Below are 57,671 nucleotides of genomic sequence, written 5' to 3'. Positions count from 1 at the left end.
GTAAAGTGTGTAGTCACCGTGTTTTTCAATCTCTTTAAACCCATATTTATGCGGATCATTTTTCGCTAAGTTGTATTTCACACCGAGTAAATCATCCATCAAAATAGTATTATTTGCATATTGAATAATTAAATTGGTTCCTTTAGAGCGATAGCCTAGTTGATCTAAATATTGAGAAGAATTACGATTCCGAATAGATGAAAACATTGTCACACCTGAATAATTGTAATTAAAACTATCCGTACGACTAATTGGATCCAAGTTTTCTAAACGATAAAACGACTCATTTTGCTCTTTTGTTTTCTGGACTAGTGGTTCAATATCTTTATAGCCAGCAGTATACCTTTCACGGCTGGTATATCCCCATTCCCGATTAATTCCAGACATTATCTGATGAGTATTAAACAGTAGCTCACCACCAACACTTGCAATAATTACTACAGGAATAAGCCATTTATATTTGATTCCTTTTGTATTCAACACAATAAGCACCAAGTATACGATTAATAAAGCAATCGTTACAATCAACGATTCTTGAGTAATAAACCCATAACGTTTTTTGTTCGACACAATCGCCGCTAGTATAAATATACCGATTACAGATAAGGTAATATTCCCGAGTATATTAAGATCTTTTTTCTCAAACTTTTCTAAACCGAATCCCGCTACTATCAAAACTAAAGTTGAATAAAGGAAGCTATATCGGAATAAAAACATATTCGGTGAATGCATCCCTTGCCAAAATAAATTCAATGGCTGGATATAAACACTTGCAATCATAATCAACAGAAGACCACCGAATAATAGCTTATTTTTAAGTGGAATCTTTTTAGTTACAAAATAGAAAATGAAAAAGAGTAACGGCAATAAACCGATATAAATAAACGGACTGCTGCCAAATTTCGAGGTATCATAAACCCCAGACATACTTTTGACTACAAAATCCCATGATCCAACATCCTTGGTAAAGAAGTTGTTAATCGCATCTGTCTGTTCACCATTTGTGCGTAAGTCTAATACTGAGGGTAGGATAATGACCATCGAAGCCATACCTGCCAAAAGCGAAGTAATCAGATAAGGAAGGATCGCCCCTTTGTACTGTTTCCATTCCGTAAATAAACGAGCGAAAAAATACAAAAAGCTGAATAAGCCGACCATAAACGCCATATAGTAGTTTGTGATGAATAATAATAAATAAGCAATAAACAATAATACCGGTTTCTGTTTATCCATCAACCGATGAATTCCTAGTAACACAAGCGGTAGATAAATCATCGCATCCATCCACATCAACATAATCGAATATGCTACAGTAAAACTCATTAACGCATACGAAATACTCATAATTACTTTTGTCCATTGAGGTAGACGAAACGTTTGATGCGCAAACACCCAAAACGTCACACCCATTGAGCCGATTTTTGCTAGTAAAATAACATACATCGCATCAGGCATATGTAAATTATCAAAGAAAATCAGTAGAAAACTATACAAACTATTCACGTAGTAACTCATCAGTGAGACAAAATTCAGTCCCAAAGAACCTGACCACGTATAAAAGAATGACTGATCGCCATGTAAAAAATTATTAAACCCCGAGTAAAAATTAACCAATTGACCAAATGCATCACTAGCTAAAATGGTACGGTCACTTGTCGGATAAATACCAAATTGAGCATAACTGACTGCCATAACTAGCACAGGAATGAAAAAACTAAGTGCAATTGCCCAACTATTCTTTTTTAAAAATGATTTTGTCTTATTTTGCTTCATTTGTATCCTCGCTTTTCTTTAGTCAATTGTGCCAATTCGATTAAATGGATAATATCTATATTTGACCACACCTTCGATTTGGTCTTCGTTAATCAATCCCATTTCCCGACTATCCTTTGAATTTCTGCGATTGTCTCCCAAAACAAAAAATTGGTTTTCTGGAATTGTTGAAAAATCTTTTAATTTGGCTGCAACTTCCCAAGTCACGCGAACTTTTATTGTCCCATCCGGCAAATCTGCGCCTGAAAGATTTTCTTCATTTGGCGGGGTGGGATTTGTTTCAGCCATCTGTGAATTTAAGTAAACATTATTTTGATCCAGCCAGATTCGGTCACCAGGCATTCCGATCACTCGTTTTATGTAAGATTCATTCTTTTTTTCTCCAGGTTGGAATGTGATCAATGAGTATCGTTCGGGTTTTTCATTTTTGAGGACAAATAGGCGGTCTTTGTTTTGCAGTGTGGGCATCATCGATTCACCGCTAACTATGTGGGTTTTTACTTTAATCAGAAAGAGAACACCGATAAGCATAATTAGTAGGAAAACAGCATTTTTCAGGTGATTTTTGACTCTTTTTTTACTATTTGATTCATTATCATTTGTAGTTTCTTTTATGTTGTTCTTGCCCTTTTTTAATTGCTTCTTTTTTATCGGAACCATCCTTTCTTGCTGCCCATTCAATCATTTAAAACTGTTGAATTAGATGAATCGGCAAAATTCGCATTTCTACCACACCTACAATATCTTTTTCAGCTATATAGCCATATTCTCGACTATCAGACGCATAGGGTCGATTATCACCTAAAACTAAATATTGTCCTTTGGGAACTGGATTAATTTTTGGCGTCCAATCTGCTGTATAATTACTACTACTCGATTTAGCCAGCTTAACTTGCGGTTCTAGAAAACGTTCAAACACATCTTGTTCATTCACATATAATTGATCGTCTTCATAGCGGATTGTTTCACCCGGCAAACCAACCACTCGTCTGACAGATGTTTCTTTACTAACTGGATCTCTATGTAAAACTAACTTAAAACGTTTTGGTTCAGTTACTTTACTGACAAAAACCCATTCTTTATGGTTTAATGTCGGCAGCATAGAATAACCTTCTACTTTTGCAACTGTAAAGGTGAATAAAGACAGCACATACAAAATGATACCTAATAAAACGATACTGATACCAAACTCTAGCGCAACTTTTCGAAACCGAGTTTTCCAGCTCTTTTTTCTTTGTCTTTTTTTACCTTTAGACCGCAACTTCTGTTTTTTTATGTAAGTCGGATACTGCTCTTTCTTAGAAGCAACACCCGACGGTTTTTGCTTATTATTAGGGCGTGAGTGGGTAGTTTGATTCTTTTTGACACTCATATAAAAACCCCTTTGACTGTATTTATTTTTTCTGTTTTAACGCTGTTTCATCTACACCAAATTCTTCAAAGACTTTTTTTTGTGCCTGCTGAACGCGTTTTAAATCTTCTAAGTATGTTGAGACTGTTTCTTGGTTATCTAGCTGTTCTGCTGTTAATGAATAAGCATTTGTGCCATATTCCCGCATCTGGACATAATAACGATTTAACACTTTTTTACCTTCTTTAGATAAACCATTTGATGGTACTGAAGTTCCGTAAGAAGTTAATAGAGATGTAAGTTCCATCAATTTCACTTTGGTTTCTTCTACATCTGCTCCATTTTGAAGACCATGAAGGTTTTTTTCCACTTCTTGTGATATGAAGTAACCTTGAACGATGATCCCACTATCTGTCGAAGATAAGTTAGTCGTTTGATAATATCGAGCATAGAAACCGCTGCTTGCAAATAGAAGACTCAAGATAATAAAAATGATTCCCCGCTTTATTTGCTTTTGTTTCTTTTTCTTCAACTGTTGTCGTGCTCGCTGCCAACGTTTTCTCTTTTTTTCATTTTTAGGTCGTTTTTGCTTTAATTCATTAAAATTTTTGTTCGTGCCTAACGACAACATTAGCGAAAAAATACCAATAGCAACGGTAATCAGGGAAGCCGAACAACACCCAATAAAAAGCCAATCTAATATCGTCATACGCTATCCCTTTCTATTGATTATTTTTTCTTTCCCTTAGTGCTTTTCTTCTTCTTTTTTTTCTTTTTATTTGATAATGTACGTACTAGTAAGTAAATCACCAATAATGCAGCTAAAATTCCGCCAGCGATCATTGCGATAAATTGCCAATTAATACCACGGTCTTGAATTAGTGATACATCTTCAGCGTTATATTTATCCGCTTCTTTTTGAGTGATTGTGAAACCTTCTTGCCACTCCCACTTCTTATCACCTGCTGTGACAATAATATGCCCTTCGTAATCTCCTGCTTCAAATTCTTCTCCATTTAAATTTACCGGAAAAATCATTGATGTATTCGGCGCCATACGGTAGTTTTCTTTTTTCGATTCGTATAGAACTTCATCTGAACCTTTTTTGTAGATACGTGTATCGACAGTCATGCCTTCAACATAAGCTGCTACAGTATTTGAAAAATCAACCATAAACGCATTACGATAGTTTGATGAACCAGCGTAAATTTTATTAAAGGTTAAGTCAGGTTGTAATTTAGTATCCGTTTCACTTAAAAGCATCCCTACGATATACGCATACTTATTAATAACGCCTTTCGCATCTTCACTTGCTTTTTTATCCGCTTCAGTTTCAGATTTCTGTAAATAAATTCCACCTGAAACGTAACCGTCAAATTGTTCACTTGGCATTGTGATTTCAATTGGTACATTTTTTGTTTCGTTTGGTGCAAGTGTAACTTTTTCTGGTACTTTAACTAAATCAGCAATATCATAAACCAACGATGGATCATTTTTAAGTTTTGTTGGTCCATATTCAATGACACCATTGCTGTTCGTTTTAGCGCTATGTACTGACATATCTACGCCTAACTCTTGATCCGTCATATTGCTTAATTCAAGTTCAACTGTCTGTTTTTGATCTGGTGTCATCCGTAAATCAAAATATCCAGCTTTGCTGATTTGATTATCTGGCTTAATGACTTTGTAGCTGTATCCGATATCACCTAGTTCATCTTCTGCATATGTAGTTTGTGGAATGATTAATAGTAAGCAACTTATGTACAATAAAAAATATAGTCCTCGTTTAAAATAGTGTGTCATAATAAATTCCTTTCAAGTCATTTTTGATAAACGGGTGTTACCGACCCATATGGATCGGTAAGCACTCGTTAATTTAACTAAGTGTTTATTAGTTAACTGTAGCCATTACCCAAGTAACTTCACCAGAGTAAGTTCCTTCAAGGATCTCTCTGTCGCTGTTAACTGTTAATGCTACTGATTTGTTAGAGTTCTTTTCGATATCAGCTTCAGTTCTTTCACCAAAGTAAATTTTTGATTGGCCAATTCCGCTATCTGCGTTCTCATTGTTAATCATTACTGATTCTGCGCCTTCTGTAACTACAACACTGCTGCTTACGATTGCATCTTCTTGTAACGCAAGGTTAGATGCTTGGTTTGATAAAATACCAATATTTCTGTAAGTAAGTGTTGAACCTGATAGTGCATAATCTTCACCATCTACTGTAGCTGTCATTGGTTTTGTAATTTTAGCTGATAAAGTGTATTTGTGGTTTAAAGTTGTACGTGAATCTTTAATTAAAACGTAGTTTGAACCGTCAAAACCTTCAGCTGTATAATTTTTAGCCCAGAATGTACGTACATCGCCATCATTTACAACTGCATGTTTTTGGAAATCAAGTGGTGAAACTGCTTGAACACCAAAGATTACAGGATCAACTGTAATTGGATCTGATCCAGATTCAACATCTGTATTTTGTGAACCATTCGAGTCAGTAAAGATAGGGCTATCTGTATTTGTATCTTCGTCTGTGTTACGAGTAAATTCAATATCCATAGAGCCTTTTTTACCTTCAGGTTGTTCTTCGGCTTTTGTAACTCCTGGTAATGCAACTGCCATTCCTAAAGTTGCTAATAATACTGCTCCGCATAATTTGTGTGTTAATTTCATCTGTGTTTCCTCCTATAAATGTGTGTTTTTTATTTATGGTAGCTTGGATAATATCCAAGTTATCATTGTTAATTAAGTTTCTGACTTTTTCAGCCAGATAGTGGTACACGAACTGTATTATTTTCTATACAGCTTATTCATCGTTGCTTAGTTAACCCAGCAAATAACTGTGGGTAACCTATCGGGACTTACTATCGACACATCCTTTTAAGAACTATCATATGATTTCTCAAAAGGAATGGTCCATACGCCCGATCATTGCTTTATCAATTGTTACTCTCGTTACTTCGCATCTTCCAAAGTAATGATCATTTTTGCCTGATATTTTCCAAGGGCTTTAACTGCACCGGGTGCTAGATCAAGGAAAAAGCCATCGCCTTTAGACCAGTGTTCTTGTGTGACGTTATATTGTCCTGAAACTGTATTAGTGTGGCTAAAGATCACAGCATTTTCATCTGTCAGAGTGATTACCTCTTCTTGATTGCCATACTTAATTGAATCCGGGATAATCACATCATTATCATCTAAACTCATTAGCGGTTGCTCTAACTTTGCTTTCAAATTCCATTTCACTTTATTTGCTCGCGTATCCGAAACAACTAGTGCATCACCTTTAATTTCAGGATTAGTGAATTTTTCAGCTTTAATTGATACTTTTTGAATATCAAAGTCAAATGCACTTGGTGCAGAAAGAAGTTTTAATGTACCTGTAAACTTGTAAGTCACACTATTGCTACTAGCTCCAAGTAATAGTTCATTTGCAGGGCTTTCTGTTAGATCGTAATTTGCAGCTTTTAATCCATCAATAATTTCGTTAATGGCTGCCACTTCATCAAGTTTAACTGTACTTCCTGTATCAGCTGAATCCGAATAAGGTGCATGTAAAACATTATTTTTCTCATCAACAAAATTTACTGTATATTCTGAAATTGGTGGCAATTCAATATTGAGTTTGAGCTCCAATGTATCATTTGGTTCCGACAAATCAATGATTTCACCCTTTTCATCTAGCTCATAAAAATCCACACTCAGCATATTGTCACCATTATTGGGAACTTTTTCTAACAAAATACCCAGTTCTTCTTTTGTTAAGGGTTGATTATCTACAGTATTTTCAATTGTTTGGGTTGAAATAACTTCGTTACCCAATCGAATTTGAACTTCATACTTTGTTTTGTCAGAAACATTCCAATAAAATGGAATAAGTACTTCTTCTGTATTTCTATAAATAGATTCTGTTAACTCTTTTATTAAAGTTGAACTATTCCAAGATGTGTATAAAACTGTGTTCAACTTCCATACCGCATACAAAGTAACACTCTTCTTTTCCGAAGCAGAACTTCCATAGGTATCTCCAGGTCGATAAATTTTATCCGTACTTGTTGGAGCTTTCACCAGGCTCCAACCAACAAACCTAGAACCTTCTTTAGATAAAGTTGTTCCATTTGCTATTGTTATACTGCTAGATGTATTAAAAGTATCTTGTTTCGGTACAATTCCTTGTCCACCATTCGAGTCATAGGTTAAAACATAATCCGACTGAACGTTTATGACTACATTAACTGGCACTGTATTTCCAAATGTACCACTAACTAAATTAACAACCACTGTTTGATTTCCAGCTGTATTCAAAATAGTTGTTGGAACTGCATACGCTAAAGAGACTTGATCCCATCCGTAAACAGTATTTTTTTGATTTGCAACTAAGTTATCAATTGGAATATCACTTAATTGCGTACCTTTAGTGACTTTATAACCTGTCGTAATATCGGCAGTCAGTGGTGGTGTTAACGTTAGAGATACATCCTGATTTGGAGTAACTACACTTTTCTCTAATGCACTGGCATCGTCAAATTTCAAATCATATGAAAGTGCTGCAGAAACAGGCATCGTAAATTTCTTTTCGTTTATTGCATCTTTCATTGTCGTTTCATCATCGATAATCGCTGATTTTTGGTTGATTTTTAGCACCTTAGACTGCGTGTTCTTATTTAGTTCCTTAAGAAAATCAGTTTTCAAGGAAACAGTAATCGCTGTTTTATCACCTGATCTAGCAACACCCAATGTATATGAACTTCCATCATTTGCAATCGTATTACCATCAATCGAAAGAGTGAAGTCTTCTTTTTTAACATTCAAAAATTTTGTATTTTCTTCAACAATAGATAGTTCAAAACTGTCACCACTTGGAATATATGAATCTTTACTCTGTTTTGACAAGGTTTGTTCCATCGTTAATTCCATACTCTTTTGATCTTCCGACGGAGTAGCTGTCTTAGGAATAGCTAATGGCAAATAATCTACCGGTAACGGCGATTTTAAGCTACTCTGGAAAAAATTAATTGCTGTAGCAGAAGATACGTTACTTACACTTCCAAATTTATATCCAGTTGCATCCATATTTCCATATACAGTGAAGTAACCTTGACTATTCCCTGTAGATGAAATCAAATCAAAGGACGGCATTGATTTGATATCAAGATACGTACTTGTTTTTATGAAGCTATCGTCTGCGGCAATATAATAAGAATTCGTTTTTTGCTTGTCATATCCTTTAACATATTGACCTAATGGGTAATTAATACTGCTATTAAACGTTGGTAAATAGAACGTATTATTCTTAAATGTTTCACTAGTTTCATGGTCAACTATAGTCATTGTTAAGTAGTTAGTATAGTACTCAGAACTATTTTGGTTTGTTCTATAAAACGATATTGTACCTGTAGTACTTAAACTAATGGACCCTCCACTAGGTCCTGTATTTTTAAACACTAGATCTACATAACGCCCTTTGTAAATACCAGCTTTTGTAACTCTTGCCGTTTCATTTACAGCAAATGCAATAGATTTAGATTGATAGAGCGGTTCAGTTGCCTTTATGGACCCATTAGCAGTATAAACAGTTATCGTATTTTCAATCCCAACTAACCCTAAGTTAATTGCGTCTGGATCAATTGTACTTGCGCTCCCAGAATCTATTTGAATGACTCTTGGCGATTTTTCAAAAGAAGTCCATGAATATGCCTCAGAAATTTCAGTATTTGCACCGAAAAGGAGCCATCCCCACATGCATAAGGCAAGTATTCCTATTAAATTTTTCTGTTTTTTCATCATAATATTTCCTCCGCATGATGAATTAATCGTTTTACTTAGAATCACAAACACGGGCTAGCTGTTTATATCTATTCTAAGTTCGATCATTCGTTTCTTTTTACAACAACTTTGCCCTCAATTTCGTCAGTAAGGAAACTTTTATCCATGAGTCAATGCGAACAACCTTCCAAATTCTAACGTCTTATCTTTGTCTACGTTACAAATAAGCTAGGTCTTCATTTTTTATACAACCTCACATTCTCATTATAAAAGATAATCAATTGTTCCATCTTTTCAATTCTGTCGAGTGATTAGACAAAAAATACTGAAAAAACAAATTTTTTTTTACAATATGCTTAAAAACTTCTAAACATGACAACCGAGCACAGGATTTTTCTCAGCTTTAAAATTTTCTGTGAAATAGTTATTGTTAAAATTATTTTGTACCGTGTGTGTGTTAATTTCATTTGTATTTCCTACTAGATGAGTGTTTTTATGGCAGCTCAGATATAATCCACGTTAGCACAGTTGTGTATGTTCCCGGCTCTTTTGCAGTTTTTCCTGGGATAGATAAACGAACCGCATCATTCATATAAACAGCTTGATTATCATTGGTTGAGTCAGTAACTGGTTTATTACTTCTATCCAACCTAGGTTGTAGCGTTGACGTAAGCCCAAGCTTATTGTCTTGGGATGAGCCAAATGCAATACTCCACGTACCTCCGCCGGTTCCGTTTCCTGCTTGCGCTAAAGTATAGGTTTCACCTATATTGTTTAAGCGAACAACTTCTTTGGATATGGTAGGATATTGTCCAGATCCATTAACTGTATTAACCCACGATTGATCAAAGGAAAGAACTGCACCATTTAGCTGACTATCTTTTTTGCTCTGATTCGTAAATTGTGTTTCTTGTCTAACTTGTAAGCTCCAACCTGTGCGTGCCTCTCGATAATCAGATACTTGGATAAAATATCCACGAGGTACAATCACATCTTTAAACAGTAAGGCATCAGCAGAGTAAGCGATATCTCCATCTGCAATTTTATTACTATTAAAGTTCAAATTAGGAACAAAATCGATTCTTAAAGGTCCGGTTGTTTTTCCGTACTCTCCATTTGTTATTAACTCATTTTTGGGTGCTTCTGGATCTCTAATACCAAAATTCGGATCTACTAATCCATCAAACGTAATTCCCATCTCACCAGTTGCGTCTTCAGCATAAGCGGCAGTGGAACTAATCGTACTAAACAAACTAAAAGTAACTAGAAACAAGGCAGGAATCCAATGAATTTTTTTCATTCACTCGCGCCCCCTTCATTTGTTTCATCGTGATTTTTCCGTCTTTTAATAAAATAAAATAGACCCACGATTAATACGAGAATACCACCACTAATCAAACCATAATTGATTAGCTCTCCTGTTGAAGGTAGCTTTCCTTTAGGTTTTACATTAGAATCATCAGGTACCAACTCTTCTGAGCTTGGCTTTGATGAACTGGGTGTTGTTTGTTCTTCACTACTTTCTAGTTCTTCATCAAACAAAGTAATGGCTCCTTTGGTTGGAACTTCCGCTCCATCTTGTGCCACACTAGTTCTCGGATTGCTCACAACAAAGGTGAACAATAGTAGAAAAAAGAACATGATTTTTAATTTATTTCCATATATTTTCATCATTTTCCTCCATCAACCTACTTTACATTTTCTAAAGGAATTGTCCGTTTTTGCTAACTCTGAAGAAAATAGGTTGTATCCCGTTACTGTTGCCAGTACAAGAAACGTAGTATTTTGTACCAAAACTAAAGCTTTTGGAGTGAACCTCGCCCTTTTTCGTTTTCCACGAACTTTAAAACTCTTTTTCCCATAATATTTCAGAAGCGCATTAAGGGTTTCATATACTTTTTTGCTTATCCTACTTGTATCAAAAGCCCTTGTCTGAAAACAACACTAGATATTAAAAACATACCTAACAAAGAAATCCCAGTAAATATCCACAGCTTTTTCTTTTTTTACTATTCATTTATTTCTCCTTTCTTTGTGTTCAATAGAAATAATCTTTCGCTACTTTTGGCAGCCCTCCCTTCAAATACTGGGTTTATTCCTATTAATGATACAAAAATATGAACGGATGATTTCGATCAGTTAAATGAACAATTGAACCACCTGATCTTTAGAAGTCTCCAATTCTAGTTCTGTCTTTTAGTATTTCTCATATTAAACTTTAAGTTTTTTGTTAATATGGAAAAAAGATAGTTTTCCGTAATGCACTTTTTTTGCTTAGACATTGAATTAGTTATTTTTCTTATATGTAAGTTAATTGAATCGATACTACTCACTCAAAGTCTCATCAACTAAATAAAAAGATCCGTTACTCAGAAACATATAATAGATAGAAAAAAATTTCATATTAAAAAAATATTTCTCTTCTATCCATAAATTGACTATCGCTAGTAAATTTTCTGTGTAAAAAATTTCAATCGCAGCGAATCTCATTAAATGACTTTATGAAAAATGCGCAATTCATTTTTAGACTTTTTGTTGATTAAGTGTATTACCGTTTTCCCATAATAGTATATTAAAAACATAAAGTCCATACGGATAAAGCGCTTCATTTTTTTAAAAATCCAATATAAAATATAACTTTTTAGAAAAATAAATATATTTACGTTATAAATTTTAAATTTAATCGTTTGATTATACAGTTGAAAACTTTTTAATTTGAAATAACGATCGATAAAAAAAGATGTGTCTCTTAAATCAAAAATTTATATAATAATTTCACAATGAATCACAATTTTGTTATTTTATTTGGTTATAACATGCTAAAACAATAGAAACTAATTGTGAATATAGTAACTTTATAACTTAAAATAAATACTAATCACATAATGTTTATTCTTAAAAACACGACTCATTAGTCAAAAAATGTACGACTAAAATCTTAATATTTATCTGCTTTAATATAATTTTATAAACTTCTTTCTATAGTGCTAGAGAAACTTTTAATCATACATTATAGGTTTTATTTACAACACTTTTGCTAAAAACATACGAAATAAAAATATTTACTTTAAATTATATTTTATTTAAAGTAATAAAAAAATGTAGAGATTGTCTAAAATACAGAAAATAATAATTATTCGTGAAAAAAAAACTAAAAATTGACTTCTTCTTTGGAATTTTCCCAAAAAATAACCGATTATTTTTTCTGGTTTTTCAAAAATCTATTTAATTATTCAAAAAAAAGAAGTGAGTGGGACAAAACTAAAAATCAGTTTTGTTTCACTCACTAGACCCGAATAAACGGCGAGAAAAAAGCAGCTACTCCACTTCGTTCCGATCACATCAATTTCTAAGAGCTAAAGCTCTAAGAATTGAAGGCTTCGGAAATAAGCTGAAATTCACAAAAATTTGAAGAGCAATTTTCGTGAATTCCTTCTTATTGCTGTAAAACACAACGAGAACCGAGTTGATGTTGCACAGTACCTACCCGGTTCTCGGAGCTAAACGCTTTTGTCTCAGCCTCTTCTTTTTTGCTTATTTATTTATCATTCATGTAAGGCATATTTTTTCCATAGCCTTCTTTATTAACTTGCCTAGCTCGAGCGATTGCCAAGTCATATTCTGCTACATCATCTGTAATCGTTGATCCAGCTGCGATTACTGAATTAGCAGCAACTTTTACAGGCGCAATTAAGCTTGTTGAAGATCCAATAAAAGCGTGGTCGCCTACAGTTGTTCGGTGTTTGTTTTTACCATCATAATTTACAAAGACAACACCGCATCCAACGTTAATTTCTTTTCCTAAGTCTGCATCACCAACATATGTTAAATGACCAACTTTTGTATCTTCAGCAATCGTTGCATTTTTGATCTCTACAAAATTCCCAACATGAACACGCTCGCCAATTTCAGCATTTGGACGAATATGTGCAAACGGACCGATATCTGCATCTTTTCGGACAATACTTTGTTCAACAACGGATTGAGTGATTCTAACATTATCTTCTATTATACTATCCACTATTTCAGAATGAGCACCGACGAAACAATCTTCACCAATAACCGTTTTTCCTTTGATATGAACGCCAGCTTCAAGTACTGTATCTGAACCAATAACAACACCTTCGTTAATATAAGTTGTTTCAGGATCGACAAATGTCACACCATTAGTCATATGCATCTTATTTAAACGGCGATGCATGATTTTATTTGCTTCGGCTAAGGCTACACGATCATTGATGCCCATTGCTTCTTCAAAATCAGCCATTTGGTATGCTGCAACTGTTTTACCTTCTTTTTTCAGGATTTCGATAATATCTGTTAAATAGTATTCTCCCTGTGCATTATTCGTATTAATTTTAGCTAATGCCTTAAATAATTCTTCGTTATCGAAACAAAATGTCCCTGTATTGATTTCCTGCACGCGTGCTTCTTGATCGGATGCGTCTTTTTGTTCAACGATTTTCTCAACAATACCTACATGATCGCGAATAATCCGGCCATATCCCGTAGGATCTTCTGCATGAGCAGTTAAAATAGTTGCACTGGCATTTTTCCCTTGATGGTAGTCAAAAAGATTCGCTAAGGTTTCTGCAGTTAAAAGTGGCGTATCACCAGTGATGACAAGTGTTGTTCCTTTTTTTCCTTCTAATTGGGTTTTAGCTTGTAAAACTGCATGCCCTGTTCCTAATTGTTCTTCTTGTAAGGCATACTGGCTGCGTTCACCTAAATGATTTTTGATCGCTTCGGCTCCATGACCGACAATTGTGACAACTTCACTTGAATTTGTTTTTTCCACTTGATCCATAATATGCTCCACCATTGGTTTTCCAGCAACAGGATGAAGAACCTTGTATAGTTTCGACTTCATACGTGTTCCTTTACCTGCAGCGAGGATAATGACATATCTATTTTCCAATTGCTCCACTCCTAATTAATTGTTTTATTTTCAATGAGTCATTTCTAGTTAAATTAAAGCCATGTTTTAGTTTAGCTTACTCTTTCTGCTTTTTCAACTGAACCAATTCGTTTTTTTCTATACCAATTTATAATTTCGAGTGTTTGCGTTATAATGAAGGAAAATTTATATTAATATAGTAGAAAAAATAATTGACAGGTAAAAATACAAGAGTTTTTAGATCATGAATTAATTGAAGGGGGTGATAATATGATACTATTTCAAACTTGCGTATCTCAATCAAAAGCCCAGTCAGGTTTGACCATCTAATGTGCTTTGGTTGTTTAAGGATCTCCTTAGCGCAAAGCACTTTATCATTCGACTGATAGAGAGGAAATCCACTATGAATAAAAAAATACAACCTTATCAATTTAATTTTATAAGAAAACAAGGACATATCTTGTTACAAGCTCATCTATCGGTAAACGATAAACAGACAATCAAAACGTTACAGGCGATTGTTTTGGAAAAAATTAACAATCAGTTTGTGGAAAATAATGCTGAAATTCAGCCATTACTGGATGGTTTCTTAGAAGCAGCCACATCTAAGCCACGGCTTGAGCAATTTTTAGAGGTATTGAAAGAAGAGGTAATTCCATTTGATCCGCCTTCAAAACAACAATTGACAAAACTGTTCAAGAAAACGAAAAAGCTGAAAATTCCTGATTGGGACACGATGGATTTAAGAGACTATACTTTTTATAGCTGGAACGATAGTGGCAAACAGCAAAAATTTATCATCGCTTCTATTGATGGACAGCTAGTTGGGGTTCAAGGGACGATTTCTCCAACAACGCAAAAAGGCATTTGTCCGCTTTGTCATGAAACATCAGAAGTTTCTTTATTTATGTCAAAGGTTAAAGAATCAGGGGATGGACTGTATACTAAACGTGGGAATTATATTTGTTACGATAGTGACAAATGTAACCACAATATTGAACGTACCGATGAACTGAACGATTTTATTCAGAATGTAAAATATACGAAGTAGGATATAAGTAAAGGGTTGGACAATTCAATATGTCCAACCCTTTTTATTTAGATTTTATCAATCCTCAAGCCAAATAAGTTGTCGCCATTTCTTTATAAATATCGATCATTTCTAAATAGTTGTCGATATCAATATACTCATCCACTTGATGAGGAGTCATATTACCTGGTCCAAAAATAATTACTGGAAATTCTTTTTTTCCTTTCGTGAACTCAGCTGCATCTGTTGTACCAGAAATACCAACCATTGGAATCTCCTTGTTCACTTGTTTTTTCGCTACTTGTTGAGCAATTTTTGCAATGTCAGAATCTTTTTCACTCTTAACGGAAATTTTATTTGCTTCTATGCTTAGCGTTAATTTATAAGATTCTTTTTGATTTAATTCATCGATTAATTCGTTCATTTTTTTGATTACTAGGTCATTATCATAATCGGGGATAGTCCGAATATTTCCTTCTAAACTAGCTTCGCTAGGAATACTGTTAATTTGTTCCCCACCTGAAATCATCGTTACATTATAAATAAACTCACCTAAAACTTCATCCGTATGTGTTTCACTGCGGAATAACTGGTTGGCTCTTGTATAAAAATCGTTTAGATGATCGATTGCGTTTACTCCTAGCTCCGGCATAGAACTGTGCGCATTTTTACCAACAGAATCTACTTTAAAATTGATAGAACCTTTGTGAGCATAGACAATTCCTGCATAGCCAGTAGGTTCACCTATCACCATTGCAGTCACATCATCCACGTAGCCTTCTTTGGTTAACTGCTCTGAACCTAGTTCACCAATCTCTTCGCCAACTGTTGCTAATAAACGAATACGACCATTTAAGTCAGCATTTTGTTCTTTCAGCTCAATCATCGCAATAACCATCGCAGCTAAACCACTCTTCATATCACATGTGCCGCGTCCATACATTTTACCGTCACGAATTTCTGGTTTAAACGGATCTGATGTCCAATCAGCTTCATTCCCTGCCGATACCACATCCATATGTCCAGAAAAAGCCAGCACTTTTTCACTGCTTGGTGTTCCGATTTCAACAATCAGACTATCACGATCTTTGTCATATTCTAATAAGCTAGAATCAATTCCATATTTTTTGAACACTTTGCTTAAATACACAGCTACTTCTTTCTCGTTGCCATTCACTGATTTGATCGCTACAATGTCATTTAAAATTTGTACTTTTTCTTGTTTTTCCATCACAATGCCTTCTTTCATTTATTCCATTTAAACTTTTACCTTGTTCTCTATAAAAGATTAAATGTGTTTCCTTTTAAACTAACTATACACCCAAATAAGGTTTTCGTTAACCAAAAAATTCTTTTTTCTTCAACTTTTCTTACATATTTTAAATGTGTATAGTTCACTATCAAAAAAAGAGTACGGCTGCTTAGCCATACTCACGAACTATTTTAAATTATCCTGTAGGTCAAAGATTTAAACCTGATTATTCTTCCTCAAAATAATTTCCAGGTACCACGTTAATTGTTTTGGTTTGCGTGTCCACGTCTTTTACATAAAGCAATGACGTATAGTCTTCAATCGCACGTTGCCCATTAAATTTAGATTCAGCAAAAACCGTAATCCCGACAAGTTCTGCTTCGAATTCTTCGATCAGACTCTTCATCCCGTTAACTGTGCCGCCGCCTTTCATAAAGTCATCCACTACTAAAACTCTTGAACCACGTTTTAGACTGCGTTTTGATAACTCCATTTTTTCGATTCGCTCAGATGAACCCGAAACATAGTTTACACTTACAGTTGACCCTTCAGTGATTTTTGAGTCGCGACGAACAATAACGAAAGGAACATTCAAGTAGTACGAAACAGCTTGAGCAATCGGTACACCTTTAGTTGCCACAGTCATAACTGCATCAATCTGCTCCCCAAGATATTTAGAAGCAATGATACGACCAACTTGACGTAATAAATCCGGCTGCCCCAATAAATCAGAAAGGTAAACATAACCTCCTGGCAACAAGCGGTCTTGTTCTGACAAACGTTCACAAAGTTCTAAGATCAACTCTTTTGATTCCTCAAATGGCATTTCCGGGATAAATCTGACCCCACCAGCAGCGCCAGGAATTGTTTCAAGAATTCCTGTACCTCTTTGTTTAAATGTTTTCTTAACAATTGCTAAATCTTCACTTATTGATGACTTAGCTGATTTATAGCGTTGCGCAAAATGGGTTAATGAAACCAATGTATGCGGATGATCTAATAAATATTGCGTCATATCAATCAATCGTTCGCTTCTCCGAATCTTCAAATTCGTCACTCCTCTTCTTTTAATTATTTACTATTTTATTGTTAAGCCAATGAATACGTCCAGAAACTGTATTTCGTTTTACTTATCGTTCCCTATTATAAGGTGTTTGACAAAAAAATTCGAGCATTTTTTGAAAAAAATGAAAAATAGTTCGCAAATTAAGAAACAAAAAAGAAGCTAGGAGAAAAAACTTTCGTTTTTCCTCTTAGCTCCATCTTTAAAATACCTGATAATTTAGCTATTTCTTGCGCTTATTTTCTTATTTCTCTGAATGGTCATAATCAACTTACGGAAGATACTGACTAAGATAAATAAACCAATAAAGATTAATGTGATACTAGCACTTGGCGGTGTTTCTAAATAATAAGAACCTGTCAATCCAGTTAACATCCCAATTAATCCCATAATCACGCTAATAATAATCACCGTGTTAAATCCTTTACCTATCCGCATGCCAATCGCAGCCGGCAATACCATAATCGCTGAAATTAACAATGCTCCAGCTATTGGAATCATCACTGCAATTGCTACACCTGTAATAACATTAAACATCATAGACATCCAATGAATCGGTAATCCGTCCACATGTGCTGTATCTTCATCAAAAGTTAAAACATACATCGGACGTTTAAATAAACAAAATAAAACGACTAAAATGACGAACAAAACCGCTAAAATAATGACTTGCTGCCATGTAATCGTGACGATTGATCCAAATAAATACGATTGAATACTCGCCGCTGAATTTCCTCCGCTTAAGTTCATTAAAACTAAAGCTAAAGCCAATCCCCCAGACATTAAAATGGCAATCGAGATTTCTGAATAAGTACTATAAATCATCCGTAGATATTCCAAAATAATTGCTGCAATAATGACCACGACTAACGTCATAATATCTGGATTCCAATTTAAGAAAAAGCCCAGTGCGACACCAGCTAATGAAACGTGTGACAATGTATCCGCCATTAGTGATTGTCTTCTAATGACTAAAAACACGCCCAGCATCGGTGCGATTACTGAAATAAATGTTGCTGCTAAAAACGCTTTTCTCATGAACTCGTATGAAAGCATCTCCAAAACCGTTCAACTCCCTATTACACAAGGCTTTTCAAGCCTCTTATTTTTTTGAGAACAATAGATCACAGTTTATCTCTTTACGATTAAGCAACGCAAATCGTAAACGTTACACTTATTACGCAAGATATACTTTAGCAGAATAAAAAATGCTAGTCAAGGATAAATTATTACTAATTTATTTGATCTACTTTTTTCACAAGATCTAAATCTTGTTTTGGGTATAAATGAGAATATGTTCCTAACGTCATTTCTATATTTGCGTGCCCTAACCTCTCTTGTATCATTTTTGGATTTTCTCCCAAATGAACAAGCATACTTGTATGCGAATGTCTTAAATCATGAATGCTAATAAAAAAGTCTAGATTTTTAATTCCAGACTTTTTTTGGGGAAGTTAGTTTATAATTTATCCAAGCTTTTAATTCCTGTATCAACTGCGTTTTTCGCCTGTTCTATCCACTCACCTTTAGCAGAAGAAGAGAAACTACTTTTATACGCATTGCTAATACTTTTTAGAGTTTCTATTTTTTGTTTTTTATGCTCTTTAGTCAACTTCTTCCTATTTTCTGAAGTCGCATGACTTTGGCTCGCTACCCATAGACGAATTAATTGTTTTTCTGCGGTTTTCCGTAAATTTAACAGTTCTTCTTTTGCGCCCTCAACAAGTCCTTTAGCACCATCTACTAAGCTATCTAACATGTGTTTTTCTCCTCGTCTGCTTGTTCCTCATCGTATAACCGTATTTGCGCAGTATAAGCAAGCTGATTTTCTTCTACCTGTTCATCTAGCATAAATTTTGCTCTCTTGATTATTTGTTGTGCATCATCTTGCATTTCTTCTAAAATATGATACATTGATTGACGATCTTGTTCAGGATTTTCATAATTTTGTGAAGTATATTGTATTTTATCTCCCAAACTATCCAAGTATCGTTGAAATCCTCTCTGTTCATCGTTCAACTCATCTAAATGATTCTCCAACTGTCGTTGATTTGATCGGTATGTATCTTCGGCATGTTCTCGTTTTTTCTGCAATTCTTGATTCATGACAAACTCCTTAAAATAAGTAACTAGCTAATTCTTTATCTACCGAAACTTGTTTTTCTATTGCACCTTCAATATTTTTCAATAATGTTTTAAGGTCACTTTCTGACGACTGTAACACGGATAGTGATTTTTCATACTCATTAACGGGTTCTGATACAATCGACGCTTCGGTTACATTTCCAGCAGCCAATGCTTCTAACTCTTCAGAATATGTTAAATGTTCACCAAAAGTTTCCGCATCGGAACAACTTGTTTTCCATAATTCGTTTGCATTATCAATTTCTGTTTGAAACCATTTTTTTAGCTCATTCATTTCACTTTGTACTGTTTGTTGAAAGCCTGTCGTAATAGCTTTAGCCTCCATCGCGTTTAAAAAAATCTCTTGCACTCCAGACAACGAACCGCCCCCACTTTTCATCATGATCTTTTTCAAATTCGAAAGACCTGCAATACGTTGTTTCGTTTCAAATTTTATTGCATCTTTATTGCCTTTGGTATCAAGAAGCACATTGCCAAAATTGTCATATTCATATCCACCCCACATATGTTGATCTATTAAACTTACCTTTTTGGATTTCACTGGAATGACTTGTCCTACAGCAAGTTTCCCTTTGCCATAACCAATTGGAACTAAGTCTTTATCGTCTACATAATTATACAACAAGCCCAATGCTGTTAATTGATCTGCAATAGATTGTTGACCTGAATTCAAGGTAGAGTATACATTGGGACCTTGATAAAAATAGCCTCCTGATATACGACCAATATCATCTTTTGATATATCTGCTAACGCATATTGTGCATTCATTGAACCTAACGAATGACCGTAAACAGATATTTGTGCATTAGGATATAATCCCATTGCTTCTTTTAATGTACTTGCTGAGGATTTAAGTTGTGGTGACTGACCTTGATTTGGTGTTAAAATTTTATGCGCCATGTCAACATCATTTACCCACCAATCGCGGTAAACGTCTACTGGCTGTTCTAATGTTTTATCTATGCCTGTAGAACCACGGTACAAGACGGTTACTTCTTTGACTTTTTCACGTTCGGATAAAGGAGCTGTAGGTGAAACATATTTATCTGTGACAACAAAAGATTGTTCTCCTGTTGCTTTGTCATTTACTTGTGAAACATATCCTATTGTTTTGTCTTTACTTTGAGTTCTTAACTCTTGCTCTATAGTCAAATCACTGTATTCTAATTCAGCAATCTCTTTCCTCTCCTTATCATTATAATAATTAGTCATTCTTTTCCCTCTCTTTCAAGAGTTCACTAAGCTTTGGAGAAAGAGCACTAGCACCACCTTCAATAGGTGACTCACCATATTTATTTAGAGAATCTTTAATATATAACTCTTCATCTCCATTTATATAAACGGTAAACATAATTCCACCCATAGGATTATGTTTCACACTCTTATAATCGGTTTTATACGTTTGAATAATCCCATCAGGAGTCAAAGCGTTAGGATCTAAATTTTTTAATCCTTCTTCAAACACTTTTTTTGCTTCGTCGCTTTTAACAACTTCTAACATACGCGTATCCAACTCTTTTTGATCCATTCGGATTTTCCCTCCTATACCCATCGCAATTACTAAAAAAACAATTACTAAAAAAAGTAGAATCCACCATTTTTTCTTTTTCATTGCAATCCTCCGTATTATTTTGTACTAGACTAAAAAAACTAGGTTTAAAATACTCCCTAGTTTTTTAAATTTTTATAATCCGCGACCGATTGCTGAAGAAATATTTTGATCTGTTTCTTCCATAATCTCAGCAACTTGATTCAATTGCTTGTTAATTTGATCCAACAGTTCTGCAAACTCCGAAACTTTCGGCTTGAGTGCTGAAAATTGATCGTTGAAGCTATCAAATCCAGAACCTTCCCAGTTCCCTTGAATTGTATCTTGCTCTGTTTGTAATTTTTGTAAAATATCATTAACTTGATTTGAACCATCTGTATATTTTGTTGCTGAGGTACGTAACTCCTGTGATGATAATTTAATACGATCTCCTGACATTTTTCTCTCTCCTCCATTATATAATTAGTTGTACTTTTATTTTAACACAATGTGAGTTTTATTTTTATCAATATATTATTCATTTCATTAACAACTTGATAATTTAATTTCTTTATGTAATATAAACTTCTATTTCCTCCCTCAAACAGCCATCACTTTGAAAATCGATTCAAAAAAGTTATAGATATTAACATTAGAGCTAACATATTTTCGTTCTCTATTTATTTACTTAAATTTGTACTACAAAAAACCTACTGGGAACATTTGTGAGAACAGTAGGTCTTTTTTTTTAATTCATTTATACAAAATAAGATTGATAGAAACGCTTATATTACAGTGTTTTTGCTTTAATTATTGCTAATTATGAACTCATATGAAAGCATCTCCATTGTGAGTCCTCCTTCCGAACTAAACGAATTTGTCGATCTGCATAAGATTTAATATCTTCATGGTCATGGGTAATCATCAAAATCGCTTTGCCATGGACATGAGCATTATGCTTCAAAAGACGGTAAAATTCATTTCTGGATGTTTCATCCATTCCTGTTGTTGGCTCATCCAAAATAAATAAATCTGGATCTGTTGCAAAAATTCGCGCCAGACTAATCCGCTGTTTTTGCCCGCCTGAAAGTTCACCGATTCGTTTATGCCGCATTTCCCACATTCCTACAGCTTTTAAAGCTTTTTCTACGTGCTGATGGTCTCGTTTTGTTAAGGGTTTGAACCAGCGATTGCGGGGAAATCGTCCAGAACGAACTAATTCGATTACTGTACTTGGGAAACCAGCATTAAATGAAGCTACCTGTTGAGGAATGTAGCCAATACTAAGTTTTTCTCCATTGCTATTTTCTTTGGCAATTGTAATGGTTCCTTTAGTTGGCTTCAATAAACCAAGTGTGCTTTTGATTAGAGTCGATTTTGCTGCACCATTTTCACCTGTCAAAATTACAAATTCTCCAGGATCAACATGATAAGAAACATCTTCTAAAACTGGCTCATCATCGTAATAAAATGTAAGATCTTTAACGTCCAGATAATGCATCGCTTTTGCTCCTTCTTAATAAATAGCTGTTAATTTTTACTTAATACTTTTCTTTAATGCTTCCAGATTTTCTTTCATCACAGAAATATAATTTTCGCCAGCTTCTTGCTCTTTTTTAGTCAAACTTTCTAACGGATTTAATACTGCTAGTTCGACACCCGTTTCCTTCGCCAATGTTTTGGCAACTTTGGAAGAGGCTGATGTTTCAAAGTAAATCACAGATACATTATTATCTTCAATATATTTTTTCAATTCAGCCAAACGACTTGGTGAAGGCTCTTGGTCTGGAGAAATTCCTGCGATTGATTCTTGTGTTAAACCGTATTGTTTAGCTAAATAACCAAATGCCGCATGTTGTGTCACAAATGTTTTATTTTCTGCATTCGCAAAAGCTTCTTTAAATTCTGTATTTAACTCCGCTAATTTTTCTAAATACGCAGCACTATTTTTTTCAAAAACTTCTTTTTGTTCCGGGTATTTTTTAACTAATGCATCGCGGATCGCTTCAACTTCTTTTTGTGCTAAAACAGGATCTAACCATACATGAGGATCTAGTTCGTGATCATGATCATGACCGTCGTGGTCGTCCTCTTCATCATCATCATGCTCTGCTCCCGCCATTAAATCAATTGATCCTGCTGCCTCAACAACTGTAACTTTGTTTTCATCAACATTCTCCAAGACATCTTTAACCCATGTCTCTAGCTCCCCACTATTATAAACAAAGACATCTGCATCTGTGATTTTAGCAATATCTTTAGCACTCGGCTCATAATCATGAGGTTCAGTTCCAGCTGGAATCAGCAATTCAACATCGCCAGCATCACCAACCACATTTTTAGCAAAATCATACATTGGGTAAAAGGTAGTTACGACTTTTATTGTATCATCTTTTCCGCTTTTTTCCGTTTCTTTCGTCTGTCCACAAGCAGTTAGGGTAAAGACCGCAAGCATTAGCAACATGCCGACAATATATTTCCAGCTATTTTTTCTCATTTTCAATTCCTCATTTCGATTTATCTTATTTAAATCGTAACGTCTACGATTTACTCGCAAGAACTAATTTAACAGAAGCTTGGAGTCTCGTCAAGAGAAAAAATTAAAGACGAAATATTTCTGTTTCTTCTATAGTAAAAAGACGAAGAGATCAGCTATGCAATCACTCTTCATCTGCTTCATTTATTTCAATGTCCGTACTACATAAACTTCGTCACAAAAACCTTTTAAACCATTATAAATTCTTTGCGCACGAGTTTTCTTTTCGCATAAAGCAAATACGGTTGGACCGCTGCCGCTCATTAAAGCTGCATCAGCTCCATATTTGGTCATACGATCCTTGATTTGTTGAATAATGGGATGACGTTTAATTGTTACACCTTCTAAGGCATTACCAACTTTTTCAGTCATCAGCTTATAATCATTTGCTTCAACAGCTTGCTTCAATCCGGCAATATCAGGGTGCTCAATGCTATTAAATGATAAGCTACCAAAAATAGTACTCGTTGAAACACTCATCCTAGGCTTAACTAAAACAACCCAACATTGGGGCATTGGTGGTAAAAACTCAATCTTTTCACCGCGACCAGTCACAAATGCTGTCCCCCCATGAACACAGTAAGGAACATCTGATCCAACTTTGCTGCCCAATTCTACAAGCTCTTCTAAGGATAAACCTAAGTTCCATAATCTATTTAATCCGCGCAATGCAGCGGCACAGTCGCTACTACCGCCGGCTAATCCTGCTGCAACTGGGATTCTTTTTTCTATCTTAATTTTGACACCTTGGGTCAGACCAAACGTATCTTTTAGCAATTCTGCCGCTTGATAGACATGATTTCTTCTATCTACTGGTAAAAAAGAACTGTCCGTTTCGATCACTATTTCATTTTTTGACAACGGTTCAAAAGTTAATCTATCTGCTAAATCTACACTAGCCATAATCATTTCCAACTCATGAAATCCGTCTTGTCTTTTATAGAGAGCATCCAACCCCAAATTAATTTTTGCGGGTGCTTTTTCTATGATTTCCATTTTATTCACCTATCTAACTCTACAACTCTAAACAACTTCACAATCTTTTAAATTCTAACATATGTTTTTAGAGAAGTATAGATTTGTTCAAAAGTAATTAATCTAGCCCATCATACTTAAATTCATAAATCTAGAATCTATTCAACAATTTCTCTATCTGAATTAAACAAACTTTCCTTTATAGCAGGATTTTTTTTGCATAAAGTGAGTAGATAAAACAAACTCGAAAATCCATATAACGACCACGCGTACCAATTTTCAGATGAATTGCTAAATCCTTGCAATCGATAGATTGAAAATAAATCAGACAACAGCTCTTTTATAAAATATATCATTAATGCGATAATTAAAAAATTCATCTGTTTACCCCTACTTGCATATTTGAAGATATATTTATTTTACTAAAAAAAAGGATTGATGAAAACAGTTGACTAACCTATTTGAGCACAAAAAAATAGAGTGGAATATTCCACTCTATAAAAAGATTAATTTTTGGCTACAACAAAAAAGCATTCTGCTTTTTTTGAAATTATGAACTTTGCTACTTCTTTAGACTGCTTCGCCGACAAACTCAATTTCAACAGTGCGTGTTAATACATCAGAATAACTATAAGACACACGTTCAAATGAATTCTCATCCGGATCTAAATCTACAACGAAAACAGATGGATATGTTTCTGTCAGAATACCTTTACGTTCAGTTTGACGCTTTCTGCCGGTTTGAGCAACTAATGTTATTTTGCTGCCGATACGACATTCTAGATCTTTCTTTATTGACGCTAAAGTTGTTGGCATTGCATTCACCTCACACTACATCATAACATACAACAATAAAGATTACAAGTTTACCATAGCAGAAAATGAAATGCAACTATTTATAATTTATAATAGAATAATTATTTAATGTGAAAATATCGAATATTCTCATTTTAATCATAAATAATCGTTTTTAACTTCTTTTTTGCTCGATCATAGGCACTTCTGACAGCTTTCTCACGACTTTCTGTTTCTTCAGCTATTTCCTCTATTTCTTTACCATTTATATATTCTTGAAAAGTGGTTCTTTCAAACGGTGACAACATAATTGATAATTGCTCTAACTTCTCCCGAATAATCATTTGTTCTAATACATCCCCGTCTCCTGTCCCAATATAATCAAAAAAAGATTCTCCCTGTGCTTCCAATTTTTGATCTAAAGATACTGAATGCATATCAACTGTTCGCTTAGCGGCACATTGTTTTCTTATCAAACTACGAATATGATTTTCAAAATTCAACTTAAAGAACTTTCCAATTGAAACATTGTGTGTATCTTCATATTTCTCTAACGATCGATGAAAAATGATTCTGCCTTCCTGCAGCCAATCCTCCCGATCAAACCCTCTTAGATAGTATTTTTTTTGAAATTTGTACACAAGCGGATAATACTTCCGATACATCCGATCAAATGTCGCCACATCTCCTGTCAAAATATCTTCATACTTATTCATAACAACCTTCTTCTCCTTCCAAGCATTTAAAACTAGACAAAAATGCTTGGAAAAAGCGTATCACGTTCTTTTAGAAAAATAAATTTGATTCGATCATTATTTTTTCTTTTTTGATAATTCTTCCAATTTATCGGATAATTTTGACAATTGTTCTAAATTCCAAGGAGAATTTCGTCGAAAATCTTGAAAATGAATGTCTGTAGCATGAATTGCTATTGTGCGTTCTGATTTTTTTATGTTTTTATATAATTCATTAGCCGAAGTTCGCAGTGCACCTTTGGAAAAGACCAACCACTGTTCTGCTAGATCACTTGTCGCAACGGTTACTTGAGTAAGGAGATCATTTTTTTCTCCCGTAATTCGTTCAATATAACTATCTGCTGTTTCATCTTCTTTGGTGAAAACTACCGTTAATCGATATCGCTTATAAGTCTGCTGAATACCTGGAACGAGCTGAGCATCGAAAACAACAATCACTTCTAGACCTTCGTATTTGGCATAGTTAGACAAACGTTGTAGTAGAGCTTCTCTAGCATCTTCAAGTTTGTTTTGATTCTTCAATTGAACAAGTTCCGGCCAAGAGCCAATCATGTTATATCCATCAACGATCAGTAATTGTTTTTTCATTTTGCTTCACCACCTTCTTTTGGTTCTTACCAAGCCAACTTATACAATAGTTTCTTATAATGGATTTCGTCCACGGTAAACTTCATACATCATCAAACCTGCTGCTACACCAGCATTTAAACTTTGAACATGACCAATCATTGGTATAGTTAATAGTTCATCAACTTCTTTATGCAATCCTTGGCTCATTCCCCGACCTTCGTTGCCGATAATCAATGCAATCGCACCTTGTGTATTCCACTGACGATAATCCGTCCCCTTCATATCAGTTCCGAAAATCCAAAAATTATTTTCTTTTAACGTTCCGATACTTTGAGCTAAATTTGTCACCCGAGCAACCGGAATGTATTCTACCGCTCCCGTTGAAGCTTTCGTTACCACTGGTGTAATACCTACTGCACGATGTTTAGGAATAATAATCCCGTCAACGCCCGTAGCATCCGCCGTTCTTAAAATCGAACCAAAGTTATGGGGATCTTCCAAGCTATCTAGAATCAAGAAAAATGGTGTCTCAGTCTTTTCTTTCGTCTGATCGAGTAATTCTTCCAATGATAAATATTCATAGGCTGTAATCGCTAATACGATCCCTTGATGTACACCATGATCGGTCATTGTATCTAATTTTTGTTTTGGCACCCACTTGACTGGCACAGCATGTTCTTTAGCCAGCAATTTTAGATGTTCAACTTTCTCACCTTTACTGTCTTCTTGGAGAAATAATTTATTACCGCGTCCTTGTTGAATTGCTTCTACGGTTGCGTGATTTCCGAAAACAAAGTTATCTTCAATCGATTCTTGTGTAACTTCCCGTTCTCTTTTAACAGGTTCTTTTTTTGATGGATGGTTTCTTTTGGGTTTATTCCCTTTAAATGGACGTTTTTTCTCATTTTTCATTTTCTTCACCTACTTTTTTTATACACCATTGAATCAATTCTTCCAAACGTTCTGTCTGTTTGGTTAAATGTAAATAGCCCATTAACGATTCAAAACCTGTTGCAATGCGGTACGTCGTGATATCGGCATTTTTCGCGGAAGTATGACTTTTAGCATTGCGACCGCGTTTATACATTAATTCTTCACTTTCAGTAAGTAGTTGCTCTTCTTGCATCGCTTGAATCAAAGCTGCTTGGGCTTTAGCTGAAACATAGTGCGTTGCCATGCGGTGCAGAGTATTCGGTTTCGTTTGACCTTGTTCCACTAAGTAGTCACGGATATAAATTTCATAAATTGCATCACCAACATATGCTAATGCTAAACCATTTAATTGCGTATAATCTTTCATTCACTTCTTCTCCATCTTGTGCCTTGTGCCGTATCTTCCAGCGTAATGCCTTTGTCTTTCAATAAATCACGAATTTCATCACTACGGGCAAAATTACGATCTTTACGCGCCTGATTCCGCTCTTCGATTAATTGATCAATATCATCATCCAGTAATTCATCTGATAAAAAGAAAATCCCAAAAATACTCATCCATTGCGTAAATTTTGCTAACGTAGCTTCAATGACAACCGTTGAAACAGCCTCTTGTTCACTATATTGATTCAGCCATTTAGCTAACTCATAAACAACTGTAATACCATTTGCTGCGTTAAAATCATCATCCATTTCTGTTGTAAAACGTACCTCTAAGGCTTCTAATTGTTGTAATTTTTCTTGATCTTCTTTAAGGTTTGCCACTGCAGAAGCTTTTCTAAATGATAAGTTCTCAAAAGCCGTTTTTAGTTTTTGTAAATTTACACCAGCATCTTTCATTGTTGCTTCACTGTAGCGAATTGGACGACGATACTGAGTAGTTGCCATGAAAAAGCGCAATATTTGCGGATCAATCTGCTGAACCATTTCATGAACAGTTATGAAATTACCCAAAGATTTACTCATTTTTTCATCGTCTTCACCAATTGTGACATAGCCATTATGCATCCAGTAATTAGCAAAAGTTTTACCTGTTTTTGCTTCACTCTGTGCGATTTCATTTTCATGATGAGGAAACTCTAAGTCCTGACCACCGCCATGAATGTCAATTGTGTCACCTAAATGTTTTGTTGCCATGACTGAACATTCGATATGCCAGCCTGGTCGTCCCGCTCCCCAAGGAGAATCCCAAGAAATTTCGTCTGCTTTAGCAGCTTTCCATAAAGCAAAATCTAATGGATCTTCCTTAAGTGCCAGTTCTTCTCCCGTACGCTGACTTGCGCCAATTTCTAATTCGTCAATTGATTGATGGCTCAATTTACCATAACCTTCAAATTTTCTCGTACGATAATATACATCACCTTTTGATTCATAGGCATAGCCTGCATCAACTAAAGCTTGAATAAATGTCAGAATATCAGGCATATGATCCATGACACGAGGATTGCTTGTCGCTGGCATGATATTTAATGCATTTGTATCTTCTTCAAACGCTTGGATAAAACGATCCGCTACTTCTGGAGCTGTAATGCCTAATTCTTTTGCTGTACGAATAATTTTATCATCAACATCAGTAAAATTTGAAACATAATTCACATCATAGCCACGATATTCCAAATATCTTCTAATTGTATCAAAAGCTATTGAACTACGGGCATTCCCAATATGAATATAGTTATAAACAGTTGGTCCGCAGACATACATACGGACTTTTCCTTCTTCTATTGGTTTAAATGTTTCTTTTTCTCTCGTCAAAGTATTATAAATTTGAATCATATCTCTCCCCCAATTTCTTTCCCTTTATTCTTACTACTTTTGCAGGTACACCGACCGCTGTTGCATCATCAGGAATGTCCGTCAAAACAACCGCTGCAGCACCAATTTTTGCTCGTTCTCCAATAATTACTGGGCCTAAAATCTGAGCATGTGCATGAATCATTGCACCTTTTTTCACCGTTGGATGCCGTTTGCCCGTATCTTTCCCAGTTCCTCCTAATGTGACACCATGAAACAACACTACATCTTCTTCAATTTCTGCAGTCTGTCCAATCACAATTCCCATGCCATGATCGATAAAAACACCAGAAGCTATTTTTGCACCAGGATGAATTTCTATTCCTGTCAAAAACCGCCAAAACTGCGCGTGTATTTTCGCTAATAAAAACAGACGGTGCCGATATAAAAAATGCGAAAAGCGATGCCAAAACAACGCATGTACACCTGGATAGGTAAGTAAGGCTTCTAATGTTGATCGTGCCGCAGGATCATTTACTTTGACCGCTTGGACTGCTTTTTTTAACCATCCCATAGTTCTTTTCCTTTCATCTATTAATTTTTACCTGTACTTAAAATAAAAAAGCATCTTTTAAACGAAATAACTCCGTTTAAAAGACGCTTTCACGTGGTTCCACTTTTTTTCACAGGTTTCCCTGCCTCAAAACAGATAACGGTTGTTGGCCGTTTTCAACTACGTATCGCTGAAACTATTCAAAGATGCATTTCAAAAAGTATTGCCGACTGTTTACACCAACCACAGTCTCTCTGAAGACAAGCACTCTTTTACTTCTTCTTTTCAATATATTTATAATTATAAGACTTTATTTAAGTGATCTAAGGCTTTTTCTTTTCCTAATAATTCAATTGTATCGCCTAACTCTGGTCCATGCATTTGACCTGAAACAGCTACACGAATTGGCATAAATAAGTTTTTGCCTTTTACACCAGTTTCTTTTTGAACAGCTTTAATACCAGCTTTGATATTTTCAACATTCACAACATCCATCGCTTCTAATTGTGCTTTGAACGCCGCTAAAACTGTTGGAACTGTTTCACCTGATAAAACTTCTTTCGCTGCATCATCCAAAACTGGGTGTTCATTGAAGAACAGTTCAGATAAATCAACGATTTCAGCTGCATAACTCATTTGTGGTTGGTATAAGCTTACTACTTTTTTCAACCATTCAAGTTTTGCTGAGTCTGGTTGTACTTCGATTTTTCCTTCAGCTACCAGATAAGGTAAACACATATCCGTTAAGACATCAATGTTCAGCTCTTTCATGTATTGATTGTTAACCCATTCTAGTTTTTTACCGTCAAAAGCTGCTGGTGATTTGCTTAGACGCTCTGGATCAAAGATTTTAATTAATTCTTCTTGTGAGAAGATCTCTTCTTCGCCAACTGGTGACCAGCCAAGTAATGCAGTAAAGTTAAACATCGCTTCTGGTAAGTAACCTAACTCACGATATTGTTCGATAAATTGTAAAATAGATTCATCACGTTTACTTAGTTTTTTTCCAGTTTCAGAATTAATAATTAAAGTCATGTGTCCAAACTCTGGTGCTTTCCAGCCGAACGCTTCATAAATCATTAACTGTTTTGGTGTATTCGCAATGTGATCGTCACCACGTAAAACATGAGTGATTTTCATCATATGATCGTCTACAGCAACTGCGAAGTTATATGTTGGCATGCCATCACGTTTTTGAATAACGAAGTCGCCGCCGATGTTATCTGTTTCAAAAACAATTTCGCCTTTAACGATATCATCAAAAGTATAAGATGTATTTTTCGGTACGCGGAAACGAATAACAGGTTCAAGACCTTGAGCTTCTTTTTCAGCTTGTTCAGAAGGTGTCAAATCCGCACATTTACCAGAGTAATGAGGCATTTCGCCGCGAGCTCGTTGTGCTTCTCTTTCAGCTTCTAATTCTTCTTCCGTACAATAACATTTATACGCACGGTTGCCTACTAAAAGTTGGTCGATTAGTGGTTGATAAATTTCGCCGCGTTCTGATTGACGGTAAGGACCATACTCACCTGGTTTTTCTGGTGATTCATCCCAGTCCATACCTAACCAAGCTAGGTTTTCTAATTGGCTTTTTTCGCCATCTTCAATATTTCTTTTTTGATCGGTATCCTCAATACGAATGATAAATTCTCCATCATTATGACGGGCGAATAGATAATTAAATAAAGCTGTTCTTGCATTTCCAATGTGTAAATGTCCAGTTGGACTTGGTGCATAACGTACACGTACTTTTGTCATTGTGCATTCCTCTTTCTATTTATCAAGTAAAGCGACCGCGATCGCTCCCATTCCTTCTTCATGACCAATAAAACCCATTTTTTCCATCGTTGTTGCTTTTAAATTAATTTGACTTGTCTCTATCTGACAAGCTTTTGCGATGTTATTTTTCATCTGTTCCAGATATGGTTTCATTTTTGGTTGTTCTGCTAGAATTGTACAATCAATATTGCCAATAGTAAAGCCATGAGACAAAACTTTTTGATTTGCCACACGTAATAATTCAATTGAATCGGCATCCTTAAACTCTGGTGCTGTGTCAGGAAATAAGTGACCAATATCGCCAAGTCCGGCAGCACCTAAAAGTGCATCTGTAATCGCATGGAGCAACACATCAGCATCTGAATGTCCTAGCAACCCTTTTTCAAAAGGCAGCTCTACTCCGCCAATAATTAATTTGCGCCCAGCAACTAGCTGATGAACGTCAAATCCTTGCCCAATTCGTATCATTTTTTCACCTAACTTCTTTTTCGTTTCACAATTGCTTCACCAATCAGCATATCTTCCGGTGTTGTTAATTTAATATTCTCATAACTTCCTAAGACCATTGAAACAGGGAGATTGCTATATTTTTCAATCAATGATGCATCATCCGTTCCTAAATAACCAGCTTGCTGCGCACACTCATGAACTGCTAATAGGTCCTCACCATAAAAGGCTTGCGGTGTTTGAATTTGCCATAATGTTTCACGTGGAACTGTCTCTTTTACTATTCCATCAACGACTTTTTTAATCGTATCTTTAACAGGAACGCCTAGAATTGCTGATCTTGTTTCTTGAACTTTACGATGAAGCATTTTTAGCTGTAAAAGTGTGACAAACGGTCTGGCTCCATCATGAACCATGACTACATTTTTTAGATCATGCATTGCCTTCAATCCATTATAAACACTATCTTGACGCTCATATCCACCTGAAACAATCGTTATAGGAGAATGTCTGCGTTTTTTTTCTTTTCTAACTGTATCTTTCAATAAATCCTGTTCATCTGCTTGTGTAACTAAAATGATATGTTTACATGCCGGATCATTCAAAAAGGTATTTAACGAATATGAAATAACAGGTTTCCCCATTAAGTGAAGCAAAATTTTATTACGGCTGGCTCTCATACGTTTCCCTTGTCCGGCAGCTAATAAAATAACTTCATAATCTGACGCTGCGTTTTGATCTTTAGCTCTTCTCATTGGATTTTTGATCTTCTTTACTATCATCAATACCACGACCAGAATGTGCTGGTTTCGCAAAAATCATACGTCCTGCTGCCGTCTGTAATGCACTAGTAACAACGACTTGTATATGTTCATTCATATAATGTTGACCATCTTCCACAACAACCATCGTGCCATCGTCCAAGTAAGCTACACCTTGCTGACGCTCAGTACCAGCTTTAACCACCATCACATTCATTGTTTCACCAGGAATCACTACAGGTTTTACTGCGTTTGCTAAAGCATTAATATTTAAAACAGGGACATTTTGGAACTCAGAAACTTTATTCAAGTTATAGTCATTAGTCACCACAACACCATCTAAGAGCTTCGCTAATTTAATTAATTTACTATCCACTTCGGAAATATCTTCAAAGTCTCCATCATACATTTCCACAGAGATGCCATCTTCTTTTTGCAGAGCGTTTAAAATATCCAGTCCGCGACGTCCACGAACACGTTTTAGACTATCACCAGAATCAGCAATATACTGCAACTCATACAAAACAAAGTTAGGAATTAAAATAACTCCTTCTAAAAAACCAGTCTTAGCAATATCATAAATTCGACCATCAATAATAACGCTTGTATCTAAAATTTTGTATTTATGGAAACGATCTTCCACTTTGCGTTCCAAAACTTGCCCTTCATTTTCAGCAGGCAATTTCTTAGGCTTAGCTGTGAAAATTTTACGCCATTCGTCAATTCTAGTAGTCCCCATACGAAAGCCAAGATAACCAAAAATGATCATCACTAAAATCGGCAATACGCTATTTACAAAGGGGATGTTTAGGTTATACATTGGGATTGAGATAATCGCGCCAATAATCAGTCCGATAATCGCGCCGACACTCCCGAATAAAAGATAAGTTAAACTCAATTCATTCAATGCTGTTTCTAATTTTTTTACTCCTGAAACAATATACTTAGCTAACCCTAACGATAAAATAAAGAAAATAAGTGCACCAATCAAACTGTTAGTAAAGTTATTGTTCAGCCATGTATTATCTGCTTGTTTCGCCATTTCCCAAGCCATCGGTAATAACGAGATACCTAAACTTGCGCCAACAACGATCATCAGTAATGTGATGACACGTTTCTGCATAGATTCATCCTCCAATATAATCATTCTTATTTTGAAGAACAAGGAGTAAAATTGCTGAAAAAATAGTGCAACTTCTACTCCTTATTCTATTTAAATACTTTTCTTAATGTTTCTCCGATTGTAGCAACACCGACAATCTCAATTCCTTCTGGAGGTGTCCAGCCGCCTAAATTATTCTTTGGTAAATAAACTTTGGTAAAACCTAATTTTTGTGCTTCACGGACACGTTGTTCAATACTATTTACTCGACGTATTTCGCCTGTCAAACCAATTTCTCCAATAAAACACTCAGTTGGTTTTGTCCCGTTTTCTTTATAGCTGGAGGCGATACTAACTGCAACCGCTAAATCAATTGCCGGCTCATTTATTTTCACACCGCCAGCTGCTTTTAAATAAGCATCTTGATTTTGCAGCAATAATCCTGCTCGCTTTTCTAAAACCGCCATAATTAAGGAAACTCGGTTAAAGTCCAATCCAGTTGTAGTGCGCTTAGCATTACCAAACATAGTTGGTGTAACTAAGGCTTGTACTTCAACTAAAATCGGACGCGTTCCTTCCATTGCCACAACAATCGCTGAACCAGTTGCATCCGCTAATCGTTCTTCTAAAAATACTTGAGAAGGATTTGCTACTTCTTCTAATCCATGCTCCCGCATTTCAAAAATCCCAATCTCATTTGTTGAACCAAAACGGTTTTTTACTGCTCTTAAAATCCTGAAGGTATGGTGCTTGTCTCCTTCAAAATATAAAACAGTATCTACCATATGTTCCAGCATACGGGGACCAGCAATTGAGCCCTCTTTGGTCACGTGACCAACAATGAAAATCGCAATCCCATTGGTTTTAGCAATTTTTAGTAATTCAGCTGTTGTTTCCCGTACTTGGCTAACACTTCCGGCAACACTGGTAACATCCGGTTGGGTCATTGTTTGAATCGAGTCAATAATGACATAATCCGGTTCGAGTTTTTCAATTGCCCGGGAAATTTCATTCATGTCCGTTTCAGCGTATAAATAAAACTCTGTATCCGCTGAACTTAAGCGCTCTGCCCGCATTTTTATCTGCTCTGCACTTTCTTCTCCAGAAACATACAGCACTTTTCCGCCAATTTCAGCTAACTGTTGAGAGACTTGTAAAAGTAAGGTTGATTTACCAATACCGGGATCCCCGCCAATCAACACAAGTGATCCAGGTACCACACCGCCGCCCAATACTCGATTTAACTCTACCAATTTCGTTTTAACCCGAGGCTCTTTTTTGGGAACAATTTCTGCTAGACGTTGTGGTTGTGTTTTTTTACCTGTTAAAGATACTCTAGCTCTACGGTCAGATGTATCTTGAATAATTTCTTCTGTCATCGTATTCCATTGACCGCAATTTGGACAGCGACCTAAGTATTTTGGGGAAATGTACCCGCAAGTTTGACATTCAAATTGAACTTTTGCTTTTTTAGCCATGCGTCATCCCCTCGTTTCAATCTATTGCTTTATTTTATCATACATACGTTTCTTACACTAAGACCAGCCACTGAAAAAAACGTTTCTACAGCATATGTCTCTTATTTATTTCCAGAAGATCCAAATCCGCCTGTTCGTTCATTTTCAACTGTATCTTCATCGGCTAGCAGAAAAGGTTTAAAGATCCCTTGTCCGATTCGTTCACCTTTTTCAATTACCATATCTTCATAACCAAAATTTAAAAATTGGAACATGATATGTCCTTCGTTTCCATCGTTATTATAGTAATCACGATCGATCACACCCACACCATTCGCTAACATTAAAAAGCGTTTTAAGGGATTTGATGACCGACTTACTAATTCTAAATATTCATTTTCGGGCATGTAAGCTTTAATTCCAGTCTTTATTAAAACTGGTTTGGGCTCAGTTCCTTGTGCTTGTAATTTCCAAATACTTGGTACAGTCACTGTTTCAGCTGCTTCAAAGTCATATCCTGCAGCTCCTTTTGTTGCCCGTTGGGGAATTGTAATTCCTTTATCTTGATAATCAGAAATGATCTCAAATCCTCGTTGTCTCATAAAAAATCTCCTCTACTTGTAAACTATTTTTATTTTAACATATTCTATTGATTCCCAGTCTAGTTTTATAACATCTTTAATATTCTCTAGTGCTTTTTTACTGTTTTCCAATAGTGGCATTATATTTTATAACTTCATATAAAATAAACGAAAAAGCTATAATTAAGACAAAGATACTAATTACATGAGCTTGTTCAATAACATGTAGAACCGCAGGATTGCTAGAACGGCTTCCTTTGATCTGCAATATTGTTTGAACTGGTAGATTGGCTTCTTTAGACAGTATCCATAATCCACTCATCAATAATAACTGATGTGTTACGCTACCTTTCGTTTGGGTACTATACTTTGTAATTATTCGCTGATCTTGCGGTAAAATTTCATTTTGATAATAATTTCGATTTAAAAATGATCCTGTTGCACTAATACAACAACTCAGTAAAAAGATTCCGACTGGAAAAAGCCGTGGAAATAATAATAAAAATAACGAAACGATAAAACTACTAATATGAACTACTTTTGGATCCACTTTAGGAAAAAGTCGATATAAAAATTTAATAAAAAATCCTGCAAAAATAATACCTAGAATATATGGCGCATATAAATTAGCTGCCAAACGATCCGTCCCTAAGCGTAACGAAATATAAAAAGTCCCAAAAAGCAGTAGAAAATTAATACACATACCATTAGCAAAAGTTAAGACGTTCAACCATAAAGGCAACTTCCATGTTTTCCGTTGTTGATTCAAATACCACGCTGCTATCAAAAATAAACCCGAAAATCCAATAATAGCTATATCCAAAAGCTGCGGATCAAACAACAAACGTGCTGAACGGATAAATAACAACAAAGTAAAGAAAATTAAAAATAAGATAAATTCTTTTACAGATACTACTTGCTGATCTACTTCATTAAAATCAATCTCATAATCAGGGTAGTGCGTCACTGTATGATATGCCGCTATATATAACAATGTATATTCTCCTAAAACTATTGGAATTCGCCAGTCACTTCTAATTGCCAAAGATGCAATCACGCCTGCCAAAATCAATAAAATAAAGAGATATTTTTTACCTGTCAAAACTGAATAACCCTGTTGTTTTTCATGATAATTAACCGTAGTATTCGCAGCCGGAAGCCATGCTGCACTTAGCCCAAGCAAAACAGAAGAAAGTAAATACGCCGGAAAATAAAAGTGTCCCATCACTCCAATCAGACAGCCGACTACACCGATCAAGATAGATATGATAAGGATATTAAAACTTGTAAGTGTCAATTTAAAACTCTTCAATAAAAAGATCCCAGTCATCCGAAATGTATAGAAAAAAACAAACGGTAAAATCTTCTCCAGTGTTTTTCCATCATTCAAAGTCAAAAATAAAAAATATGGTACAAAAATAATTGTATTGGATAATATAAACGGCGCAACTTGAAATGCATTGCGAACGAAATTTTTTAGTTTATTCAAGAATAAACCTCCTTTAAAGCAGTTCATTATGTACGTTAGTCTACCACGTTCATGGAAAAAGAGAAATGCTTCATCTAAAGAAAAAATCTGTCTATATAATAACTACGCAATAAATTCATATTTTCCATTAATAAATTTCTTTAAAGTTTGTACTCTATGGATTAAATTTAACAACCATACCCGTGTAGTTTTCTATATTTAGGCTTATTGAAAAAATCCGTGAAAGAATTTACGAAACTTACTTTTTAATCTTTTTTTAATCTGAGCTTTCTGTTATAATTGTTTTCACATTTACTATAACAATAATTTAGTAAATGAATGATCTTATCAAAGGAGAGATAGATGTATGAAAACAGTTTACAATTTTTCAGCTGGTCCCGCCGTTTTACCAAAAAGTGTATTGGAAAAAGCACAATCCGAATTGGTGAATTACGAAAACAGCGGTATGTCCGTAATGGAGTTGAGTCATCGTTCCTCCCTTTTTGAAACGATCATCGAAAATGCCGAAACATTACTTCGAGAATTAATGAATATTCCCGATAATTATAAAGTCCTATTTTTACAAGGTGGCGCTAGCACACAATTTACAATGGTGCCACTAAATTTAGCTCAAAATAAAAAAGCTTTATATGTAAATACAGGTTCATGGTCTAAAAAAGCGATCAGTGAAGCTAAAAAAATCGATAATGTTGAAGTTCAAGTGATTGCCTCAAGCAAAGACAAAAACTTCACCTATATTCCTGAAGTTCATCTAGAAGATATTCCGCAAGATGCAGCATATGTTCATATTACAACGAATAACACAATCGAAGGCACAACCATTTACGATCTACCAAAAACAGGTAACGTACCGCTTGTAGCAGATATGTCTTCAAATATTTTATCTATTAATTACAACGTTGCTGATTTCGGTTTAATCTATGCCGGTGCTCAAAAAAATATCGGTCCAGCTGGTTTAACGGTAGTGATTGTACGAGAAGATTTAATCGGTCAAGTTGATGTTTTAAGCGCTATGTTAGATTACGATATTCATGCCAAAAACGGTTCAATGTACAATACACCGCCAACCTACAGTATCTATATGGCAAAACTTGTTTTCGAATGGATCAAAGAACAAGGCGGCGCTAGTCAAATGGAAAAACTTAATAAAGAGAAAGCCTCGATTTTATACGATGAAATTGATGCATCTGCTCTATTCTCTTCACCAGTGAACCCAAAAGACCGCTCAATCAACAATATCCCTTTCATTACTGGAAATGATGCACTGGATAAAAAATTCAACCAAGAAGCAGTAGCCGCGGGTTTTGAAAACCTAAAAGGACACCGTTCTGTCGGTGGTATGCGGGCTAGTTTATATAATGCCTTTCCTAAAGCTGGTGTAGAAGCTTTAGTTGACTTAATGAAGAAATTCGAAGCAGAAAACGGAGGAACTAAATAGATGTACGATATTAAAACATTTAACGCAATCGCCCCTGTAGGTTTAGCTCGCTTTGATGATGACAATTTTACAATTAACCAAACAGAAACACCTGCTGGAATCATTTTACGAAGCCAAAAATTACATGATTATAATTTTCCCGCTTCTGTTTTAGCGATCGCTCGAGCTGGTGCCGGAACCAACAATGTTCCAGTTTCTCAATGTACCGAAGATGGGATTGTTGTTTTTAATACACCTGGTGCCAATGCGAATGCCGTAAAAGAATTAGTCATTGCTTGTCTGTTACTTTCTGTTCGTCCAATTCTAAGAGGGGCAAACTGGGTTCAAAACTTAACAGGTGGAGATGCAGAAGAACAAGCTGAAGCTCAGAAAAAACAATTTGCCGGAACAGAGCTGGAAGGGAAAAAATTAGGCGTGATCGGTTTAGGTGCAATCGGCGCAATGGTTGCCAATGATGCTTACCGTTTAGGCATGGAAGTTACTGGTTTTGATCCATTTGTTTCAGTTGATACAGCTTGGAGCATTTCACGCCGAGTAAAACGTGCCCAAAGTATGGACGAAGTTTTAGCAAGCTGTGATTTTGTTACCGTTCATGTTCCATTATCTGAAAATACGCACCATTTAATTGGTAAAGAACAATTAGCAAAAATGAAAAAAAATGCTGTTTTACTAAACTTTGCTCGCGGTGAACTAGTTGAAACCGAAGCCGTAATTGAAGCAATTGAACAAGGAGAAATTAGTAACTTTGTCACCGACTTTGCTGATGAACGTCTACTAAATAACGAAAAGATTTTAGTGTTACCACATTTAGGAGCTTCTACCGAAGAAGCTGAGGTTAATTGTGCTAAAATGGCTGCTCGTACTTTGAAAAAATTCCTTGAAACAGGCAACATCAAACGTTCTGTCAACTTTCCAACTGTGGAAATGGCCTTTAATTCACCGTTTCGCTTTACAATCGTTCACAGAAACATCCCGAATATGTTAGGTCAAATTTCAACTGGCATCGCTAATCTAGATATTAACATTGATACTATGATTAACCGCAGCCGTGATGATTTTGCTTACACTATCGTAGACATTGATGAAACAGACGAGGAAAAAATTGCGGCCGCGGCAGAAAAAATTCAAGCAGCAGAAAATATCATTCGCGTTCGAACAATTAAAAATATTGAGGCGGTGAGTTATTAATGGTCACTATTCATCCCTTTAAAAGTATTCGTCCAAACGCTGAATTCAGCGAAGAGATTGCCACTTTACCCTATGACGTTTTGAGTTCAGAAGAAGCACGCCATTTAGGTGAGAACAACCCTTACTCATACTTACACATTGACAAGGCAGAAATTGATTTACCAGAGACACTTTCTCCTTATGACGAACAAGTTTATCAAAAAGCTGCGGAAAATTTGCAAAAATTCTTACAAAAAAGCTGGTTAATTCAGGACGACAAACCTTTACTGTACCTATACGAATTGACCATGAATGGTCGAGCTCAGACTGGTTTAGTAACATGTACTTCAATCGCTGACTATACTGATGGGAAAATTAAGAAACATGAATTTACCCGCCCTGAAAAAGAAGTTGACCGAATACGTCACATCGAAGCTTGTGATGCAAATACTAGTCCAATCTTCCTAACCTATCGTAGAAATAAACAAATTCAAGATTTAATTGATACTTGGAAAAACACGCATGATACGGTCTATGACTTTACTGGATTTCATGATGTCACTCATCGCGTTTGGTTAATCGATCAACCAGAAATCATTGAACAACTTGTAACAACTTTTACTGAAGAAGTTTCAGCATTATATATCGCTGACGGGCACCATCGGACAGAATCTGCTGTCAAAGTGGGGCAAATGAAAAATGAAGCTAGCGATACAGCCGAATCCAACTATTTCTTATCTGTGATTTTTCCAAAAGAAGAATTGGAAATTTTAGACTATAATCGCGTTTTAAATGTTCCCATCTCAGAAAACTTTTTCGATTTATTAGAACAACATTTTACGATTGAAAAAACCGAGCACGGCAAACCGACACAAGCAAAGTCATTCGGAATGTATCTTAAAGGGCAATGGTACACTTTAACTGCGAAAGATAGTATTCTATCAGATGATCCAGTTGATGGATTAGATGTTTCATTATTGCAAAATTTTGTTTTTGCCGATATTTTTGCCATTCATGATATTCGTACTGATAAACGAATCGATTTTGTTGGAGGAATTCGTGGAATGGCTGAGTTGGAACAGCTAGTTGACAGCGGCAAATGGACAATTGCTTTCGCTGTTTATCCAACAACTATGGACGATTTATTAAATGTCGCAGATGCTGGAAAAATCATGCCACCAAAATCAACTTGGTTTGAACCAAAATTATTAAGTGGATTATTTGTGCACGATTTAGAGACAAATTAGGCTGAAAGCTGTAAAATAGAAGAATCAAAATGAAGCTTGGACAAAAGCAACAATTTTTGTCCAAGTTTTCTTAATATAAGTGAGGTCAACCATGCGGAAACAATTACAAAAAGCCAATCGAATCGTTATCAAAGTAGGTACCAGTACGCTAATCTATCCAAATGGCAATATCAATTTAAGTGCTATCGATCAATTAGCTTTTACTTTAGCCGATTTACGTAACCAAGGAAAAGAGATTATTTTAGTTTCTTCTGGCGCAATTGGTGTTGGATTAAACAAACTAAATATGGATAAACGTCCGCCAACCATTCCGGAACAGCAAGCGGTAGCCGCCGTTGGACAAGCTGAACTGATGAATATTTATAATCAACGCTTTCTAACGTATAGTCAACAAATCGCGCAACTTTTGCTTACTAGAGATGTCATCGAATATCCTGAAAGCCGTAAAAATGTAACTAATACCATGGAGCAACTACTGCAAATGGGTATTATTCCTGTAATCAATGAAAACGACACAGTGGCTATTGACGAACTAGATCACTTAACAAAATTTGGTGATAACGATCAATTGTCGGCAATCGTAGCTCAACTAATCCAAGCCGATGCGTTAATTATGCTGTCAGACATTGATGGCTTCTTTTCTGATAATCCCAATACCAACAAAAATGCAACGCTATTCTCTGAAATTAATGAGATCAATGAAGAGCTATTACAACTTGCTGGCGGCAAAGGCAGCCGTTTTGGTACTGGTGGTATGTACAGTAAATTAAAAGCAGCAGAGCGTGTGTTAGATCACAACGGCGCTATGATTTTAGCTAATGGCAAACAACCAACGATTATTTTTGATATATTAGCAGGTGAAATGATTGGTACCCTATTTATCAACTAAACATTCAGAAAAAGGAGGAAACGAAAATGACTGATTTAATCCAATTAGGCAAACAAGCCAAAGCCACCGCTTATCAATTAGGTTTAATGGACACAAAAACCAAAAATGAACTTTTGTTGCATATGGCTGATGAACTAGAAAACAATTCAGAAAAAATCTTAGCTGAAAACCAAAAGGATCTCTCCAATGCCAAAGAAAACAACATAACAGATACGATGCTTGATCGTTTACGTTTAACTAAAGAACGCATCAAAGACATGGCAGACGGTATTCGACAAGTGGCAACTTTACCTGATCCAATCGGTGAAGTCGATAAGATGTGGAAAAATGAAGATGGTCTAATGATCGGTAAACAACGTGTACCAATTGGAGTCATTGGCATTATTTATGAATCTCGTCCAAATGTCACGACTGATGCTGCCAGCCTTTGCTTCAAAACAGGTAATGCTGTCATCTTACGTGGTGGTAAAGAAGCTTTTTATTCAAATAAAATCCTTGTAGCGGTTTTGCAACAAGCACTTAAACAAAAAAATAGTTCACCTTTTGCTATTCAATTTGTAGACGACACTTCCAGAGAAACGGCACAGCAATTAATGAAACTAAATGATTATTTAGATGTTCTGATTCCACGTGGAGGCGCTAATTTAATTAAAACTGTTTTAACGACCGCTACTGTTCCCGTTATTGAAACAGGGACTGGAAATTGTCATGTATACATCGATAAAGATGCTCAATTAGAAATGGCAACAAACATTATTGTTAACGCAAAATGCCAACGACCTTCTGTGTGTAATTCCGCTGAAACTTTATTAATTCATAAAGAGGTTGCTACTGAATTTCTACCTGTAATTGAAACAGCTCTTAATGAATATAACGTTGAACTACGTGCAGACGAACGTGCATCTGCTATTTTCAAACAATCTATTCCAGCAACTGAAGAAGATTGGGCGACTGAATTTTTGGATTATATCTTAGCTGTCAAAGTTGTTGATTCTTTAGACGAAGCAATACAGCACATTAATCAGTATAATACGAAACATTCTGAAAGCATCATAAGTGATAATTATTTTGCTACTCAACAATTTTTACAGCAAGTGGATGCTGCTGCAGTTTACGCAAATGCCTCTACACGTTTTACGGACGGGTTTGTTTTTGGATTTGGTGCAGAAATAGGTATCAGTACACAAAAATTACACGCCAGAGGTCCAATGGGATTAACAGAACTCACCTCAACTAAGTACATCGTCTACGGTGATGGACAATACCGAAAATAACTTATATAATTTGGCTGCAAAAAAGAGAGTGAAACAAAACTAAAAATCAATTTTGTTTCACTCACTAGATCCGAATAAACGGCGAGAAAAAAGCAGCTACTCCACTTCGTTCCGATCACAACAATTTCTAGGGGGCTAAAGCTCTAAGAATTGAAGGCTTCGGAAATAGACGCTTTTTTCTCAGCCTCTTTTGATTAAACTACTCTTATTTTTACCAAGTATATACCTTAATTAAATATTCAATACATAACCTTTTGAGCGTACTGTGCGAATCGCTTCTGAGGTTCCAAGTTCATCTTCCAATTTTTTTCTAATATGAAAGACCAAGTTACTAATTCGATAAAATTTCTTTTCGTCCGTTGCTTCACCTTTCCAAATTGCTTGATAAATTTCTTCGTATGTCACTGTTTCTCCTGCATTTTGAAATAGTAAATCCATTATTTTATACTCAAAACTTGTCAATTGAACTTCTTCATCATCAGCTGAAATGAGGCTTCTATTCCGATGATTCATAGTAACACCGCTCTTAGATAAGTTCATAGAATCAGAGTCTGCACCTTCTACTAAAACTTCTCCAGCATTTCTTTTTAAAGCATTGTCCATAATAAGCAGCCACTCTTCTTTACCTAGCTTTTCTGTTATGATGCCATCTGCACCTAATTTTAAGTAAACCATACGATTCATTTCATTTTGAGATGTTGACCAAACCCAAATTAACGCATCCATCTCTCTTTTGACTTTCATTAACTGACCACATATTTTCCCTACATATTCAAGTCCATGCTCTAATAAAATAATTAAATCATATGAAGTTTCTTGCTCAACATCTGTATGAGTTATATTCCAGTTACTAGGCACTGCCTCCTCATTTTGCCACTCTGTTAAATCACCTTCAGAATTTACTACACCTACATGATACATATCTTTTCCTCCATTAAAAAATTTTTCTAAGATGCTCTCAAATTACTATTTTTATTTAGTCCTTTTTATTATTACTCCCTTTAGTATTCTCAAAAAAACGAACTTCTGGCAAGATGAAAGTATATCGCCACATCTTAGTTTCCACTTGATATTTCTTATTTTTATTCGCCGTTAAAAGCCAGAAAATATGTATATCAATATCTTTACTATGAAACATTGATCTCTCATATTATGTGTGAATAATCCTTTTACTATCTAACATTAATAAACCAAAATTCTTGCTTATCTCCCTTCTTTACTTTTATTACAAAAACTTTTATTTTTCTTTTCCGTATAATATCTTCAAACATCCAATTACCTTTTCTTTTTGTATTATTCTGCAAATGAATTGCGGAAGAAGAAGATAAAAATGAACTAAATGATAGCTCCTTAATACGACTTATCTATAGTTATACACCTTTTATCTCAAAAAAACCGACCATTTTTTACGGTCAGATACGGAATTTTTGACATTTTTTTTGATAAACAATTAAATAACTGATATTATTTAATTATAAAAATATCAATTTTATTTACTTTTTTGATCCCTTACCACAAGATTTATTTTCACATTAAAAATATACTCACTGATTTTTCAAACTACCAGCAAAAATTTCGCCATTAATGATTATTCATTACTCAAAAATAACTTTTATAGCACTTTTAATGAATATGATCAAACAGGTCCAGCTCCTATTTCATCTCTAATTAGATCAAAAGACAAGGTGTTTCACATGGACAAATAGACCAAAAAAAGAACCTAATATCTGCTCTTTTTTTGGTTTTGAATACGTTATTTATTTTTTATGAAGGGAAAATAAGAATTAAAACATTTATTTTATTTACTATTCGAAAATTCCTATAGATTTTAAAAAAATTATAAAACTTGTGAACCAATTGTCGCTTCTACTTTAGAAGCAATAGCACCAAACATAGCATCTAAATAATGGGCATCTGAAAAAGTTGGGACATAAACTTTATTTGTAGTATTTTCCTCCATATATTCTTTATCTGAGACGAATACATCAATATCTTCGCTATATCGATCAACTATTTCCACATTTTCTAAGAACATATCTTTAATTTGCCTTTTTAATATGTCCGCTATGTATACTTTAGAATTTTGAACATAAACTTTAACTTTTATGATCTTATACTTCTTCTGTTTAGATAGCAAACTATAGACTAATAAGAAAAGTTGATTTTCAAATGCTTCCTCTCGATCAATATCTTTCACTAAAACGACAAAAGGATTATCTGGAAACTGTTTCACAATTTTCCGTATAATAAGTTTTACTTTTTCAATAATTTGCTGCTCATAATTTGTCTTAGAGTAATAAACATCAAAATCATAGATGTATAAAAAACTCCTGGAATCACAAAAACTTGAAGCTGCATATAAAAGGAACGTAGATACTTTATAATAAATCATTGGACTAATTGCTTCATTATCTTTAAAAAAGTGAGTAATTATTTCATCCGTAAGAAACTGACTACTTTTTTCAAATGCCTCTTTAAGATTCTCTATACTCTTAATTACAACAGAAAGCCCGTCTTCACTATATGGCTCCGGACTAATCATCTGATTTCTCAAGAAAAAAATAAAAAGAAATTGCGCTTCTCTTTCTTTATAATCGAAATAAGAAAAATGGTTTTCTATGTAATGGTAAGTATCATCATAAATTTTTTCGTAGCTGCTACCAGCTTTTAGGGTGATTTCTAATGTTTCTTGAATCGTATTTCCTTGACTATTTCTGATTTTGCAAATATAAATTAATAACCGTACCATGCTTTGTTGGGCAGGATCAAAACTAAAATCTTTGAAATACTCACTCTTTAAGGAAACATCAATCGCTTGATATTCTTCTTCAGAAAATAACCATTTTGAATTTGCGTTAGAAAAAAACAAAAAGAAAAAATTGCGAATTCTGTATTCTTCACCATCTAAAGCTAAATTTGATAATAATTTAAGATTGAATTGTTCAAGAATACTTTTTAACTTACTTTTATACCTAGAAAAAGTTGATGAACTAATAAAATGCTCTTCACAAAACTTCTCCATTTGAAGATTTCCATTCAAAAATAGTTCTTTAATCATTACATATAAAATCGACTGTTCTAAATAATAAAAAGCAATGTCAACCAAAGAACTGTTTATTATTCCGATAGATTTAATCTTTCCAACTTCATTATAGTTAATAACGACATTTTGTGGAGCCAGCGCTGGGTTTTTAGGAAAATCATGAATAATAGCTCGGATAGTTTTATCGGACAACCCCGTAACAGAAATTAACTCAGAAATGGTAACTTCTTTTGGTTGACGAATTAAATAGTCTAAAAGCTCTATTTTTTTATTATCCGTCTTATTGATAAACAGCTTCATAATTTTTACCTCTCTTTCAGTTTTTCAAAATTACACAATATCGTTTTAGCTTCTGCTGATTTTGTACTTTCGTTATGCCTATAAGAATAATATTAGTTCTTGAAAAAGTAAATATTTAAATAGATAATCTTCACTATAACTAAATAAAACAAATAATAGACAAAGAATCCATTATACGCTAATCTAAACTAAATCACCTACTACTGTTTAAGGAGGCTTACATATGAAACACGATGGTCACACTCATACCGAATTTTGCCCACATGGAAATGTTGAAGATACTGAACTATTGATCCAAGAAGCAATTAAACAAGGGTTTCAAAAATACAGTATCACTGAACACGCTCCTTTACCAGAACATATTGAAAAAAAAGCTGCTGGAGACTCTATTATTTGGACAACGGCTGCAATGGCTTTAAATGATGTGGATAACTATTTTAAAAAGATGGCTACTTTACGAAAAAAATATGCTTCTGATATAGTTATCCACATTGGATTTGAATTGGATTATTTTGCTGATTATGAAGACTGGACACGAGATTTTTTGGCGGAATATGGACCACAAACAGATGACAATATTTTATCCGTTCATTTCCTAGAAGGTCTCGGCGGATTACGTGGTATTGATTATTCATTTGAAGAATATAAAACAGGTGTAACAGATTATTTAGGCAGCTTTGAACAGGCTCAAAACCTTTACTATCAAACGGTTTTACGTTCTTTAGAAGCTGACCTTGGACCATGGAAACCAACACGTTTAGGTCACATTTCTTTATGTCAAAAATTCGAGAAATCTTTCAATGAATCTATTGGTTATTCCACTCAAAATGAAGCACTGGTTCAAGATCTTTTAATGCAGGTTCAAAAACAAAAATATAGCTTAGATTTAAATACCGCCGGATTTTATAAACAAGGTTATCAACAGAGTTATCCACAACCGTGGATAACTCAAAAAGCTGCCGCTTTAGGGATTCCCTTAGTTTATGGATCAGATACTCATTCTTTGGCTGATATCGGCCGCGGTTATCCACAAATAGCTCAATGGCTTTAAAAAAGCTAAGGATCGCAAAAAATTTATTTGCGATCCTTAGCTTTTTTATTTTTCTATTAATTCAAGGCTTCATACTGCTCTTGTTTTGTTAGCTCATACACTTTAATTTCTTTAGCATTTTTAATTGCTTCATCAAATTTAATTGTTTGAATCACAAAATTTTCATAGACTTTTACATACATCTGTTTCTTGCTCAAGTCATAGATAGACGTATATTGTGTATACTGTCGATCCATTCCTTTCGATTCATCTAATTTAATTACTCCTTTGACGATGTCTGATGTGGATAAAATATGAAAGGCTTTATTTACCAAATCTTTTTCAGCTACCGGATCACTAAACTTAAGTATATATGCCGCTCGAACGAAACGAGAAGTTGCTGTATAGTCTCCCGGAATCCCATGTAAACCAGAACCTTTTCCAGCTGAGAGAACTTTTGTATCTCTAAATTCTGAACCTGTTGCATTTACATCAGATAAACCAGTATAATTTTCTAAATTTGTCAGATGCCAATCAAATTTAGGACTGTTAGTCATCACACCCACAGGATTTTCATACACGTCAAAACCTAATTTTTTAGAAGGCTCCACTACAATTGTCCGACCTGCAGCATCAGTAAACATAAAATGCTGCGGCAAGCCAGCTCCTTCTTTTCCATCTGGCGAAATATCTGCAATCGCAACAGTTGAAATCTTTTCTTCGACTTCTTTAGTATCTTTACAATTAGCTAATACCCAAAAAATAAACCCTTCAGCTAATAATGGAAATTTACCAGCTTGTTTGATTTCTGCGATTGATGAATACTCATTAAACTCTGCAAAATATTGAGTAATTCCGCCCAGTCCAAATTCATTAACACCATCAATTACACTTTGAGCTACTTTATTTTGCTCTTCCTTAACACCAACACCTACAACAGAATATACCGTCTCCCATTCTTCAATGCTTTCAGTAATCTTTAGTTTTGCTGGAATTTGTACACCGATATAATCAAAATCAACATTATATTCCTGTGTTCGCCCTAAAAAATGGCTACCTTCTATTGATGCTAAACTAATTCCTGTACACATACTTGCTTCCTACTTTCCTAAAATTGATATAATATTCCTTTTCATTTTTAATTATACATCAATAAAATGGCTCAAGGAAATGAAATTACGTACGTTTTTTGAATTTTTTCGATTATTGCCATAAAATTCTTAAGAAATATACAACTAATTAATCATTACTAAAGATCATTTAAATTTTTTGAGAATTTCTATTTCTTACAATCAATTTTTTTGCGGATATGCTAAACTATAGATATTCTATTTATTACGTTGTGAGGTTAATTATGAAGAAAAAAATGAGCACATTTATCAAAGAAAACTGGCCTTATATGACCGCTAGTTTTTTCATTCCTTTTTTTATCATGGTCATTGTTTATTTAAGTTTAGGCATCTATCCTGGCAGTAGCCGTAGTGTAATGGCTAGTGATTCTTTTTCACAATTTTCCAATTTTCATGCCAGTTTAAATAATGTTTTACATGGAAAACAAAGTATTTTCTACACCTGGAATGCTTCTCTAGGTTTAAACTATCTTTCGTTGATTTCTTATTATCTTGGTGGACTGTTTACACCTATCGTATTCTTTTTTAAGAATCAAAATATTCCGGATGCATTATATCTTATTACACTGTTAAAAATTGGTTCCGCAGGTTTGGCATTTTGGGTATATGCTAAAAATACTTACAAAATACCTAAATGGGGACATGTTATGCTCAGTGTGCCTTATGCCCTAATGTCCTTTGCGACAGCACATTCTGAAATTATTATGTGGCTGGACGCATTTGTTTACCTACCGCTGGTTATTCTAGGCATTAATCGCTTAATGGATCTGCGAAAACCAACCTTATTGTTTGTTAGCTATCTGCTATTGTTTATCTCAAACTTTTATATGGGCTTTATGATCGGCGTATTCTCCTTTTTATACTTTGTCGCTAAAACCTTAACCAATTGGTCTGTCTACAAAAAACGGATCATTCCTTATGGGATTACTTCACTTTTAGCTGGTGGTGCTTCGATGATCCTCGTTTTACCCGCAGTTCTTGATTTAAGAGCAAATGGTGAGACGTTAACTCAGGTAACTCAGCTAAAAACAGAAGCAACGGCTTTTTGGGATATCGTAATGAAAAATATGATCGGCGTTTATGACACAACAAAATATGGTTCGATTCCGTTTATCTATGTTGGTTTGCTCCCTTTGATTTTCTGTATTTTTTACTTTGTAAGTAAAGAGATTCCACGGAAAAACAAGTTATTATTTGGCAGTTTGTTTATTATATTAATTGCTAGCTTTTACATTTCACCTTTGAACTTATTTTGGCACGGAATGCATGCTCCGAATATGTTTTTATTCCGCTATAGTTTCTTGTTTTCTTTCTTAGTCGTCATGTTAGCTGGTTTCGGGCTGGAAAAATTCAAGACAGATGACTTAGGGCTTTTAGCAGGATCAACCATTATGCTGATTGCTGTTTTCGCGATTGCTGAAGGAACCAAAGGCGCGACCAGTTATGATTACATTCCCTTTACGGCATTTATTTTAACTGTTCTATTTTTACTACTTTACCTTGCCGGAATTGTTTTTTATCAACTAAAAAAAATACCTATGAACTATTTGATTATCTTGCTGCTTTTACTTGTATCAAGCGAAGCGTTTATCAATACAAATGCTATGTTAAATGGTATTTTGAAAGATTGGAACTACGCATCCCGCAGCCTGTATTCTGAGCCTTACCCAGCGATTAAACAATTGGTGGATAGGACAAAAAAAGACAATGATTCATTTTATCGTTTAGAAAATCTAAACCCAGTTTCTGCAAATGATAGTATCAATTATGGGTACAGTGGTGTCAGCTTATTTTCATCTATCAGAAATCGTCACTCCTCTGCTTATTTAAATGAATTAGGTTTTCGTTCTAGAGGAACTGGATTAAACATTCGCTATCCGAATAATACACTTTTGATGGATTCTATCGTTGGAATAAAATACAATATCTCTGAAAGTGATCCACTAAAATTTGGTTTCACTCCAATTGATAGTGCTGGTAAATTCTCATTATATGAAAATAGTTACGCTTTGCCGTTAGGTTTCTTAGCGGACGAAGATATTTATTCTGTTAAACAACCAGAAAACGATAACTTAACTAGTCAAACGGAACTATTCAATGCACTATCTGGTCAAGATGAAAACTACTTTACTTTTTATCAACCAACAATCATTGATAAAAATAATGTAAAAGTCGAGCAAAATGGAACTTCAGTTACGTATCGTGAACTCCAAAATAACGTTGCCAAAGATATCACTTGGACAGTAGATGTTCCTGCACATACCCAAGCATATCTCAGCTTATTTCCAACTGATTTTAATCAATTAGAAAGCTCAACTGCTACTATGTCAGTAAATGGTGTTAGCCAAAAATCACAAATCAACATTACTGGACAATATTATAATATTGGTTATTATGAAGAAGCTACAACTGTTACTTTTTCTGTTAGCTTCTATGGCACGACTGCCGTTAGCTTTATGGAGCCTAAAGTCGTTGGTTTAGATACCCAAGCCTTTGAAACATCGCTCCAAGCCATTCAAGACAAAGGCGCGGAGTTAACAACCAGCGGGCGCAAAGCACTTGGCACAGTAACTGCAGAAAAAGATCAAGTCCTTTTAACAACCATTCCTTATGATAAAGGATGGACAGCTTATGTGGATGGCAAAAAAGTTCCAACAAAACCATTTAAAGATGCTTTTGTCAGTGTTCCTGTTAGTGCAGGTGAACATACAATTGAATTTGTCTATTTACCTGAAGGTTTCGTACCAGGTGTGATTTTGTTTATAGTTTGTATTGGCGGATTTATTCTTTATGTACGCATTACAGCTAAACCAAAATTAGCCTTAGTACCACCTAAAACAAGAAAACGAAGAAAACGTTAGTAACTAAAAACTATGTAAGTACCGCTCAAAGCCAGGTACTTACATAGTTTATTTTTTATTCTAATAATCTAGTTGTTTCAGTCGTAGCAAAAATGATTCTGCATCTACTCTCTTAATCGTATATAACTGTTCAATCTGCCGACGAACACTTTTATCGTCTTTAGACATAGGGTCAAATACATCCATTAATTTATTCAAACAATATTCCAACAAAACTCCGATCCCACCACTACCTACAGCAAAACCATATCTTTCAGTATCATTTAGCTGCCCTTTTTTAATTTCTGCAATGATTGGGCTAAAGTCTCCTCTAACAATGATTTCATCTGTTTTTTTGTTTAGTTCAGAAGCTAGTTCTGCTTTCGTCTGGACCGATACTTGCTTGATGTTCATACGAATCACAACTCCTTTTATCCTTTTGTATTTATTATACGCTACTCATTGCTTTTTTCTTATTAGACTTAAGACCTAAAAATAGACCAAGATCAAACAAAACTCCCGTTTAATCTCAGCCGTATTTTATGATTCAATTAGGACTTCTTCAACCAACGAAGCAACTTTTCCTTTACCTCGCTCAACCAACAATGCTAACTGAATAAACACAAACAACACCTTATTTTGTTTAAAATAAGCAAAGTATCGTGATTCCCAATTTGTTACATAGTTCTCTTTTTCTTTTCTTGTATCCTTAAACTGATACATCTGATCGCCATATTTATAAAAAATATTAATTAATCGTTCTTCCATGAAAGAATATTTCGTTTCACCAACATTTGATAATGGGGCAGTTCCCAGATCTATATAGTTATATCCACGTTGTTGATAATACGCGATAAAATGCGTTAGTAAAAAATGTACTGTATGTTCTGGCGCAGTATCACAATAACGTAGTAAATCATAAGACATGTTCTGATTTTCAGTAATTATTTTCGATGTGATAAAACCAACCACTTCATTTTTCTCATTCCGTAAAATACCAATATCACTTAATTCCAAGTACTCTTGATCAAAGCTTCCACTAACAAAATTTCTTTCTCTTTGACCGACCAACCATTCGTCTGATACACGCCTCAACGCTTGAAATAGCTCATCAGAAACTGGTTCATGGTACATAGTAAAGGTATAGCCTAAATTTGTTAAGTGCTTCAGCTCCATACTATCTGTTGCTAATGATAGTGGCACTAAATGACGATTAGAAAAATCAAGAATTCCTTCTTCTCCGACTTTCATAAACTTATATCCTAAGTCATGTAAAACCATTGTATACGTTTCACTGACTCGATAAAACGCTGGCTGATAACCAAGTAAATCGGCTTCATCCATAAAAGCTAATGTCGCTTGTGTCCATTTTTCTTTATTACCAATCGGATCTGCCAAAACAAAACATTTATTTGCTTTGATCTGATAACCAAACAAAACTTCATCTTGTCCATTTTCCTGATAGTAGTAATAGCCATAATCTTTCAAATATAGCAGCTGACTGCCTTCACTTCCGCCGTATTTCTGAATCAGTGCTGTCAAACGTTCTTTTTGATAGGATTCTCCTAATTTAAGATCTGTCTCCGCCAAATATTGGTAAAGTGTAATTAAACCGATCATAGAAATCCCCAAACCAATCAAACCTGAAAACCACACATCATCCGATGGAAAAAGTAAAAACATGTGAGGAATTGGACCTGATTTTTCAGGATGAGAACTATAATAACCAGCAACTGCATAGATAATAAATAGAAAACTGAACAACACGCCATCAACGGCTAAAGCTTCCCAAGAATAAACAAATTTTTCCCGATAAAACTCTTTTCTAGCTAAAAAAACCGCAGACAAAATCACCAGATAAACCACAATCAACTGCCAAGAAGCCGTTCTAGAAATTGTATTAGCGATCCCAAAAATCAATAATCCGATCGTTGGCCAGTATGCTTTACGAACCTTCATAGAAATTCCTCTAGCTAATCCTAATAATAAAAAACCGATCAGCATATTAAAGGTTTGATCTAAAAAATCAAAGGAAAACGGTAGTAGAAATTTAAATAATCGACTAACATTCGATAAATTTGTAACCGTAGATAGTAACACCATCATAATCCCAGCAAAATAAAGGGAAGCCACTAAAATCCCATGAGCCACTTTTTGAGAAAAAATTTGAGGCAGGTTATCAAAGAAGCGATTAATTTTAATACCCGTCTGATGTATAAATAAAATAATTCCCGTCATAAAAGGCAAAACATAATAGAATAAACGATAATAAATTAACCAAACAAGAGCTGTCGACTGACTCACACCTAGTTGAGACAGTCCCAAAATCATCAACACATCAAATGTACCCATCCCGCCAGGAACCATTGTCAACATTCCAATTAATGTTGCGACCACAAACATTGGATAAACTGACAACAGAGAAACATCCACTTTCATTAACGCTCCAACACTTAAAAAAACAAACATTGCTCCTAGCCATTGCCCTAATGAGGCGCCAAACAAAAGAAAAATCCCTTTTGGAAAAAAATCCTTAAATAACGTATATTTTTTGAATTGAGTAAATAAAAACAACGCAGGAGCGATTAAACTTCCCGCTAACAACCAGACCCAATACTCTCTAAATAAACTATCCGGACGTATAAAAAAAACATCAATAAATGCTATAAAAGATAAAATAGACAGCCCGGAAATCATGAATAAGGCCACTTTTGAAACAGTTGCAACAACCTTTTTACGAGGTGCATCTTTCCCATAAAAATTGGCCCGCAACGTCGCACCAACCACGCCGCCAAAACCAGCAAGGTTATTAATAGTATTAGTGACCCAAGCAGAGACAAACCATTCCCAGCGATTCATTTTGGGCTTCCCCTTAGCTTCAAGTACATGAACGACTACTAAATCATATAAAAGCATTGGCAAAACCCCAATTAAACCTACTAAAATCATGCCTAATAGCCGCCAGCGACTTTGCTGTCCCATCGTATGAAAAACGTCCTGCCAAGTCATACCTTGAACAATATGTGTTACTTGATTCGCAACGAAAATCAGAACTGAACCAAGAAAAATTAATTTTAATAATAAACTGTGCTCTTTCATCCAGTGAACAATCTGGTTTATTTTATTTTTCATTTGTTCACCGCCTTTGTCATTCTTTACTATTTACTTTTATATGTTAGCGTATATTCAGCGATTTTTCCACTTTTAATCATTCGAATTGTCACCATAAAAGGCCATACAATGCATTTAATACATCCTACGGCCTTTTTATTCTCTCGCTTTACTTTACCTTTAATGGGGTTAATTGTTCTTCAATTGCTGCTATTGGTGTTTCAACTTGCAATAAAGCGGCTGCTGTATAGGCACTCTCTACTAACGCTGTATCAAACAATCGTACATCTTTTTCAGTCATATCAATTGCTAATTCTAAGTTCATTTTAGCACTGCCTAAATCATAAAAAGCCAGCAATGTTTGCGCCGAATTTTGCTCAAATGCTTCCATGATTTTATCAAAAGATGTCCCGATTTCCCCTTGGTCTAAACCAGCAGCAACAGTGATCGGTACATCTTTTGCCACTTCTTTAATTAAACGACTAACACCTTCACCAATTTCTTTCACATGGGAAACAATCACAACTCCATTATTCATCGAAAACACCTGCTTCCAACAAAGCTTGGAAAAAGTACATACTGGACATTGCTCCTGGATCAATATGACCGACAGAGCGTTCTCCAAGATAAGATGCACGACCTTTCGTTGCTACAAGTCCTTTGGTTGCTTCTACAGCTGACTCAAGTTTCGCCTGTGTCAATGAACCTGTTTTAATTGCTTCAATTGCTGGTGCCCATTCATCCAACATCGTTTTTTCGCCTGGTTTACTATTTCCCCGTTTTTCAATACCGCCAAGCCCAGCTTCTAGAATCGGCAACGCTTCGGAAGTTGTCCCGGAAGCTTTCCCCATTTCCATCATTGCTGTTCCATAAAGCGGACCTGATGCACCGCCAACTTTGCTGATAAGTGCCATTGCCGTTAGTTTAAAAATATCTTGGATCGTTTCAGGATGTTTACTTGCTAAACTTTCAGTCACTGCATCCATTCCTCGTGACACGTTGTTTCCATGATCGCCATCACCAATCGGTGTATCTAATTCACTTAAATAGTCTTTGTTTTGGTCAATTTTTTCTTTAAATAATTGTAGCGCTTCAGTTAAATTCTCCACAGTAAACATTGCTTCTCCTCCTTATTACCAAGCTGGTGCTTCCACAGGTTCATTTAATGCATCAACCCAATCTGCTTCTACTTTCAGTAACGTTAGTGAAATTCCCGCCATTTCTAGAGACGTCATCAAGTTTCCTACTTTTGAAAAAGCAATTTCGATCCCTTCTGCTTTAAGTAAATTCACTGCATCATTATAAAAAATGTACTGTTCCATTAACGGTGTTCCGCCAAGCCCATTGACTAAAACAGCATAGCGTTCACCTTTTTCCCAGTGAAAACCTGCTTTTAATTTTGAGATTAATTCTTCAGCCATTTCCTTAGACGGCTTAATTTTTTCTCGTTTATACCCAGGCTCTCCGTGAATTCCTACACCAAACTCAATTTCATCATCTGCTAAAACAAAACCCGGTTTGCCAACTTCTGGAACAGTCGCACCTGTTAATGCTACGCCAATTGTTTTTAGATTTGCGACAACTTTTTCTCCAAGCGTAACTAACTCTTCCACCGTAGCACCTTTACGTGCTGCTGCTCCTAAAATCTTATGCACAAAAATGGTTCCTGCGACACCACGTTTTCCTTGCGTGTAGGTACTATTTTCAACAGCAATATCGTCATCAACAACAACTGTTCCAACTTTAATATCTTCCATTTCTGCTAAATCTTTTGCCATATCAAAATTCATAATATCACCGGAATAATTCTTCACAACTAGTAAGACACCTTGACCTTGATCAACTGCTTTAATACCTTCTAAAATTTGATCTGGTGTTGGCGAAGTAAAAACTTGACCGCAAACAGCTGCCTGCAACATTCCAGCTCCCACAAATCCAGCATGAGCAGGTTCATGACCGCTACCGCCGCCACTAAGTAAAGACACTTGTGAAGCTAACTTTTTTTGTTTCACAACAAAAGTTTCCGGTACTTGTTCAAGCGTTTCATGATGGGCTAAAGTAAATCCCTGTACCATTTCCGGTACGACATTTTGTGGTTGATTAATGATTTTTTTCATACTATCCCTCCTAATTGTATACGTTTACAATACTCGTTTATTTAAAAAGATGCAACGAACTAACAACTGATAAAAATAGTTAAAAAGTGAGTGGGACAAAACTAAAAATCAGTTTTGTTTCACTCACTAAATCCGAATAAACGGCGAGAAAAAGCAGCTCCTTCGGAAATAAGCCGAAATTCACAAAAATTTGAAGAACAATTTTCGTGAATCCCTTCTTATTTCTCGGAGCTAAACACTTTTGTCTCAGCCTCTATCATCATATTTTATAAATTTTGTTTTTCCAATGTTCTTAAAGAAATATAACCAAAAACCACAATTGAAACGATTGTGAGAAACAATTGAAAGATATAAATGCCTGTTGAACCAAAGTTAAAGGCAATTGACACAGTACTTAAAATCCCAGTAATAATACTATTTAAAATATTAAAACCAATAAACAGCAGAAATGAGAGATTTTTCCCTTTCATAATGATGCATGAAGTTGCAATAATCATCAACATATTTAAGTAACCAAGTAAGCCAGAGAAAATAGCTTTTCCTAGGGTCAAACCTGTAAAGTAAAAGACCGAAGCAAAACCTTCTACAAATTCATTCCAAGCACCTGACTGCATTAGTTTAATTAAACATAAAATAAAAGGAATCAAAGCAATCATCAGCATTAAAGCAATTGTGCAAATAAAAATCGCGCCAATTTTTGAGAAAAATAACTTTCTTCTGTTTACACCTGATGCTACCATCATCGCCATTACATTATTTTTATAATCCATTGAAATCATATGAAATGGATAAATATAAGCAAAAATAATATTGC

General features: G+C 35.1%; 53 protein-coding genes and 1 other annotated feature (2 of these 54 running past the window's edge). Of the genes, 8 read left to right on the top strand and 45 right to left on the bottom strand.

Going from position 1 to position 57,671, the window contains the following annotated elements; translation table 11 throughout:
• The 10 genes from C240_RS06875 to glmU all read right to left on the bottom strand — a co-directional run.
• Nucleotides 1-1,773: the 5' portion of a YfhO family protein gene (locus tag C240_RS06875; protein ID WP_271493094.1), read on the bottom strand. The gene continues 834 nt to the left of window position 1, outside the view; 1,773 of the gene's 2,607 nt are visible here — the first part of the coding sequence; its start codon is at nt 1,771-1,773; its stop codon lies off the left edge, out of view.
• Nucleotides 1,774-1,791: 18 nt separating this feature from the next.
• Nucleotides 1,792-2,433, bottom strand: a complete 642-nt coding sequence (gene lepB / locus C240_RS06870) for a signal peptidase I (RefSeq protein ID WP_271493092.1) — start codon at nt 2,431-2,433, stop codon at nt 1,792-1,794.
• Between the two features lie 25 nt (nt 2,434-2,458).
• On the bottom strand, nt 2,459-3,145 hold the full coding sequence (lepB, locus tag C240_RS06865; protein ID WP_271493090.1) for a signal peptidase I: 687 nt from the start codon (nt 3,143-3,145) through the stop codon (nt 2,459-2,461).
• 22 nt (nt 3,146-3,167) lie between these two features.
• The gene (locus C240_RS06860; protein WP_271493088.1) at nt 3,168-3,833 is read right to left on the bottom strand and encodes a YccF domain-containing protein; all 666 of its coding nucleotides are present in this window, start codon (nt 3,831-3,833) and stop codon (nt 3,168-3,170) included.
• Nucleotides 3,834-3,853: 20 nt separating this feature from the next.
• Nucleotides 3,854-4,927, bottom strand: coding sequence for a DUF916 and DUF3324 domain-containing protein (locus C240_RS06855; RefSeq protein ID WP_271493086.1), 1,074 nt, complete (start codon nt 4,925-4,927; stop codon nt 3,854-3,856).
• 88 nt (nt 4,928-5,015) lie between these two features.
• Nucleotides 5,016-5,795, bottom strand: a complete 780-nt coding sequence (locus C240_RS06850) for a WxL domain-containing protein (protein WP_271493084.1) — start codon at nt 5,793-5,795, stop codon at nt 5,016-5,018.
• A 282-nt stretch (nt 5,796-6,077) separates the two neighbouring features.
• Nucleotides 6,078-8,909: an InlB B-repeat-containing protein gene (locus tag C240_RS06845; protein ID WP_271493082.1), complete on the bottom strand. Its 2,832-nt coding sequence runs from the start codon at nt 8,907-8,909 to the stop codon at nt 6,078-6,080.
• Nucleotides 8,910-9,381: 472 nt separating this feature from the next.
• A complete protein-coding gene (locus C240_RS06840) occupies nt 9,382-10,188 on the bottom strand; it encodes a WxL domain-containing protein (protein WP_271493079.1) in 807 nt (268 codons plus the stop codon).
• Nucleotides 10,185-10,559 (bottom strand): LPXTG cell wall anchor domain-containing protein, encoded by a 375-nt coding sequence (locus tag C240_RS06835; RefSeq protein ID WP_271493077.1) that lies wholly within the window; start codon nt 10,557-10,559, stop codon nt 10,185-10,187. Before C240_RS06835 ends, C240_RS06840 begins: the two co-directional genes overlap by 4 nt.
• A 1,867-nt stretch (nt 10,560-12,426) precedes the next feature.
• Nucleotides 12,427-13,806, bottom strand: a complete 1,380-nt coding sequence (glmU, locus tag C240_RS06830) for a bifunctional UDP-N-acetylglucosamine diphosphorylase/glucosamine-1-phosphate N-acetyltransferase GlmU (protein WP_271493074.1) — start codon at nt 13,804-13,806, stop codon at nt 12,427-12,429.
• Nucleotides 13,807-14,188: 382 nt separating this feature from the next.
• Here glmU and C240_RS06825 point away from each other — a divergent pair, with 382 nt between their 5' ends.
• A complete protein-coding gene (locus tag C240_RS06825) occupies nt 14,189-14,836 on the top strand; it encodes a FusB/FusC family EF-G-binding protein (protein ID WP_271493071.1) in 648 nt (215 codons plus the stop codon).
• Nucleotides 14,837-14,900: 64 nt separating this feature from the next.
• On the opposite strand, the gene C240_RS06820 is transcribed toward C240_RS06825, so the two are convergent.
• From C240_RS06820 to C240_RS06700, 26 genes are all read right to left on the bottom strand, one after another.
• Nucleotides 14,901-16,046, bottom strand: coding sequence for an ArgE/DapE family deacylase (locus tag C240_RS06820; protein ID WP_271493067.1), 1,146 nt, complete (start codon nt 16,044-16,046; stop codon nt 14,901-14,903).
• Between the two features lie 247 nt (nt 16,047-16,293).
• Nucleotides 16,294-17,115, bottom strand: coding sequence for a pur operon repressor (gene purR / locus C240_RS06815; RefSeq protein WP_271493064.1), 822 nt, complete (start codon nt 17,113-17,115; stop codon nt 16,294-16,296).
• A 234-nt stretch (nt 17,116-17,349) separates the two neighbouring features.
• Nucleotides 17,350-18,186, bottom strand: a complete 837-nt coding sequence (locus C240_RS06810; protein ID WP_271494187.1) for a metal ABC transporter permease — start codon at nt 18,184-18,186, stop codon at nt 17,350-17,352.
• A gap of 176 nt (nt 18,187-18,362) precedes the next feature.
• A complete protein-coding gene (locus C240_RS16320; RefSeq protein WP_333908805.1) occupies nt 18,363-18,536 on the bottom strand; it encodes a tyrosine-type recombinase/integrase in 174 nt (57 codons plus the stop codon).
• Between the two features lie 53 nt (nt 18,537-18,589).
• A complete protein-coding gene (locus tag C240_RS06805; protein ID WP_271493062.1) occupies nt 18,590-18,889 on the bottom strand; it encodes a hypothetical protein in 300 nt (99 codons plus the stop codon).
• A complete protein-coding gene (locus C240_RS06800; protein WP_271493058.1) occupies nt 18,883-19,236 on the bottom strand; it encodes a hypothetical protein in 354 nt (117 codons plus the stop codon). The genes C240_RS06805 and C240_RS06800 overlap by 7 nt, the downstream gene beginning before the upstream one ends.
• Nucleotides 19,237-19,246: 10 nt before the next feature.
• Nucleotides 19,247-20,488, bottom strand: a complete 1,242-nt coding sequence (locus tag C240_RS06795; RefSeq protein ID WP_271493055.1) for a hypothetical protein — start codon at nt 20,486-20,488, stop codon at nt 19,247-19,249.
• Complete coding sequence (locus C240_RS06790; protein WP_271493052.1) at nt 20,481-20,888, bottom strand: DUF1310 family protein; 408 nt, start codon at nt 20,886-20,888, stop codon at nt 20,481-20,483. Before C240_RS06790 ends, C240_RS06795 begins: the two co-directional genes overlap by 8 nt.
• 72 nt (nt 20,889-20,960) lie before the next feature.
• The gene (locus C240_RS06785) at nt 20,961-21,263 is read right to left on the bottom strand and encodes a WXG100 family type VII secretion target (RefSeq protein WP_271493049.1); all 303 of its coding nucleotides are present in this window, start codon (nt 21,261-21,263) and stop codon (nt 20,961-20,963) included.
• Between the two features lie 361 nt (nt 21,264-21,624).
• The gene (locus C240_RS06780; protein ID WP_271493046.1) at nt 21,625-22,305 is read right to left on the bottom strand and encodes a metal ABC transporter ATP-binding protein; all 681 of its coding nucleotides are present in this window, start codon (nt 22,303-22,305) and stop codon (nt 21,625-21,627) included.
• A gap of 36 nt (nt 22,306-22,341) precedes the next feature.
• The gene (locus tag C240_RS06775) at nt 22,342-23,301 is read right to left on the bottom strand and encodes a metal ABC transporter substrate-binding protein (protein WP_271493041.1); all 960 of its coding nucleotides are present in this window, start codon (nt 23,299-23,301) and stop codon (nt 22,342-22,344) included.
• Between the two features lie 183 nt (nt 23,302-23,484).
• On the bottom strand, nt 23,485-24,336 hold the full coding sequence (ispE, locus tag C240_RS06770) for a 4-(cytidine 5'-diphospho)-2-C-methyl-D-erythritol kinase (RefSeq protein ID WP_271493038.1): 852 nt from the start codon (nt 24,334-24,336) through the stop codon (nt 23,485-23,487).
• A 549-nt stretch (nt 24,337-24,885) separates the two neighbouring features.
• The gene (locus C240_RS06765; protein ID WP_271493035.1) at nt 24,886-25,131 is read right to left on the bottom strand and encodes a Veg family protein; all 246 of its coding nucleotides are present in this window, start codon (nt 25,129-25,131) and stop codon (nt 24,886-24,888) included.
• 134 nt (nt 25,132-25,265) lie between these two features.
• Nucleotides 25,266-25,826: a sigma-70 family RNA polymerase sigma factor gene (locus C240_RS06760; RefSeq protein WP_271493032.1), complete on the bottom strand. Its 561-nt coding sequence runs from the start codon at nt 25,824-25,826 to the stop codon at nt 25,266-25,268.
• A gap of 96 nt (nt 25,827-25,922) precedes the next feature.
• Nucleotides 25,923-26,453 (bottom strand): NYN domain-containing protein, encoded by a 531-nt coding sequence (locus tag C240_RS06755; RefSeq protein ID WP_271493027.1) that lies wholly within the window; start codon nt 26,451-26,453, stop codon nt 25,923-25,925.
• A gap of 54 nt (nt 26,454-26,507) precedes the next feature.
• Nucleotides 26,508-27,347, bottom strand: coding sequence for a 23S rRNA (guanosine(2251)-2'-O)-methyltransferase RlmB (gene rlmB / locus C240_RS06750; RefSeq protein WP_271493024.1), 840 nt, complete (start codon nt 27,345-27,347; stop codon nt 26,508-26,510).
• Nucleotides 27,337-27,735, bottom strand: coding sequence for a Mini-ribonuclease 3 (locus tag C240_RS06745; RefSeq protein ID WP_271493021.1), 399 nt, complete (start codon nt 27,733-27,735; stop codon nt 27,337-27,339). The genes rlmB and C240_RS06745 overlap by 11 nt, the downstream gene beginning before the upstream one ends.
• The gene (cysS, locus tag C240_RS06740; protein WP_271493019.1) at nt 27,732-29,144 is read right to left on the bottom strand and encodes a cysteine--tRNA ligase; all 1,413 of its coding nucleotides are present in this window, start codon (nt 29,142-29,144) and stop codon (nt 27,732-27,734) included. Before cysS ends, C240_RS06745 begins: the two co-directional genes overlap by 4 nt.
• Complete coding sequence (gene epsC, locus C240_RS06735) at nt 29,128-29,676, bottom strand: serine O-acetyltransferase EpsC (RefSeq protein ID WP_271493017.1); 549 nt, start codon at nt 29,674-29,676, stop codon at nt 29,128-29,130. Before epsC ends, cysS begins: the two co-directional genes overlap by 17 nt.
• Before the next feature lie 76 nt (nt 29,677-29,752).
• Nucleotides 29,753-29,953: a binding site (T-box leader), on the bottom strand.
• Between the two features lie 2 nt (nt 29,954-29,955).
• Nucleotides 29,956-31,413, bottom strand: a complete 1,458-nt coding sequence (gene gltX / locus C240_RS06730) for a glutamate--tRNA ligase (protein WP_271493014.1) — start codon at nt 31,411-31,413, stop codon at nt 29,956-29,958.
• 15 nt (nt 31,414-31,428) lie between these two features.
• Nucleotides 31,429-31,902, bottom strand: a complete 474-nt coding sequence (ispF, locus tag C240_RS06725) for a 2-C-methyl-D-erythritol 2,4-cyclodiphosphate synthase (RefSeq protein ID WP_271493011.1) — start codon at nt 31,900-31,902, stop codon at nt 31,429-31,431.
• Nucleotides 31,903-31,910: 8 nt separating this feature from the next.
• Complete coding sequence (gene ispD / locus C240_RS06720) at nt 31,911-32,636, bottom strand: 2-C-methyl-D-erythritol 4-phosphate cytidylyltransferase (RefSeq protein WP_271493008.1); 726 nt, start codon at nt 32,634-32,636, stop codon at nt 31,911-31,913.
• Nucleotides 32,623-33,765, bottom strand: coding sequence for a PIN/TRAM domain-containing protein (locus tag C240_RS06715; RefSeq protein ID WP_271493005.1), 1,143 nt, complete (start codon nt 33,763-33,765; stop codon nt 32,623-32,625). Before C240_RS06715 ends, ispD begins: the two co-directional genes overlap by 14 nt.
• 86 nt (nt 33,766-33,851) lie before the next feature.
• Nucleotides 33,852-35,222, bottom strand: coding sequence for a DNA repair protein RadA (radA, locus tag C240_RS06710; protein WP_271493002.1), 1,371 nt, complete (start codon nt 35,220-35,222; stop codon nt 33,852-33,854).
• A gap of 101 nt (nt 35,223-35,323) precedes the next feature.
• Nucleotides 35,324-35,803 carry a dUTP diphosphatase gene (locus C240_RS06705; protein WP_271493000.1) on the bottom strand — a complete coding sequence of 160 codons (480 nt, stop codon included), beginning with the start codon at nt 35,801-35,803 and terminating at the stop codon, nt 35,324-35,326.
• Between the two features lie 97 nt (nt 35,804-35,900).
• Nucleotides 35,901-37,271 (bottom strand): hypothetical protein, encoded by a 1,371-nt coding sequence (locus tag C240_RS06700; RefSeq protein ID WP_271492998.1) that lies wholly within the window; start codon nt 37,269-37,271, stop codon nt 35,901-35,903.
• A gap of 346 nt (nt 37,272-37,617) precedes the next feature.
• Between C240_RS06700 and serC the strand changes: the two genes are divergently transcribed.
• From serC to C240_RS06675, 5 genes are all read left to right on the top strand, one after another.
• A complete protein-coding gene (gene serC / locus C240_RS06695; RefSeq protein ID WP_271492995.1) occupies nt 37,618-38,709 on the top strand; it encodes a 3-phosphoserine/phosphohydroxythreonine transaminase in 1,092 nt (363 codons plus the stop codon).
• A complete protein-coding gene (locus C240_RS06690) occupies nt 38,710-39,897 on the top strand; it encodes a 3-phosphoglycerate dehydrogenase family protein (RefSeq protein WP_271492992.1) in 1,188 nt (395 codons plus the stop codon).
• Nucleotides 39,897-41,123: a DUF1015 domain-containing protein gene (locus tag C240_RS06685; RefSeq protein ID WP_271492988.1), complete on the top strand. Its 1,227-nt coding sequence runs from the start codon at nt 39,897-39,899 to the stop codon at nt 41,121-41,123. Before C240_RS06690 ends, C240_RS06685 begins: the two co-directional genes overlap by 1 nt.
• A gap of 91 nt (nt 41,124-41,214) precedes the next feature.
• Nucleotides 41,215-42,012 (top strand): glutamate 5-kinase, encoded by a 798-nt coding sequence (proB, locus tag C240_RS06680; protein WP_271492985.1) that lies wholly within the window; start codon nt 41,215-41,217, stop codon nt 42,010-42,012.
• Nucleotides 42,013-42,014: 2 nt separating this feature from the next.
• Nucleotides 42,015-43,286, top strand: coding sequence for a glutamate-5-semialdehyde dehydrogenase (locus C240_RS06675; RefSeq protein WP_271494185.1), 1,272 nt, complete (start codon nt 42,015-42,017; stop codon nt 43,284-43,286).
• A 231-nt stretch (nt 43,287-43,517) separates the two neighbouring features.
• Here C240_RS06675 and C240_RS06670 read toward each other — a convergent pair whose 3' ends face one another.
• Together C240_RS06670 and C240_RS06665 are read right to left on the bottom strand one after the other, a co-directional pair.
• The gene (locus tag C240_RS06670) at nt 43,518-44,207 is read right to left on the bottom strand and encodes a winged helix-turn-helix transcriptional regulator (protein ID WP_271492982.1); all 690 of its coding nucleotides are present in this window, start codon (nt 44,205-44,207) and stop codon (nt 43,518-43,520) included.
• Between the two features lie 916 nt (nt 44,208-45,123).
• Complete coding sequence (locus C240_RS06665; RefSeq protein WP_271492979.1) at nt 45,124-46,629, bottom strand: helix-turn-helix domain-containing protein; 1,506 nt, start codon at nt 46,627-46,629, stop codon at nt 45,124-45,126.
• A 223-nt stretch (nt 46,630-46,852) separates the two neighbouring features.
• Between C240_RS06665 and hisJ the strand changes: the two genes are divergently transcribed.
• A complete protein-coding gene (gene hisJ / locus C240_RS06660; protein WP_271492977.1) occupies nt 46,853-47,680 on the top strand; it encodes a histidinol-phosphatase HisJ in 828 nt (275 codons plus the stop codon).
• Between the two features lie 56 nt (nt 47,681-47,736).
• On the opposite strand, the gene C240_RS06655 is transcribed toward hisJ, so the two are convergent.
• Nucleotides 47,737-48,750 carry a choloylglycine hydrolase family protein gene (locus tag C240_RS06655; protein ID WP_271492974.1) on the bottom strand — a complete coding sequence of 338 codons (1,014 nt, stop codon included), beginning with the start codon at nt 48,748-48,750 and terminating at the stop codon, nt 47,737-47,739.
• A 263-nt stretch (nt 48,751-49,013) separates the two neighbouring features.
• On the opposite strand from C240_RS06655, the gene C240_RS06650 reads away from it, so the two are divergent.
• A complete protein-coding gene (locus tag C240_RS06650) occupies nt 49,014-51,650 on the top strand; it encodes a YfhO family protein (RefSeq protein WP_271492971.1) in 2,637 nt (878 codons plus the stop codon).
• 60 nt (nt 51,651-51,710) lie between these two features.
• Here the strand turns inward: C240_RS06650 and C240_RS06645 are convergent, their stop codons facing one another.
• The 6 genes from C240_RS06645 to C240_RS06620 form a co-directional block, all read right to left on the bottom strand.
• The gene (locus tag C240_RS06645) at nt 51,711-52,043 is read right to left on the bottom strand and encodes a hypothetical protein (RefSeq protein WP_271492968.1); all 333 of its coding nucleotides are present in this window, start codon (nt 52,041-52,043) and stop codon (nt 51,711-51,713) included.
• A gap of 126 nt (nt 52,044-52,169) precedes the next feature.
• On the bottom strand, nt 52,170-54,761 hold the full coding sequence (mprF, locus tag C240_RS06640) for a bifunctional lysylphosphatidylglycerol flippase/synthetase MprF (RefSeq protein WP_271492965.1): 2,592 nt from the start codon (nt 54,759-54,761) through the stop codon (nt 52,170-52,172).
• A 148-nt stretch (nt 54,762-54,909) separates the two neighbouring features.
• Nucleotides 54,910-55,278, bottom strand: coding sequence for a dihydroxyacetone kinase phosphoryl donor subunit DhaM (gene dhaM, locus C240_RS06635; RefSeq protein WP_271492961.1), 369 nt, complete (start codon nt 55,276-55,278; stop codon nt 54,910-54,912).
• Complete coding sequence (dhaL, locus tag C240_RS06630; RefSeq protein WP_271492958.1) at nt 55,271-55,858, bottom strand: dihydroxyacetone kinase subunit DhaL; 588 nt, start codon at nt 55,856-55,858, stop codon at nt 55,271-55,273. The genes dhaM and dhaL overlap by 8 nt, the downstream gene beginning before the upstream one ends.
• Nucleotides 55,859-55,873: 15 nt before the next feature.
• Nucleotides 55,874-56,857 carry a dihydroxyacetone kinase subunit DhaK gene (dhaK, locus tag C240_RS06625; RefSeq protein WP_271492955.1) on the bottom strand — a complete coding sequence of 328 codons (984 nt, stop codon included), beginning with the start codon at nt 56,855-56,857 and terminating at the stop codon, nt 55,874-55,876.
• A gap of 266 nt (nt 56,858-57,123) precedes the next feature.
• Nucleotides 57,124-57,671 carry the 3' portion of an ABC transporter permease gene (locus C240_RS06620; protein ID WP_271492952.1) on the bottom strand. 211 nt of this gene lie beyond the right edge of the window, so the window shows 548 of its 759 coding nt (coding positions 212-759); its start codon lies off the right edge, out of view; its stop codon occupies nt 57,124-57,126.

This window comes from Enterococcus sp. 5H (assembly GCF_028128615.1).
Taxonomy (GTDB): domain Bacteria; phylum Bacillota; class Bacilli; order Lactobacillales; family Enterococcaceae; genus Enterococcus_L.
The sequence above is the reverse complement of the archived record's forward strand: the minus strand, read 5'-3'. Positions and strand labels throughout refer to the sequence as shown.

Coding starts and splice junctions, on each gene's coding strand:
- lepB (WP_271493092.1), bottom strand. CDS start 2,433: ATGGTTCCGATAAAAAAGAAGCAATTAAAAAAGGGCAAGAACAACATA.
- lepB (WP_271493090.1), bottom strand. CDS start 3,145: ATGAGTGTCAAAAAGAATCAAACTACCCACTCACGCCCTAATAATAAG.
- C240_RS06860 (WP_271493088.1), bottom strand. CDS start 3,833: ATGACGATATTAGATTGGCTTTTTATTGGGTGTTGTTCGGCTTCCCTG.
- C240_RS06855 (WP_271493086.1), bottom strand. CDS start 4,927: ATGACACACTATTTTAAACGAGGACTATATTTTTTATTGTACATAAGT.
- C240_RS06850 (WP_271493084.1), bottom strand. CDS start 5,795: ATGAAATTAACACACAAATTATGCGGAGCAGTATTATTAGCAACTTTA.
- C240_RS06845 (WP_271493082.1), bottom strand. CDS start 8,909: ATGATGAAAAAACAGAAAAATTTAATAGGAATACTTGCCTTATGCATG.
- C240_RS06840 (WP_271493079.1), bottom strand. CDS start 10,188: ATGAAAAAAATTCATTGGATTCCTGCCTTGTTTCTAGTTACTTTTAGT.
- C240_RS06835 (WP_271493077.1), bottom strand. CDS start 10,559: ATGAAAATATATGGAAATAAATTAAAAATCATGTTCTTTTTTCTACTA.
- C240_RS06825 (WP_271493071.1), top strand. CDS start 14,189: ATGAATAAAAAAATACAACCTTATCAATTTAATTTTATAAGAAAACAA.
- C240_RS06820 (WP_271493067.1), bottom strand. CDS start 16,046: ATGGAAAAACAAGAAAAAGTACAAATTTTAAATGACATTGTAGCGATC.
- C240_RS06810 (WP_271494187.1), bottom strand. CDS start 18,186: ATGCTTTCATACGAGTTCATGAGAAAAGCGTTTTTAGCAGCAACATTT.
- C240_RS06805 (WP_271493062.1), bottom strand. CDS start 18,889: ATGTTAGATAGCTTAGTAGATGGTGCTAAAGGACTTGTTGAGGGCGCA.
- C240_RS06800 (WP_271493058.1), bottom strand. CDS start 19,236: ATGAATCAAGAATTGCAGAAAAAACGAGAACATGCCGAAGATACATAC.
- C240_RS06795 (WP_271493055.1), bottom strand. CDS start 20,488: ATGACTAATTATTATAATGATAAGGAGAGGAAAGAGATTGCTGAATTA.
- C240_RS06790 (WP_271493052.1), bottom strand. CDS start 20,888: ATGAAAAAGAAAAAATGGTGGATTCTACTTTTTTTAGTAATTGTTTTT.
- C240_RS06785 (WP_271493049.1), bottom strand. CDS start 21,263: ATGTCAGGAGATCGTATTAAATTATCATCACAGGAGTTACGTACCTCA.
- C240_RS06780 (WP_271493046.1), bottom strand. CDS start 22,305: ATGCATTATCTGGACGTTAAAGATCTTACATTTTATTACGATGATGAG.
- C240_RS06775 (WP_271493041.1), bottom strand. CDS start 23,301: ATGAGAAAAAATAGCTGGAAATATATTGTCGGCATGTTGCTAATGCTT.
- ispE (WP_271493038.1), bottom strand. CDS start 24,336: ATGGAAATCATAGAAAAAGCACCCGCAAAAATTAATTTGGGGTTGGAT.
- C240_RS06765 (WP_271493035.1), bottom strand. CDS start 25,131: ATGCCAACAACTTTAGCGTCAATAAAGAAAGATCTAGAATGTCGTATC.
- C240_RS06760 (WP_271493032.1), bottom strand. CDS start 25,826: ATGAATAAGTATGAAGATATTTTGACAGGAGATGTGGCGACATTTGAT.
- C240_RS06755 (WP_271493027.1), bottom strand. CDS start 26,453: ATGAAAAAACAATTACTGATCGTTGATGGATATAACATGATTGGCTCT.
- rlmB (WP_271493024.1), bottom strand. CDS start 27,347: ATGAAAAATGAGAAAAAACGTCCATTTAAAGGGAATAAACCCAAAAGA.
- C240_RS06745 (WP_271493021.1), bottom strand. CDS start 27,735: ATGAAAGATTATACGCAATTAAATGGTTTAGCATTAGCATATGTTGGT.
- cysS (WP_271493019.1), bottom strand. CDS start 29,144: ATGATTCAAATTTATAATACTTTGACGAGAGAAAAAGAAACATTTAAA.
- epsC (WP_271493017.1), bottom strand. CDS start 29,676: ATGGGATGGTTAAAAAAAGCAGTCCAAGCGGTCAAAGTAAATGATCCT.
- gltX (WP_271493014.1), bottom strand. CDS start 31,413: ATGACAAAAGTACGTGTACGTTATGCACCAAGTCCAACTGGACATTTA.
- ispF (WP_271493011.1), bottom strand. CDS start 31,902: ATGATACGAATTGGGCAAGGATTTGACGTTCATCAGCTAGTTGCTGGG.
- ispD (WP_271493008.1), bottom strand. CDS start 32,636: ATGAGAAGAGCTAAAGATCAAAACGCAGCGTCAGATTATGAAGTTATT.
- C240_RS06715 (WP_271493005.1), bottom strand. CDS start 33,765: ATGCAGAAACGTGTCATCACATTACTGATGATCGTTGTTGGCGCAAGT.
- radA (WP_271493002.1), bottom strand. CDS start 35,222: ATGGCTAAAAAAGCAAAAGTTCAATTTGAATGTCAAACTTGCGGGTAC.
- C240_RS06705 (WP_271493000.1), bottom strand. CDS start 35,803: ATGAGACAACGAGGATTTGAGATCATTTCTGATTATCAAGATAAAGGA.
- serC (WP_271492995.1), top strand. CDS start 37,618: ATGAAAACAGTTTACAATTTTTCAGCTGGTCCCGCCGTTTTACCAAAA.
- C240_RS06690 (WP_271492992.1), top strand. CDS start 38,710: ATGTACGATATTAAAACATTTAACGCAATCGCCCCTGTAGGTTTAGCT.
- C240_RS06685 (WP_271492988.1), top strand. CDS start 39,897: ATGGTCACTATTCATCCCTTTAAAAGTATTCGTCCAAACGCTGAATTC.
- proB (WP_271492985.1), top strand. CDS start 41,215: ATGCGGAAACAATTACAAAAAGCCAATCGAATCGTTATCAAAGTAGGT.
- C240_RS06670 (WP_271492982.1), bottom strand. CDS start 44,207: ATGTATCATGTAGGTGTAGTAAATTCTGAAGGTGATTTAACAGAGTGG.
- C240_RS06665 (WP_271492979.1), bottom strand. CDS start 46,629: ATGAAGCTGTTTATCAATAAGACGGATAATAAAAAAATAGAGCTTTTA.
- hisJ (WP_271492977.1), top strand. CDS start 46,853: ATGAAACACGATGGTCACACTCATACCGAATTTTGCCCACATGGAAAT.
- C240_RS06655 (WP_271492974.1), bottom strand. CDS start 48,750: ATGTGTACAGGAATTAGTTTAGCATCAATAGAAGGTAGCCATTTTTTA.
- C240_RS06650 (WP_271492971.1), top strand. CDS start 49,014: ATGAAGAAAAAAATGAGCACATTTATCAAAGAAAACTGGCCTTATATG.
- C240_RS06645 (WP_271492968.1), bottom strand. CDS start 52,043: ATGAACATCAAGCAAGTATCGGTCCAGACGAAAGCAGAACTAGCTTCT.
- mprF (WP_271492965.1), bottom strand. CDS start 54,761: ATGAAAAATAAAATAAACCAGATTGTTCACTGGATGAAAGAGCACAGT.
- dhaM (WP_271492961.1), bottom strand. CDS start 55,278: ATGAATAATGGAGTTGTGATTGTTTCCCATGTGAAAGAAATTGGTGAA.
- dhaL (WP_271492958.1), bottom strand. CDS start 55,858: ATGTTTACTGTGGAGAATTTAACTGAAGCGCTACAATTATTTAAAGAA.
- dhaK (WP_271492955.1), bottom strand. CDS start 56,857: ATGAAAAAAATCATTAATCAACCACAAAATGTCGTACCGGAAATGGTA.